We start from the raw sequence: 44,298 nt of genomic DNA, 5'->3' as shown, positions 1-44,298 counted from the left end.
GATGGCTCTTGCGAAGCAGCTTGCCACTTATCGCACTGTCCAGAAATCAGGGGCCAGTTCAGTGCTCGATGCCGACGACGCCGACCAGGAAACCGTCATGCACTACGCCACGCTGTCGTCTTCGCCCGCGGCCGAGATCGCCTGAGGACCGAACGATGAGCGCGACCAAGGAAAATATCTCTATGGCAGAACAAGCAAAGCCGGCCGCCGCGGGGCGCCTGCCGGCGGGCCTGCGCGGCAAGTTCCAGCAGTTTCTGGCCTTCGGCGGGCTGATTCTGATCTTCGCCTTCTTCTCGTTCGCCAGCCCCAACTTCCTGACGTTTTCCAACGTGATGTCGATCCTGTTGGCGACCGTGGTCATCGGCACGCTGGCGATCGGCACCACGTTCGTGATCATCTCGGCCGGCATCGATCTGTCGCTGGGTACCGGCATGTCGCTGTGCGCGGTGATGTCCGGGGTGTTCATCACCTACTGGGGCCTGCCGGTGCCGCTTGGCGTGGTGCTGACCGTGGCCTTCGGCGGCCTGATCGGCTTCGTCAACGGCTTCAACGTGACCATGCTCAAGATCCCGCCGTTCATCGCCACGCTGGCGATGATGCTGGTCGCCGAAGGCCTGGCGCTGGTGATCTCGGGTAGCGCGCCGATCTATTTCAGCGATACGCCGAGCTACTACATGCTCTCCCAGGGCCACATCCTGCCCGGGGTGGATATTCCCAACGCCGTGCTGTTGTGGATCGCAGTCGCGATCATCGCCGGGGTGATTCTCAATAAAAGCGTGTTCGGCCGCTATACCTATGCCATCGGCAGCAACGAAGACGCCACGGCGTTGTCGGGCATCAATACCCGGCGCTGGAAAATCCTGATCTACAGCTTCGGCGGGCTGTTCATCGGTCTGGCCGGGGTGCTGATCTCGGCGCGCCTGAATTCGGCCCAGCCGGCGCTCGGCATGGGCTACGAGCTCAAGGCCATTGCCGCGGTGGTGATTGGCGGCACGTCGCTGTTCGGCGGCGTGGGCTCGATCCTCGGCACGGTGATCGGCGCGCTGATCATGTCGGTGCTCACCAACGGTCTGCAGATCATCTCGGTACCCCAGGAATGGCAGACCGTGATCCTCGGCGTGGTGATCCTGGCGGCCGTCTATCTCGACAACTTCCGACGCAACGCCGCGGCCTGAGGCCGCGACGGCGTCGCATCGAACGTCCATAAGAACGAAACGGAGGAGACCATGACCCCTATTCGATCCGCTCTGCTCGCGGCGGCCGTTGGCCTTGCACTGTCGGCCGGTGCGGCCGCGCCGGCGCTGGCCGACAGCGGCAAGCCCTATATTGCCATCGTGTCGAAAGGCTTTTCCCAGCAGTACTGGCAGGCCGTGAAGCACGGGGCCGAGGAAGAAGCCCAGAAGAAAGGCGCGCGCATCACCTTCGAAGGCCCGCCGACCGAGTCCGACGTGGCGATCCAGATGAACCAGCTGACCGCCGCGCTCAACAAGCATCCGGACGCCATTGGCTTCGCCGCGCTCGATAGCCAGGCCGCCGCGCCGATGATGATGCAGGCCAAGAGCGAAGGCATTCCCGTGATCGCCTTCGACTCCGGCGTGAAGAGCGACGTGCCGGTTTCGACCGTGGCCACGAACAACAAGGCTGCGGGCGCGGAAGCCGCCAAGCACATGGCCAAGCTGCTGCACGACAAGGGCACGGTCGGGCTGATCATCCACGACCAGACCAGCGTGTCCGGCACCGACCGGCGCGACGGGTTCATGAACTGGATGAAGAAGAACGCGCCGAACATCAAGATGTTGCGACCGCAGTACAGCAACAGCGACATGTCCAAGGCGGCCGACATCACCAAGGCGATTCTGGCCTCGCATCCGCATCTCGACGGTCTGTTCGCATCCAATGAAGCCTCGGCCGAAGGCATGGCCCTGGGCATCAAGGAAAGCGGCCGCAAGAACATCGTCGCGATCGGTTTCGACTCGGGCAAGGCCCAGATCGATGCCATCAAGAACGGTGTGCTGACCGGCTCGATCACCCAGAACCCGGTCGGCATGGGCAAGGACATGGTCGATACCGCGCTCAAGGTCATCCACGGCAAGAGCGTGCCGAAGACCATCGATACCGGCTTCTACTGGTACGACAAGTCCAATATGGACGAGCCGAAGATCCAGAAGAATCTGTATCAGTAAAACGCCCGTCCGGCGCGTCGTCGACGCGCCGGACGCTTGTCGATCCGTGCCGGCGCTGTATCTCATGACGACACGCCCGGCACGCTGTCTTTATCCCGGCCCCGGGCGCGTTGATACCGGGCTGGCCGTGCTGGCCGATTGTCATCGAAGATGAGGCGACCTACGGGTGAGCGGCTACCGTGAACCCGTCATCCGCTCGATGTGCCGGAGATCGACATGAGTATCCATCGTCTTGAGCGCCTGGCCGGCGAGGCCGAAGCACGACTGCCGGTAGCGGTCGCGCGTTATTTTCGTCAGGGATCCGGCGCATCGGTATCGACCGCCGAAGCCGTGACCGCGTGGGAGCGCCAGCGTTTATTGCCGCATGCGCTCGTTGATGTGTCGCAAGTCGAAACCGGTACCACGTTGCTGGGCACTCCGGTACGCACGCCGATTGCCGTGGCGCCGAGCACCTTCCAGCGCGCGGCCGACCCTCAAGGCGAGCGGGCGATGGCCGCAGCGGTGGCCGAGCTCGGCAGCCTGTTGACGGTTTCGAGCAACGCCGGCACGCGCTTCGAGGCCATTGCCGAGACCGGCGTGGCCTGGTGGCTGCAAGCCTATCTGCCGTCCGATCGCCATGCCGCGTTGCCGTTGCTGGAGCGCGCGGTCGAGGCCGGGGCGCGGGCGATCGTGCTGACCGCCGATACGCCGGTGGTGGCAAACAAGGACGACGGCGACGCCGAGACGATCTGGCAAATCGCCGAGGACGACTGGCTGCAGGTCAATTTCGATGCCAACTATGGCAGCCGGCCCGAGCATGCCAAGGCGCGTGATCTGGGCCCGGCCGATATCGAGTGGCTGCGCGAGCGGACCGGGCTGCCGGTGGTGGTGAAGGGCATTCTGCGGCCCGACGATGCCGCGCGCTGCGTGGCCGCCGGCGCCGCGGCGATCTGGGTGTCCAATCATGGCGGCCGACAGCTCGACGGGGCGGCAGCGACGGCGGATTGTCTGCCCGACGTGGTGGCCGCGGTTGGCGACCAAGCCGAAGTCTATGTCGATGGCGGCATTCGCTCGGGGCGTCATGTACTGACGGCTCTGGCGCTGGGCGCCCGCGGGGTGTTTCTTGGACGCCCGCCGTTGTGGGCGCTGGCGGCCGGCGGCCGAGATCGAGTCGTGACCGAAATGACCGTGTTGAACGACGAACTGGTCGAGGCCATGCAGCTGGCCGGCATGAGCCGGCCGAGGGCCGATCCAAGCCTGGTGATGACGGCTCGTCGTTGACGCCGTCCGGCGAGCGCCGGTCACGGCGACGGATCGGGACTACGGGAGAACCCGAGCTCCGTAGGCCTTCGGATGGACTCGGGATCGCCCGGCTTCGAGACTCGGCCGATCAAGTTCATACCCCAACCAACGGACACGACACCATGCAGACCGAAGAATTCGTGAGCGAAGTCGCCCGGGCCGCCGATCTGTCTGATCAGGACGAGGCCGCCACCATTGCGCATGCGACGGTCGAGACGATCTGCGCGCATCTGCCGGCCGAGCAGGTCCGCGAGCTGGCGTCGCAGCTGCCGCGCGAAATGACACGCGCCGCCGAGGACGGCCGCACGCAAACCACCGAAAACCCGGCTGAAATCTCGCAGGACGAGTTCTTTCAGCAGGTTGCGATCCGCGCCGAGCGTGATCGTGCCGAGATCGAACCGGCGGTACGCGCCGCGATCACCGTGTTCAAGCGGGCCCTCAGTCGCGGCGAAACCACCGACATCGTGCTTGATGCCCCGCGCGAGCTGGATGCGTTGCTGACCGCATAGTCGCTACCGCGATGCCACGCGGCCGTTTCTCGTGCCGCGTGGCGTTTGGCGACGAACGGCCCGCGTTCGTCGCCCGCCTCGGGCACAATCGGACGATGCTTCATTCCGGAGTTCGTATGTCATCCTCCGAGCCCGCCGCTTCGGCCGACGCCTCTCATAACCCGTGGCACGCCAGGCGCTATGTGTTGCGCAGCCGCTTCTTCCGGTTTTTCGGCGGTGCCTACGAGCTTCGTGACGAGCAGGGCCGGCTCTGCCTGTATGCCGAGATGAAGCGCTTCCGGTTGAAAGAGGATATCCGCGTGTACGCGGACGTCGACATGCGCGAGGAAGTGCTGCGTATTCGAACCGAGAGCATCCTCGATTTTTCGGGCGCCTACGACGTCGAGGACAGTCGGCAGCACGCGCGCATCGGCACCTTGCGGCGCTCGGGGCTGCGATCGGCTTTCGTCCGCGATCATTGGCAGATGCTCGACCCGGCCGGCCAGCCGATGGCCGAATTACAGGAAGATTCGCTCGGCAAGTCGCTGCTGCGCCGGCTGATCGAATTCGCCGGCGAAATACCGCTCGTGGGATTGCTCGGCTATTTCTTTCCGCAGAGCTATGCGCTGACCCGCCATCAGCGCGCGGTCGCCCACTATCATCAGCGCTTCAACCCGTTCATTTACAAGCTGGATATCGACCTGACGCCGGATACGGTCGCCGGCGTCGACCGACGCCTGGCGATCGCCATGGCCGTGTTGCTGGCGGCGATCGAAGGGCGGCAATAACGCCGCCCCGTGAGTGCCGGGTCAGGCGGCCGCGACCGCCTGATGGATATCCGCGATCAGCGAATCGATCAGTTCGGGTGTGGTGTTCCAGCTGCACACGAAACGCACGCCGCCTTCGCCGATGAAGGTATAGAACGTCCACTGGCGCGCGCGCAGGGCATTCTGTAGCGGCGTGGGCATTTCCAGGAACACGCTGTTGGCTTGCACGTCGAACATCAGGTTCACGTCGGCCAGATCCGCCACGCCGTCGGCCAGGCGCCGCGCCATGGCGTTGGCATGGCGGGCGTTGGACAGCCAGGCGCCGGTTTCCAGCAGGCCGAGCCAGGGCGCAGCCAGGTAGCGCATCTTCGAGGCCAGCTGGCCGGCCTGCTTGCAGCGATATTCGAAGTCCAGCGCCAGCCGCTTGTCGAAGAAGATCACGGCTTCGCCGAAGGCCAGCCCGTTCTTGGTGCCGGAAAAACACAGCACGTCCACGCCGGCACGCCAGGTCAGCTCGGCCGGCGATACATCCAGCCCCGCACAGGCGTTGGCGAATCGTGCCCCGTCCATATGCACGCGCAGATCGTGATGATCGGCGACGTCGCGAATCGCACGCAGCTGTTCCAGATCGTAGACGGTGCCGACCTCGGTGGCCTGGGTCAGCGAGACCACCTTCGGGCGGGGGTAGTGAATATCGCCGCGTTTGGTCACCGTCTTTTCGATGCCGCCGGGCGTTACGCGGCCGGAATCGCCCGGCACGGTCAGCAGCTTGGAGCCGTTGGAGAAAAACTCCGGCCCACCGCATTCGTCGGTCTCGATATGCGCCAGCTGGTGACAGATCACGCTGTGGTATGACTGGCACAGCGAGGCCAGCACGAGCGAGTTGGCCGCCGTGCCGTTGAATACGAAAAAGACTTCGCAATCCGTCTCGAACAGATCACGAAATGCATCGCTGGCCTCGGCCGTCCAGCGATCGTTGCCGTAGGCCAGATCGTCGGCCGCGTTGGCGCGATGCATGTAGTCCATCGCCTCGGGACAGATGCCCGACGTGTTGTCGCTGGCCAGAAAGCGCGGCGTATTGGCGTCGGCGTCGGCCGCGGTGGCGGCGGATTGGGTTGTGGACATGCGCAAACCTCGATTCTTGGGCGCATCGGTGCCCGGAAATATATGGCGCGGGCGCGGCGCGCCGGCCCAGCCGGCGGTCGCTGCCAATCGCATGCAGGAATCGTGCGATAGTGAAGACGATTGGCGGGCGGCGCCTTCAAGTCGTGCCGCGCATCTTACACCCGGATGCCCGCTCGGGCAGGAGTGGGGCATGGTGTATTCCACGACGAGCGGTAGGCCGTGCGGACCGGTCGGACTGGTATTGACCGCCGGCGGGGCGCGCGGCGCGTATCAGGCAGGCGTGCTCAAGCGCATTGGCGAACGTGTGGGCCACTACGCGTCGCGTTCACCGTTCGCGATCGTCGCCGGCGCCTCGGCAGGCGCGATCAACGGGGCGGCGGTGGCCGCCTACAGCGATCGGTTTTCCGAAGGCACGCTGCGCCTGGCTCTGCTGTGGTCCGCGCTGACCGCCGAACAGGTATATCGCACCGATCTGCGCGCGATTCTCGGCAACGCTGTTCGGGCCGGGCTCGATTTCGGTCTGGGCGCCTGGCTTGGCGCCGGTCGTGTGGCGGCGCTGCTGGATGCCGCGCCACTGCGGGCACTATTGGTGCGCGAGTTGCCGCTCGACGGCATCGGCCGGGCGATCGAACGCGGTGATCTGTCGGCGATCGCGATCACGGCTTCCGGCTACCACTCGGGCATCTCGTATATCTTCGTGCAGGGCGCGCCCGGCCATCCGGTTTGGCGCAAGAGCCGGCGGATCGTCCTGCCGGCCGAAATCACGGTCGACCATATCTGCGCCTCGGCGGCGATTCCATTAGTGTTCCCGCCGGTCGCCCTGTCGACCGGTGTGCGCTCGGCCTGGTTCGGTGATGGCGCGATGCGCCTGACGCATCCCTTGTCGCCCGCGATCCGGTTGGGCGCCGAACGCATACTGGCGATCGGCGTGCGCTGTGCCGGTACCGCCGAAACGCTAGCGGAACGGGAAACCGAGCCGGGCACGGGCGAGCAGGCGAGCATGCCGCGGCGGCCGCCGCTGGCGCAGATCATGGGCGTGTTTCTCAATGCCATCTTTCTCGACCATCTGGATGCCGACCTGGATCACCTGATGCGTATGAACGCTTTCGTGAAAACCTACGAAAGCGCGACCGGCGAACGGCCGGCCCAGTCGGATCTGGTCGAACCGATGCGAGTGGTCGAGCCGCTGGTTGTGTCGCCTTCGGTGGATCTGGCCGAAATCGCCGACGAGCTGTCGTATCGTATGCCACGGACCTTACGACTGGCGCTGAGTGGGCTCGGCGAGCCCGATCCCCGCAGCGCGGATCTCAACAGCTATCTGTTGTTCGAACCGGAATATGCGCGGGCGCTCATCGATATCGGATATCACGACGCCAGCGATCGTATCGACGAGATCGAGGCGTTTCTGATGGGCGAGGCGCCAGCGGTCAGACCCGCCGCGACCGCGATACGCTCGCGAAGCGTGCGCAGCTAACGCTGGGCGTAGCGGCGGTACTCAGGATCGCGATACCGCCCGGGGCCGGCCGGTATCGCGATCGCGCCGATCAGATTTGGCCGCGAATAATGGCCAGCATGCGCTTGAGCGGCTCGGCCGCGCCCCAGAGCAGCTGATCGCCGACGGTATAGGCGGTCAGGTACTCGCCGCCCATGGCCAGCTTGCGGATACGCCCGACCGGCACGGTGAGCGTGCCCGATACGGCCGCCGCGGTGAGATGCTCGAGCGTGGCGTCCTTGTCGTTGGGTACGACTTTCACCCACTCGTTGTGATCGGCCAGCATCTGCTCGATCTCGGCGGTCGGAATATCCCGCTTGAGCTTGATGGTGAATGCCTGGGCATGACAGCGCATGGAGCCGATGCGCACGCACAGGCCGTCCATCGGAATCGGATGATCCTGGCGGCCGAGAATCTTGTTGGACTCGGCGCCGGCCTTCCATTCCTCCTTGGACTGGCCGGACTCCATCGGCGAATCGATCCACGGCAGGGCCGAGCCGGCCAGCGGATAGCCGAACTGCTCGACCGGGAAATCCGCGCCGCGCATGGTCGCGGTGACATCGCGATCGATGTCGAGAATCGCCGAGGACGGCGTATCGAGCTGCGGCTTCACCGCGGCATGCAGCGCGCCCATCTGGTTGAGCAGCTCGCGCATGTGCTGCGCGCCCGAGCCGGAAGCAGCCTGATAGGTCATGGCCGACATCCACTCGATCAGGTCGCGCTCGAACAGGCCGCCCAGACCCATGAGCATGAGGCTGACCGTGCAGTTGCCGCCGCAGAAGGTCTTGGTGCCTTTTTCCAGCTCGGCGTCGATCACGTCGCGATTGACCGGGTCGAGCACGATGGTGGCATCGTCGGCCATGCGCAGCTTGCTGGCGGCGTCGATCCAGTACCCGTTCCAGCCGGAATCGCGCAGTGGCTGATATACCTCACCGGTATAGTCGCCGCCCTGGCAGGTCACGATCACGTCCATCTCGGCCAGCGCGTTGATGTCTTTCGCATCGGCCAGCGCCGGCACCTCGCGGCCGATATCCGGGCCGGGCTGCCCGGCCTGGGATGTGGAGAAGAAGACCGGTTCCAGCCCTTCGTAGTCGTTGTCGGCAAGCATGCGCTGCATGAGTACCGAGCCGACCATGCCACGCCAGCCCACGAAACCGACTTTCAACATTGTGTTACCTCGAGCGTCGTCGGGTTGAGTTGTTCGACGCGCCAGTCTAACGCGTGCGGCGGCGTTCGCCGAATCGATGCTGCCCACGAGCGGCGGGCCGAGTGCGCTCGCGCCTGTGGATAATGGCTTCTAGACTGTCGGCTTTCGATCGCGGCCGGCGATCGATGATCACGACGACCGACGGTATCGACATGTTCAACGACTGGTTCATCTCCCACCCTGCCAATCTGGTCTGGGTGGCGCTGTGCACGATCGCGCTCTATGTCGTGATCGTGGTCGCTGCGCGGCTGTCGGGCGTGCGCAGTTTCGCCGAAATGTCGACCTTCGACATCGCCGTGACGGTGGCGCTCGGCTCGCTGGTGGCCAGCGTCGTGGTGTCGAAGAATCCGCCGCTGCTGCAGGGCGTGGTGGCGGTGGCCACGCTGTATGCGCTGCAACTCATGGTTTCGCAGCTGCGCTCGCGCTTCTCGGCGGTCGAGACGTTGGCCGACAACCGGCCGATCCTGTTGATGGGGCCGGGCGGCGAGATCAAGCACGCCAACCTGCGGGTCGCCCGCGTGACCGAAGACGATCTGCGGGCGCATATGCGCCGGGCCAATATCTCCGACCCGACGCGAGTGCGGGCAATGGTCATGGAAGGCACCGGCAACATCAATGTGTTGCATGGCGAGCATCACGATCCAAGCGATGCGCCGTGGATTCTGCAGGGGGTTCGCGATTACACCCGCTGATCACCGATCCTCGCGCCAGCGCCTGCCGGTTCGGGTGGCAAGTTGCAAGTGGGGCCCCCTCTGGCCATGCTGAACCCTCGCTTGAATGAGGGGAGCATCACCGGATGCCAACAACAATGCGCCGCATTTGCGGCTTCGCCACGGCTCTGCTCGTGGCGCTTACGGCCACCGGCACCGCCATCGCCGGCAGTGCACCGGTCACCATCTACACCGATAACTACGCCGGGGATGAAGCGATCAGCCGCGTCGCCCGCGATCTGATCGAAACGCACTACGACACCAAGGTCCAGCTGAAAGCCGTGTCGGTCGGGGTCGCCTTTCTGGGCGCGGCCCATAACGAGAACAGCCTGTTCATGGCGGCCTGGTTGCCCAAGACGCATGCCGATTACATGGCCCGTGTTAAAGACCAGGTGGACGATCTCGGCACGGTCTACCCGGGCGCCCGCCTCGGCTGGGCGGTTCCCGACTATGTGCCCAAAGACCAGCTCGACAGCATCACTGATCTGAAGAAGCCGGCGGTTGCCAAGAAACTCGACGGCCGAATCCAGGGGATTTCGGCAGGGGCCGGCGAAATGCAGCTGTCGCATAAGGCGATGAAGGCCTATCAGCTCGACAATATGAAATTGATCACCGCCAGCGGACCGGCGATGACCGCTGCCCTGAAGCGGGCGGTCGAGCATCACAAATGGATCGTGGTCACGGCCTGGAGCCCGCACTGGATGTGGGAGCGCTTCAATCTGCGTTATCTCAAGGATCCGAAAAACGTGCTCGGGACGGAAGATCATGTCGACGTGATCGCCAATCCGTCGTTGAAGAAGAACGAGCCGGAGATCGCTGCCTTCCTGTCACGGATGCGATTCTCGATCGACCAGATCAACGCCATGCTGGCCGATGCGAACAAGACCTCCTACGAGGCGGCGGCCAAGAAATTCATCAAAGCACACCCGAAGACGGTCCAGTCCTGGCTCGGCAAGAGTTCCTGATCGCCGTTGTATGATCAACCCGGCATGGAAAATGCCTTCATGCCGGGTTGAACAGAGGCAGGCAGTCCTTCTAACTCTTTGTCCACACAGCAGGTAAAACGCCGGAAGGCCGCCCGCTGTTCATTGAGGGCGTTGAACAGCCGTGGGGGATCAGCTGTTTGGCAGCGGGTTAATATCGAGGCTTATCTAAAGGATGTGTCGATGAAGGCTGCCGTCGTCGAGGATTTCGCAAGACCGCCTCGTTATCGCGATTTCGACCCGCCCGCGCCGGGCGCCGGCGAGCGGCGGATCTCGGTCCACGCGGCTGCGCTTAGCCAGCTGGTACGAGCGCAGTCTGCGGGGCGGCACTACACCCGTGGCGCGCCGCCATTCGTGCCTGGCGCCGACGGTGTTGGCCGGCTCGATGATGGCCGGAGGGTCTACTTCGTGTTTCCACGGGCTCCGTTTGGCGCCATGGCCGAACAGAGCGTGGTGCGTGCCGAATATATGGTTGCGGTGCCGGACGGGGTCGACGACGTCACCGCGGCGGCTATCGCCAACCCCGGCATGTCGTCCTGGGCGGCATTGAACCACAGGGCGGCGCTCGTCGACGGCGAGACGGTGCTGATTCAGGGGGCCACCGGCGCGTCGGGACAGCTGGCGATTCGCATCGCCCGGCATCTGGGCGCGGGCCATATCGTGGCGACCGGGCGAAACGCCGCGGCCGAGGCCGCGCTGCGCCGCCTCGGCGCCGATGAATACATCGCCCTGGAAGACAGACCCGAGTCGCTCTCCGAGCGTTTCGCCGAGCTCGTTTCGCGCGGCGTCGATGTCGTGCTCGATTATCTCTGGGGGCCGCCGGCCCTGGCCCTGATGCAGGCATTCACCGGCCACGGCCCGGCGGCGTCGCCGCCAGTGCGCTATGTCAATATCGGCTCGCTCGCCGGGGCTGATATCGCCCTGCCGGCGGGGCTGTTACGCAGCTCCGGCATCCGGTTGATGGGCAGCGGGATCGGTAGTGTCGCGCATACCGATCTGGTGGTTTCGATCGGCGGCGTATTGTCGGCGGTAGAGACGGCTGGGCTGAAGATCGCGATCGAGACGGCGCCGCTGGCCGAGGTCGAAAAGGTCTGGGGCGCGGCCCGGGAGGCGCGCCTGGTGTTCGTTCCCTGAGCGGCCGGCGGGCCTCAGGCGTTACTGGCGCAGCGCGTAGCGCCGCTCGATGACGTCCAGTAGTAGCGTCACGGCGCTCACCAGCACCAGATAGATCATCGCGGCCACCAGAAAGATCTGGAAATACTTGAAACTATCGGCGCCGATCATCTTGGCTTGGCCCATGAGCTCCGGGACGCTGATGGCGAAGGCGACCGAGGTGTACTTCAGCTCGATGATCACTTCGTTGGACCACTGGGGCAGGGCAATACGCCAGGCCTGGGGCAGCACGATATGGCCGATGGTCTGGATGTATGTCAGTCCGATCGCTCGGCCGGCGGCCAGCTGGCCCGGGCGCACCGAGCGAATGCCGGCGCGGAAATACTCGGCCTGATAGGCCGCCGTGTTGATGCCGATGGCCACCATCGCGGCCACCAGCGGCGAAAACACGATGCCGATCTGTGGCAGCCCCTGATAGACGATGAACATCTGCACCAGTAGCGGCGTGCCCCGGATGAGTTCGATATAGCCGGTGGCGAGCTTGCGCGATATCGGGTCGCCGTAGACCCGGCCCACGGCCAACACCCAGCCGGCCACGAAGCCGCCGAGCATGGCGACCACCCAGATTTCCAGCGTATAAACGGTGCCGTGCAGCAGCGCCGGCAGGTTGGCCCAGGCAAAAGCGAACCAGTCGCTCATCGCGCCTGCCCGGGGTCGTCGGCCTCGCCCACCAGCGCCGCGGCGATGCCGTCGATGAAGCCGCGGGTGCGCTGCTCGCGTGCCTCGTGAAAGATCTGGCGTGCCGAACCTTCTTCCACCACGCGACCTTCGGCCATGAACAGCACATCGTCGGCCACCGCTTCGATGAACGCCATCTCGTGCGAGACGATGATCATGGTCATGCCTTCGGCCACGAGCTCGCGCATCACGCGCAGCACGCTGCCCACCGACTCGGGGTCGAGCGCCGAGGTCGGTTCGTCGAACAGCATGAGTTCCGGCTGCATCGCCAGCGCCCGGGCGATCGAGACGCGTTGCTGCTGGCCGCCGGACAGCTCGGCCGGGTAGGCGCGCCATTTCTCGGCCAGGCCGACGCGATCGAGCTCGCGCCGGGCGATGGTCTCGGCCTCGGCGCGTTTCAGGCCGCGCACCCGACGCAGCCCCAGCATGAGGTTGTCGGCCACGGTCAGATGCGTGAACAGGTTGAAGTCCTGGAAGACGAAACCGATGCGCGAGCGCAGCGCGTCCATATCCGCCTTGCGTGCGGTCAACTCGGTGTCGTCGAGCCAGATTTCGCCCGCGTCGATCGGCTCCAGCCCGTTGAGACAACGGATGAGCGTCGACTTGCCGGCACCGGAGGGCCCGATGATGCCCTTGACCTCGCCGGCCGTGACATCGAGCGAGACATCGTCGAGCACGGTGTGCTCGCCGAAGCGTTTGGTCAGATGCGAAACCCGCATCAGCTGCGTGGCGGAACCAGTCATCGACGCAACCCTAGTGAGCGAAACCGGGCACGCGCAGACGGCGATCGAGCCGCGACAGGCCCCAGGTCGCCGCGAGCGAGAGTACGAGATAGACGGCCGCAGCCGCCGAGTACACGGCCAGTGTGTGGCCGTAGTTGGCGGACACGATGTAGTCGGCCTGGCGCATCAGCTCGACCACGCCGATGGTGTAGGCCAGAGACGTGTCCTTGAGTTCCGACAGGGCCTCGTTGGTCCACGGCCCGATGGCTTGCCGCATGGCCTGAGGCAGCACGACATGCACGATCGCGGCGCGGCGTGTCAGTCCGATGGCGCGTGCTGCCGCCATCTGGCCGGACGGCACCGAGGCGATGGCGCCGCGCACGATCTGCGATTGATAGGCCGCCGAACGTAATCCGAGCGCGAGCGCCGCCGCGGCGAACGAGGAAATATCGTAAAAGCTGGAAATGCCGTAATAGAACAGAAACAGCAGCACGACCGCCGGAATAGCACGGAACAATCGTTCAACGAGCGTTGCGCCAATACGCAGCGCCCAATGGCCATAGCTCTGGGCCAGGCCGAGGCCGGTGCCCACCACCACGCCGATGGCCAGCAGCGTCACGGCCAGTGCGACCGTGATCGCCGCGCCTTCGGCGAGATAGGGCAGATTCTCCCAGATGGCCTCGTAGATCATCGGTGCGAGTCAAGCAAAGTACGAATCAAAAAAGCCGGCGATCGCAGGTTGCGACCGCCGGCCGGTTGACCACGAGCGGGCTAGTTCGCCAGACCCGGAATCGGCTTCTTGTAAGAATCGATGCCGGCCGGCATGGGGCCGGGGACCGGGGTAACCTGGGCGTTGGGCATGTACTGGTGCACGATCTTTGCCCATTCGCCGGACTTGTAGATGGCCACTTCGCCGGCGTTGAGCTTCTTCAGCAGCGCGGTGTTGCCCTTCTTGACGCCGATCGCGTAGACCTGCGGCGGCTGCGGGCTGATCTGGCCGGCGATCTTCACCTTGCCCTTGTTGTCGGCCACGAACTTGTGCGCAGTGTCGTCGTCGAGGAACTGGGCATCGATGCGGCCGATCAACAGATCCTGCAGGGCCGTGGTGCCCTGTTCATAGGTCTTGATGTTGATGTTGCCGCCTTTGCCCACGATCTGATCCTTCAGATAGTCGTAGTTGGTGGTGCCGGTCTGCACGCCGATGGTGTGGCCGTTCGACAGCGCCGTCTTCGCGGTGAGCTTCGAATTGGCGGGCACCAGCACGTCGAGCTTGATCTGCCACCACGGCACGGTGAAATCGATCTGCTTCGCGCGCTTGGGCGTGACGGTCAGGCCGGTGACCAGCATGTCGATCTTGCCGGCCTTGAGCGCGGGGATCAGCGACGAAAACGACATCGAGCGGAACTTGACCTTGAAGCCCTGCTGCTTGGCGATCGCACGCACGGCATCGGGCGCAATACCGACCACCTTGCCGTGGTCCACCGAAGCCCACGGCGGGAAAGACGGCTCCACGCCGGCGATATAAGTCTTGGCCAGCGCGGCGGTTGAGCCCAGCATCGCGACAAGCGCGATCGAAAGAATACAGATCAGGCGCATTGCAAGTTCCGGTTTGAAAAAGATATGAACGCCGCTCCGGCGCCGTCGATGACAGCGCGAATTACGGAGATCGGGACTTATTGAAGCATACCGCGATCGGAGATTCAGCCATTGCAACGATGTATCGTTGCCTCGTGCACCGAAGTCTGGTTAGTTATTCGTCCGGATTTTGCCGGCTGGGGGGATAAATTGGGCTTGTTGCTCTTATCGACGATCGCCTACCTGCCTCTGGTGGCGGTTGTCGTATTGAATCTGCTCTTGCCCGCACAGCGGGTATTCCAGACCCATGCCCGCGACGGCGTTTTTGACGAAGACGCCAGCCGGAACGCGCGGCGGAGAACGCTGTTCGGCGCCGGTCTGCTGGCCGGCCTGACCCTCGCCCAGTGCGGCGCGCTGGCCTACTCGATCCACAATATGAACGTCGCGGGCATCGATCACCCCACCAATCTGGCTTTGGTGCAGTAAATCCCGGTTCGCGCTCCGGCTGGGCTCGTGTGGCCGCCGGAAATGCCAGCGACCAGCGCCGGCTACCGTGCCGGGCCCGCCCAACAGGCGGCGCGATTCTTGAATACCCGGCATAGCCGTCGAGCGGCGCGCTACACTGTGGCGCATTGCGTGTGTATAGCGCAGGAAAAACAACGATTCTGGGGGTAGCGTGAGTCGTACGACCCGTCAGGGTTCGGGCGTGGCCGAACTGACCGTCCGGGGCATCCTCCTCGGTGGTCTCATCACTTTCTTTTTTACCGCGGCCAACGTCTATCTTGGCCTCAAAGTTGGCCTGACGTTCGCCACGTCGATCCCCGCCGCGGTGATCTCGATGGCGGTGCTGCGCGTCTTCGCCGATTCCACCATTCTGGAAAACAACATCGTCCAGACCGTGGCCTCGGCCGCCGGCACGCTCTCGGCCATTATTTTCGTATTGCCTGGCCTGGTCATGATCGGCTGGTGGCAGGGCTTCGATTTCGTCACCACGGCCGTGATCTGTGCCACCGGCGGCCTGCTGGGCGTGATGTTCTCGGTACCGCTGCGTCGGGCGCTCGTGGTCGACGCTGATCTGCCGTATCCGGAAGGCCGGGCCGCGGCGGAGGTGCTCAAGGTCGGCGCCGGTTCGCGCGAAGGCGCGGCCGAGAGTGCTGCCGGGCTAGCGGTGATCGTGGTCAACGGCCTGGCTTCGGCCGCATTTGCGCTGGCCGCGCAGATGAAGCTGGTAGTCGGCGAAGCCTCGCTGTGGTTTCGGACCGGCGCCGGTGGCGCTACGGGTATTTCCGGCAGCCTGTCGTTCGCGCTGCTCGGGGCGGGCCATCTGGTGGGGCTGTCGGTCGGCATGGCAATGCTGGCTGGGCTCGTGATCGGCTGGTGGGTGGCGCTGCCGATTCTCACCGCCATGAGCACCGTCACCGGGTCGGCCGAGCATGTGGCCAGTACGGTGTTCTCGGCCGACGTTCGTTTCCTGGGCGCGGGTGTGATCGGCGTGGCCGCGATCTGGACGCTGCTGCGTATCATCGGCCCGGTGTTGGCCGGCATCCGGTCGGCGATGGCGGCCTCATCGGCGGCCCGCGCCGGTCGCGATCGCGCGGTCGAGGAACGCGACATGCCGATCGGGCTCGTCGGCGCGGTCGCGCTGGCCACGCTGGTGCCGATCGGCATCCTGTTCTGGGTGTTGATCGACGGCGGCGCGCTCGCCTCGGCGGCGGTGCCGCTGATCGCCGGCTCGCTGATCTTCGTGGTGGTCGCCGGGCTTATCATCGCGGCCGTGTCGGGTTACATGGCGGGACTGATCGGCTCCTCGAACAGCCCGATCTCGGGCATCGGCATTTTGTCGATCGTGGCGGCTTCGTTGCTGCTGGTCGGCCTGTTCGGGCGCGATCATCCGCCGGCGACCACTCAGGCTCTGGTCGCTTATGCGCTGATCGTCACCGGCGTGGTCTTCGGCGTGGCGACCATCTCCAACGACAATCTGCAGGATCTCAAGACCGGCCAACTGGTCGGCGCCACGCCCTGGAAACAGCAGGTGGCCCTGGTGTTCGGCGTGGCCTTTGGCTCGCTGGTGATTCCGCCCGTCATGGAGCTGCTCAATACCGCCTTCGGTTTTGCCGGCGCGGCGAACGCGACCGCCAACGCGCTGCCGGCGCCTCAGGCGGCGCTGATTTCATCGCTGGCCAAGGGCGTGCTTGGCGGCGACCTCAACTGGGGCATGATCGGCCTCGGTGCCGCAATCGGCGTGCTGGCGGTGATCGTCGACGAACTGCTGGCCCGCACCGGCCGCATGCGGCTGCCGCCGCTGGCGATCGGCATCGGCGTCTACCTGCCGATGGGCGTGACGTTGCCGGTGGTGGTGGGCGCGGTGATCGGCCGGTTCTACGATCGCTGGGCATCGCAGCGCAAGAACGCGGAATTCGCCAAGCGCCTAGGCGTGCTCACGGCGACCGGCATGATCGTCGGCGAGAGCCTGTTCGGCGTGGTGTTCGCCGGTATCGTGGCGGGCAGCGGGACGGATTCGCCGCTGGCCGTCGTCGGTGACGGGTTCGCGCCGACCGCGCTGGTGCTCGGTACGGTCGTGTTCTTCGTCGTCACCGCGCTGCTGTATCGCTCGACCATGCGGCGCGTACGAGATTGATGCGATGAGACGCGTGTAACGGAGAGGTTCGGCAACGTATCTTAGACTAAAGTATGATGCGGCCCGGCGGCCGCTCATTGGAAAGTGATGCGGGCTTGGTTTCGCCGGTGCGCCGCGGGTGTGGCCGGCTGTCAGGAAACGACATCGCTATGTCTGAAACACCGCGAATCGTGGTCGTCGGCGGAGGCGCCGGCGGTCTGGAACTGGTCACCCGGCTGGGGCGGAAGCTCGGCCGCCGCGGCAAGGCCGATGTCACGCTGGTGGATGCCAGCCCCACGCATATCTGGAAGCCGTTGCTGCACGAGGTGGCAACCGGCGCGCTCGACCAGAGCCTGGACGAAGTGTCGTATCCGGCGCATGCGCGAACCCACGGCTACCGCTACCAGCTCGGGGCGATGACCGGAGTCGATCGCAACGCGCGCACGGTGCAACTGGCCCCGATCCACGACGAGGACGGCGAACAGATTCTTGCCGAGCGTGAGCTGCCCTACGATTATCTCGTGCTGGCGATCGGTAGCGTATCGAACGATTTCGGCACCCCGGGCGTGGCCGATCATTGTTATTTTCTCGACAGTACCCGCCAGGCCGAGACATTCCGCCGGGCATTGCTCAATACGTTCCTGCGCCATAGCGACGGCGGTCCGGGGCATGCCACCAAGCTGTCGATTGCCATCGTCGGCGGCGGGGCGACCGGCGTGGAACTGTCGGCCGAGCTGTTGTCGGCCACCGATATGCTGTCGTCCTATGGCTATTCGAAGATCGATCGCGAGCAGCTCGATGTGCACCTGATCGAGGCCGCGCCGCGGATTTTGCCGGCGTTGCCCGAGCGGATCAGCGGTTCGGTGGCCGAGCAGCTGGAAAAGCTGGGTGTGAATATCCACACCGAAACCATGATCACGCAGGCCGACGATACGGGGTTCCTGACCAAGGCCGGCGATCGTATCGATGCCGATCTGACGGTCTGGGCGGCCGGCGTGCGCGGCGCCTCGGTGCTTTCCGAGCTCGGGCTGACCACGCGACCCAATCACCAGATTCAGGTCGACGAAACGCTGGTGAGTATCGACGACGAGCGAATCTTCGCCATCGGCGACTGTGCTGCCTGCCCGATGGGCGAGAACAAGTGGGTGCCGCCGCGTGCCCAGTCGGCGCATCAGATGGCGAGTACGGTTTACGCCAATGTGATGGCCACGATCGAGGGCAAGTCGCTCAAGCCGTTCAAATACCGCGATTTCGGCTCGTTGATCTCGCTGGCCCATTTCGATGCCGTGGGCAGTCTCATGCGCGGTCGCGCCGCCGGGCGCAGCCTGTTCATCGAGGGCAAGCTGGCGAAGATGTTCTATGTCTCGTTGTATCGCATGCACCAGCGCGCGATCCACGGCGTCTTCAAGACCACGCTCAAGGCGATCGTGGACGGGCTGAACAGCGTGCTGCGGCCGCGCCTGAAACTGCATTAGGTCTTGTCGATCCGGCCGCCGGGCCGGAACCGTCAGCCCAGCGCGTAAGCCGCGATCAGATGGCGCGCGGCTTCGCGCCCGGACAGCCAGGCGCCCTCGACGCGTCCCCCGGCGAGCCAGTCGCCGGCGATCGCCAGCCCGGCGGCAGTATGGGTCCAGCACAGATCGTCGGCATCCGGGGCGCCGCGGCCGGGGCGGGCATAGCGCCAGCGGTGCGTGCGCACGATTTCCATGTCGGCGGCCCGTTGGGCGGTCGCGGCGGCAAATTCCGCGATCAACTCATCCGCCAGCTCGGCGGTGGGCGTATCGACATGGGCATCGCTGAATTCGGCGTCAGCATGCAGCGTCCATAGATGCCGGTCGCCATCTCGCCCCGCCTTGTGCGTGTTGTCGGCCACCCAGGACAGACGTCCCGACTTGAAGAAGATGGCCTGACGTTCGGGCAGGGCGGGCGCCCGGACGACAACCGAATGGCACGCCGCCAGCGCGGCACCCGCGTCGGCTAGAGCGGGGATATCGGCGGCCCGTGGGCCGAGCAGGGCCGCGGTCTGGACCGCGGGCGGCGTGAAGATCACCACATCGGCGCGATCGTGTTCGCCGTTGCTGTAATCGATGCGCCAGCCGTTCTGGTCGGCCACGGCGCGTTCGACGCGGCGTTCGGTCGCGATGTCGAAACCGCCCGCTGCCAGTCGCTCGCGGACCCAGACATTCAGCCCGCGGGGCCCGATCAAGCGTTCGCGATCGTCCGGCGACGGGGTGAGCAGCCAGGTGCCGGCGACCAGCGGGCGAGCCGTCCGGCCTCGAGATCGGCGTCCACCAGGGCCCGGAAGCCGTCATCGCGGACCGTGAAGTACTGGGCGCCATAGTCGAACCAGTCGGCGTCGCGATCGGCGGCGATCCGGCGCGTGGCACAGCGCCCGCCTGGCCGAGCCGCCTTGTCGACGAGTCGCGGCGAATAGCCGGCGGCGGACAAATGCTCGGCGGCGGCCATGCCCGCGACGCCGGCGCCGATGATCAGGATGTCGGTCATGCGTGATCCTCGGAAATGACATACCCGGGGAATCCGGTTGTCGGTATGATGAAGCAAATTTAGAGCTCGTTCAGGAGACTCGTGTTGTCAGCTTCTCACCGGCACGTCATGGCCGGTCTGCTGCTTTTGCTCGCCCTGGCCGGTTGTGCCACCCAAGGCGGGCCTTCAGTAGCGAACTCCGATACCGATGCTTCGTCCTCTGCGGGACATGCCACTGCTGGCGATCATCAGGTCAAGCCTTATCCATTCAAGAACGCGCTGACGGCCACCGTGCTCGGTACGCCCGACGGCCTGAAGGCGCAGCTGCCCAAGAAAGCGAATTTCTCGATTCGCACGCTCAAGCCGCTGGTCGATCGCAAGACGCCGCCGACGCTGCGCTATGCGCGGCCTTTGCAGTATTTGTTGGCGGCTCAGGATCATCCGGCGCCGCTGGCGTTCGTGATCGCCGGCACCGGCGACTCGGCCTTGTCGAGCAAGTGCGTGCTGCTGTCGCGGGCGCTGTACCAGGTCGGCTATAGCGTCGCCTGTCTGCCGTCGCCCACCAGTGTCACGTTCATGCTGGGAGCGGCCAAATACCCGGTGCCCGGGCGCATGAAAACCGACGTGGCCGATCTGTATCGCATGATGCAGGCCGTGCGCGACGATCTGTCGGGCGATGTCGATATCACCGGCTACTCGCTGACGGGTTGGAGCCTCGGTGCCACCCAAGCGGCGTTTCTGGCCAAGCTCGATCAGCAGCGCGGGGTGTTCGGTTTCCAGCACGTGCTGCTGCTCAATCCGGCGGTCAACGTCTGGGATTCGGTGGATCGCATGGATGTGTTGCTGAAGCGCAACCTGCCGGGCGGGTTCGATGCGTTGCCCAACTTCCTGGCCGAAGTGCTGGGTAATATCCAGCAGAGCGAAGGCCAGGGCCAACCGCTGCGTTTCAACGAGGATGTACTGTATCGGGCCTATGAGAACGGTACGTTCGACAAGAAGGATATCGGCGCCATCGTGGGCCTGGCTTTCCGCCTGTCGCTGGCCAACATGGCGTTCGCCGCGGATGTGATCACGCATTCGGACGTGATCGTGCCGGAAAATGTCAAGCTCGGCCCCTACGATTCGCTCGGCGTCTATTTCCGTCGTTCTTTCCGCATGTCGTTTTCCGATTACATCAACCAGCTGCTGGTGCCGTACTGGAATCGTGATGGCCGACATGTAAGCAAGTCGGAACTCATATCCGAGGCCGACATGCACACGATCGCGCCGTTTCTGGCCAGCGACAAGCACATGGCCGTATTCACCAACGCCGACGATCCGATCCTCGATGCCGATGAAGTCGGCTTTCTGCGTCGGACCTTCGGAAACCGGGCGCGGATTCGTCCGCACGGCGGCCATCTCGGCAATCTGAGCTACAAGAAGACGATCCACGCGCTTCAGGATTACTTTACCCAATGAATGCCTCGCGACACGTTCGATCGGGTCGGCAGGCGCTGGTTGTCGTGGCGCTGAGCCTAATGCTTGGCGCCTGTGCGTCCACGCCTCCGCCCAAAACCATCGACAGCTCCACGCCCGCCGGTACGCCGGCGAGTCAGACCACGGCCAACCCGCTGGCGATTTCGGACCCCATCGAGGGGTTCAACCGCCGGGTCTATCGCTTCAACGCGCTCACCGACGAATACGTCCTGTTACCGGTGGTGCACGTCTACGATCGCTATACGCCCGGCTTCATGCGGACCGGCGTGGCCAACTTCTTCTCCAATATCGGCGAGATCACGACGTTTACCAACAGCGTGCTGCAGCTCAAGCCGAAGAGCTCGGCGGTGACCGCATCGCGGTTCGTGATCAATTCCACGGTCGGCATCGGCGGATTGTTCGATCCGGCGACACATATCGGCCTCAAGGAGCGCGACGAGGATTTCGGTCAGACCCTGGGGCATTATGGCGTGGGCACCGGGCCGTACCTGGTGCTGCCGTTCTTTGGCCCGTCCGACCTGCGTGACGCGGGCGGACTGGCGGCCGATCAAGGCTTGCTCTATGTGCTCGATCCGGTGCAGACCCACGGCAACCTGCCGGCGAGTCTGGCCTATAACCTGATGTACGTCATCAACAAGCGCGATCAGACCAATTTCCGCTACTACCAGACCGGTTCGCCGTTCGAATACACGCTGGTGCGGCTGGTCTACATCAACTATCGCGCGTTGCAGGTGGCGCATTAGCGGAAAGCCGCGCGGGTGTCGGCGCGACCGCGGAAGGCGGCTGATGAACGCTCGGATCTGCGACGGAACCGCTTAGGGTCTGTTGAGGCTTAGTGCGAGTCCGCGCCAAGCGCTCCCTGAAAATTAACCAGGGGCGCGCGGCGGCGTTGCGAGTCTGGGTCGTGGCACGCCCAGAGCCGGCGACTCACGCCTTGCCGGACACGATTTGCGGACGCCAACGCGGCGCTCGCACCAAACCTCAACAGACCCTGGGGCGCTTGCAAAGTGCACGTGCCGGTTCCGGTTCGGTCGCGGATCTTTGGAGCCCTGGGGCGAGTCAGGCTTTAGTTTCGCACTGATATGTGCGAGTCACTTTGATGCTCGCGACGACGGCATGCGGTCAGAACTCGCGTCGTTTTGGCGACGCTCAGACAGGCTGGCCGCACCGGCGCATGTGCCGGATACTCCTCGCCGCTGTGCGTCGGCGTCGCCTCAGACGGGCTCGAACACAGGCGCGAACGCCCAACCTTCGCGGGCCGTGTCTGTATTCGGGTCCCCTTGAGCGCAGCGCCGAGCAGTGGAGGGCGCAAGAGGAAAAAGACAGCCGTGTGTCTGAGTGCTGCGTAGCAGCGCGAGTTTCGCGGCTGTCCCTCTTGCGGCCGGAGCCGCGCAGGGCACCGATGCGTAGCATCGGCGCAAGGTAGGGTGTCCTTTCCTTTGCTTCCGTTCGTTTGGACAAGCAAATGAAAGGGGGTCGCGCTACAGCGCGAAATCCCTAGGGCGTGTTGAGGTTTCGTGCGGGTCCGCGCCAAGCGCTGTTTTGCGGCAAGACGAGGCGTAGCGAACGTGGCGTAGTCATCCTACGCGAGAGAGCTATAACGCTGGATTGCCGTAAAACAGCGCTTGTCCCGAAGGGTTGGGCCGCAAATCCCGCCCGGCGGCGTTGCGAGTCTGGGTCGTGCCACGCCACGACGCGGCGACTCGCGCCTTGCCGGTCACGATTTGCGGACGCCAACGCGGCGCTCGCACGAAACCTCAACACGCCCTAGAGCCAGTTCTTGTGCTTGAAGTACAGATACGGCGCGATACCCGCGGCGACCATGAGTCCGATCGCCATCGGGTAACCATAGTGCCATGACAGTTCGGGCATGTGCTGGAAGTTCATGCCGTAGATGCTCGCCACGAGCGTGGGCGGCAGAAAGACGACGGCCGCGATCGAGAAGATCTTGATGATCTGATTCTGCTCGATGTTGATGAAGCTCACGGTCGAGTCCATCAGGAAGTTGATCTTGTCGAACAGAAACGCGATATGGCTCATCAGCGTTTCCACGTCGGACAGGATTTCGCGTGCCATTTCGCGTTCGGGGGCCCGCGCCGGCAGGTGCCGCAATATGAACGAGATCGAACGCTGGGTATCCATCAGGCAAAGCCGGATCTTGCCGGAGGAGTCTTCGAGCTTGGCGAGGGCGTCGATGGCGCCCTCGTAGTCGGCCTCTTCGTCCTCGAGCACCGTATGGCTGACTTTTTCCAGATCGAGATGGATATCCTCGACCGTATCGGCCAGGTTTTCCACCTTCTGGTCGAAGATCGTGACCAGAAGCGACTCGGGCGAGTCGACCTCGACCTGCCCGGCTCGCGCGCGCATGCGCAGCAGGCGGAAATCGGCCAGGTCGTCGTCGCGCAGCGTGATCAGGCGTTCCGGTTGCAGGATGAAGGCCACGGTTTCGGTGTCGTGCCGTCCCTCACTTTGCGACAGGAACAGCGAATGCACGTGAATGCCGTCGGGGTCGACGAAGTAACGGGCCGAGGCCTCGATTTCTTCAACGTCTTCGTCTTCGGGGAGTTCGTCGGTGAGAAACCGGGTCAGTTCGGCGCGCTCGGCCTCATCGGCCTCAAGCGCGTCGATCCAGTGGGCATGCGACAACCGCTTAGCCAACGGTGTGTCCTGCGAACGATCTTCGACGATACGGCCGTGGTTGATGGCAAAGCTGCGCAGCATGGCCAGTCTCCGGTCTATGGGGCGAGCGCGGCCATGATAGGGCAGCACCCGACGAATGTCGCCCAGAAACGGCCTGTGCCGCCTCAGCCGCTCGAGATTTCACGGGTGCTTGGGTTTGGCCGGCCGGATCGCCTTTGATCCAGCGGCGGGCCCAAGGCAGCGGGGCCCTAAAGATCGTTGATGGTGTCCACCAGATCGGCGCCGATCTCGAACAGCCAGCGCGCCGGTTCGGCGATCGCCGCCTCGACGCTGCCGGCCCGCTCGACCAGCGTGTAAGTGCGCGCGAAATAAGTGGCCAGTTCGTCGCGTGCATCGTCGGCGATGTCGCCGCAGACGAGCAGTGTGGGGGTCGGACGGGCGGCCTTGGCGACTGCCAGCGGGAGCTTGCCGGATAGGGTCTGGCGGTCGGAGCGGCCTTCGCCGGTGATCACACAGCGGGCGTTGGCCATACGCTCGGCCAACCCGGTCATCCGGAGCACGGCTTCCGCGCCGGATTCGAGCCGGGCACCGATGAGCGCCAGAGCAAAGCCGAGCCCGCCAGCGGCACCGCTGCCGGGCCATTCGGTCTTGTCGCGCGCGCCGGTGGTCTCGGCCAGATGCTCGAACGCGGCTTCGACTTTGGCGATATCGGCGTCGGTCAGACCTTTTTGTGGGCCGTAGATCCGGCTGGCACCGGCTTCGCCGAGCAGCGGGTTATCCACGTCGCACAGTGCGCGCAACCGGACATTCGCCAAGCGTGAATCCAGTCCGGACAAGTCGATTCGAGCCAGCGAAAGCAGGCCGTTCATGCTCGGTGCGATGACCTGTCCGGCGTTGTCATAGGGGACCGCGCCCAGTGCGGCCAGCATGCCGAGCCCGGCGTCGTTGCAGGCGCTGCCGCCCAGGCCAATGGCCAGATCGGTGGCGCCGGAGTCCAACGCATCGGCGATCAGCGTGCCGAGCGCATAGCTGCTGCGTTCGGCCAGCGGCGGTGCGTCGTCCATGGCCTCGATCAGCGGCAGCCCCAGCACCGTAGCCGACTCGAGCACGGCGGGCCCGTCCGCCATGGCGTACCAGGGCGCCTCGAGCGAACGGCCATGGATGCCGACCAGCGTGGTGGTGTGCCAGTGGCCCTTGCAGGTGGTGGCCACCGCATCCAGTAGCCCTTCACCACCGTCCGCCATGGGCGCGATTTCGGTGCGCGGCGGATTGTCGTGGGCAGCCAGCCCCTCGGCGAGCGCCTTGGCGACATCGCTGGCCGACAAGCTGCCCTTGAAGCTGTCGGGAGCGATGACGACGGTATTCTCGGCCATACCTGATCTCTTTCGCCGGCGAGGCTGCTGCAATCACAGTGGTCCCGGGTCGGCGTGTGGTTTGGTGTAGGGTTTACCTCATCCTACGACATCGGCCGGATACTGGCCTCAATCGACACTCGTCATGTATTACTTCGCCTACGGTTCAAACATGTGTACTGCCCGTCTGGCCCGGCGCGTGCCCAGCGTTGCCCCGGTCGGGCCGGCCTGGCTGTCAGGTCATCGACTGCACTGGCACCTGGTGGGCAATGATGGGTCGGGCAAGTGCAATGTGGTGGAAACCGGCGATCCGGGCGACCGGGTATACGGCGTGCTGTTCGAACTGGACCCGGCGCGACTGGATCGGTTGCATGCCGCCGAGGGGCCGGCCTACGATTTTCTCGAGCTGACCACGGGCCATGCTACGGGGCAGGCCACCGCGGCGATCTATCGTGGCCGCGCTGACTGGCTCGACGATGCGCTCACGCCGTTCGACTGGTATCGCGATTTCGTCGTGACCGGCGCCGCCGAGCACGGGCTGCCGCCGCATTGGATCGACGGGTTGGCCAAGGTCCCGACCGTCCCCGATCCGAATGCCGAGCGTGCCGCCGAGAATCGAGTGATTCTCGACGAGATCCCTGCAAACGTTACGAGCGCAATCCGCTGAACCGTGGATGGGCGCGTTCGCGCCGGGCCAGGCGCTCGGACAGCCGGGCTGCCACGTGCTCCGGCTTGAGCCCATCGCCGTCGACGGTTTCGCAGTCCTGACCCAGCGGCGCGTAGTCGCTCGGCAGGGTCGCCCGGAACAGGCCGATCACAGGGGTGCCCGAGGCCGCGGCCAGATGCATGGGGCCGCTGTCGGCGGCAACGAACTGATCCAGGCGCGACATCAGCGCGGCCAGCTCGGTCAACGGCTTGATCGCGACATGCGCGATTTCAGGCACCACGGGCGCGGCATCCTCGCTCGGTAATATCTCGAGCAGGACGGCCTGCGGTACGGTGCGACGCACTTCCAGGATCCAGGCTTGCCACCAATGACGCGGCAGCGCCTTGCGTCCGGTCGCGCGGCTGAAAAAACCGATGACCGGCGCGCCGTGGGCCCGCGCGCCGAGCACCGCCTGCCAGCGTGCGTCGGCGGCGCGCTGGTCGTCGGCATCGGGAAACACGGCCAGCGTATCGAAGGTGGTGACCGGCGGTTCCGAGATCGAGCCGGTCAACAATTCCACCGCCTGTAACGCCTGGTGGCGACTCTTGGTTTTGCCCGATGCATGCGTAAGCGGCAGCCACTGGTCGGTCTTGGCGAACCCCATGCGCTGGCGGGTGCGGACCAGGGCCACGCCGATGCGGTTGCTCGCCGAGTTGCCGGTGGGGTCGATGACGAGATCGTAGCGTTGGGCGCGCAGGTTGCGCAGCAGGCGCAGCACCGCTAACACGCGGTTCTCCTGAATCCAGATCCGGCCGATGCCGGGCAAGCTCTGGAGCAGTCGAGCCTGGGCCGGGCTCTGGATGACCACGTCGATGCGCGCCTCGGGCAGGGTTGCCGCGAGACTGCGCAGCATCGGGGTCAGAAACAGGATATTGCCGAGCCGCTTATTGAGCCGTACTACGAGAATGCGACGGGTATCGGGTGCCAGCGGGCGACGGCGGGCTTCCGGCGTGCCCAGCAGACGCGCCAGGAAACGATTGAAACGACGGCGATTGTTGCGCCGCCAGCGCTTGCCGGCCGCGCCGAAACCTGCGGATTGTGCTGCGCGCTTCTGGCTCACGGGTCGTTCTGATCGGGAAAAAACGTAGGATGCCCAGCGCCGCCTGCATACGCTGTCAGCAATATATCAAGCCGAGATTAAACCGGGCCGCATCCGGCGTCGATCGCGACAAACACCGACGGGCCGCGCCCGGCGATTCAGGCGAGCTGCAGTTCGATTCGGGTGCCTTCCTCGGGCCGACTGGCCAAGCGGATGCGCCAGTCGTAGCGGTCGGCCACGCGCTTGACCAGATACAGCCCAAGGCCGAGCCCGGCGCCCGGGCCCGAGCGATAACCCCGTTCGAAGGCGTGCTGTAGTTCTTCGGTGGTCATACCGTCGCCGTTGTCGGCGACCGTCAGGCGTCGATCGGCCAGGGTGACGCGGATCTCGTCGCCCCCGTGGCGCAAGGCGTTACGCAGTAGATTGCCGAAGGCGATGACAAGCGCGATGCGCGGCGCGCCGATCTCGCAGGGGTCGAGCGCGCTGACTTCGACCGTTTTGCGCGCCATGAGCGGGCGATAGGCATCCACTACTTCGCTGACGACCTGGTCGGCCCGGCACGACGGCGCGGCGCCATCGGCCTCGGCCTGTTCATCGCGGGCCAGGAACAACAAGGCCTCGATCAGCTCGGCCATCTGGTGCGAGGCTCGATCGATGCGCGTCAGCGGCCCGCTTTCGACAAGCTTCGGGTCCTGTTGCAGGACCTCGACCGCGCCCTGAATCACGGCCAGCGGCGTACGGAGTTCATGGCTGGCGTCTGCGGTGAAGCTGCGCTCGCGTTCGACGAATTCATCCAGCCGGCTCATGAAACGATCAAACGCGTGGGCGATCACGCCGACTTCGTAATGCTCGAATTGTTCGGCCAGCCGGGCGGTGCGTTCACCGGGATGCAGGTTGGCCACATGTTCGGCGAGGGCGTTGATGGGCTTGAGGCTGATGCGGGCGATCCAGGCGCCCAGCGGCACGGCCAGGATCAGAACCAGGATCGCGGCCACGATGGCGATCAGCTTGAACAACGACTCGCGACTCTCGATCGCCGTGATGTCGTAGGCGAGATACACCTGTTTATTATCGCCGAGCGCGTGCGTGCCCACCCGATAGGTGTGGTTGTTGTACGTCAGCGTGACGCCCTTGACGTTCGGCCCCAGCCCGCGCAGTGGCTCGGGCAGTTGGTTGCGCTGGGCCGGCGTTACGACATAGCCGATCAGATTGGCCGAGTGCGGGATCGCGTCCGCGCCCTGGGTCGGATAATCCTCGACCAGTTCCGACATCTCGTTGGCCACGATGGCGTTGAGCAGATCGGTCTTGAGACGCGTGTTGATGGTGAACAGCGCCAGCATGACGGTGCTCACCACGACCGCCACGAACATCGCCAGTGCAAACGCCACGCGGAACTGCAGGCTGTCCCAGGGCGTTCGAAGCAGCCGGCGCAGTCTGTGTCTAGGAGCCATCCGGATCGATCAGCCGGTATCCCATGGTCGGCACGGTCTGCAGCATGGCCTTGGCGAACGGTTTGTCGATTGCCGCCCGCAGCGCATGAATATGCGTGCGTAGCGCCTCGGAGTCCGGCGGATGGTCGCCCCAGATCGCGGCTTCGAGTTCGGCGCGGCGAACCAGTTTCGGCGAGGCCCGTAGCAGAACCTCCAGCAACCGCAGGGCCGTGGGGGTGAGCGAGAGCTGCTGGCCTTCGCGTTCGGCCTGCCAGGTATCGAGGTTCAGCGACAGCTCGCCGGCCTTGAGCTGGTGGGTACTGCGCCGGGGCCCGCGATTGCCCAGGGCCGCCAGACGGGCTTCCAGTTCGAGCAGCGAAAACGGCTTGATCAGGTAGTCGTCCGCGCCGGAGGCGAAGCCGGCCAGCTTGTCGTCGATGGTGTCGCGCGCGGTGAGCATCAGAATCGGGGTCTGCTTGTCGGCTTCGCCGCGCAGACGATCGCACAGCGCGAGCCCGTCGATGCCGGGCAGCATGAGATCGAGCACGATGGCGTCGAAGTTGTGGACCACGGCCAGATGAAGGCCGGTGACACCGTCGGTGGCGCTGTCGACCACATGTCCCCGGACCGACAAAAATTCGATGATGTTGGCCGCGAGGTCTTCGTTGTCCTCGATGACGAGTATGCGCATGGGGCAGATTCCGACGTTGTTGCGCCGATTCTAGGGTCTGTTGAGGTTTCGTGCGAGTCCGCGTTGGCGCGGGCAAATCGTGGCCGGCAAGGCGCGAGTCGCCGGTCGTGGCGCGACATGATCAAGATTTGCAACGCCGGCTGAGGCGATTTGAAGCCCAACCCTTTGGGACAGGGGCTCCCCAAAAATGGAATATGGGCGGCAATACCGCGTTGCAGCGCGCTTGTGTAGAGCGACTACGCAGCACTTGCTGGCGCCTCGCCTTGGCGCAAAGCAGCGCTTGGCGCGGACTCCCACGAAACCTCAACAGACCCTAGACTGAATCCATGGTTTCCGTATTTTTTCGTCGTATGTCCGAATCGCGTGCTCACCCCGTGGTTTTTACCGATCTCGACGCCACGCTGCTGGACCACGACAGCTACGACTGGTCGCCGGCGGCCGGTGCGCTGGCCGCGCTGGCCGCACGCGGGGTGCCCGTATGCTTGTGTACCAGCAAGACGGCCGCCGAGATCCGGGTGTTACGTCGCCAGCTCGGCAACGACGCACCGTTCGCGGCCGAGAACGGTGGGGTGGTCGCGGTACCGCGGGGCTATTTCGAGCCGTCCGGCGCGCCGGATCCGGATGATCTGGTCGTGAGCACGCTGGGCGCCGACCGGCGCGAGCTGCGCGCGCTCGCCGTTGCCTTGCGCGAGAGGCAGGGCTATCGCTACGTCGGTTTCGGCGATATGACCGTCGACGATGTGGTCGAGGCCACCGGTCTGGATCGCGAGGCGGCGGCTGCCGCGCGGACCCGCGATGCATCGGAGCCCTTGCTCTGGCAGGACAGCGAGGCTGCCGAGCGGGATTTCGCCGCGCGGGTCGAGGAGGCCGGATTCACCACCCGCCGGGGGGGGCGCTTCGTGCATCTGCTCGGCCATGCCGACAAGGGCGATGCCCTGAACTGGCTCAAGCAGCGCTTTGCCGCGGTGCACGGCCCGATTCTTGCGATTGCGTTGGGAGACTCTGCCAACGACGCCGACATGCTGGCTGCGGCCGACATCGGCTACTGGGTGGCTCGTCCCGACGGCAGCTATCAGGCGCCGGCGGGTGGGTCGATTCGTCATGCGCCGGGCATCGGCCCGGCCGGCTGGGCCGCGGCCGTCGAGGCGATGATCGACAACAACGAAATCTAGTCCGCAGCGCGCCCAGCCCAGCCGCGAATCGGACGAGGAGGACAGGCATGGCTGATTTTCATCAGAACGGCATCATCACCACGCTGCATCGTCTGTACGAGCGGCCGATCGACGATCTGGAAAGCGAGCTCGCCAAATATTCGCGACGGCGGCCGATGTCGCTGATCCTGCCGTGTTTATATTCGGAACTCGAAGGCGATGCGCTGCCGGCCATCGTCGAGGCCCTGGCCGACGTCGATTATCTGTCCGAGATCATCATCGGCCTGGACGGCGCCAGCGCAGAGCAGTACGCCCATGCCCACGATTTCTTCAGCGGCCTTGGCCCGCGCCATCGCCTGCTCTGGAACGACGGTCCGCGCCTGCAATCGCTCTATGACCAGCTGGACAGCGAAGGGCTGGCGCCGGCGCGGCCGGGCAAGGGCGCGAACGTCTGGAATTGCATGGGGTATTTCCTCGCCTCCGGGCGCGGGCGCGTGCTCGCCATGCACGACTGCGATATCCGTACCTACAGCCGCGACCTGCTCGCGCGGCTGTTCTATCCGATGGTGCATCCGAACTTTACCTACAAGTTCGCCAAGGGTTACTACGCACGGGTGGCCGAGGGCTCGATCAACGGCCGGGTGGTGCGGCTGTTCATGACGCCGATCCTGCGCGCATTGACCACCGTGATCGGCCATATGGACTATCTCGACTATATGGACAGCTTCCGCTATCCGTTGTCCGGCGAGTGCGCCATGAGCGCGTCGGTGGCCGAATCGATCCGTATTCCCAGCGACTGGGGGCTGGAGGTGGGCATCCTCGCCGAAGTGCATCGCACCTACGGCCCGAACGCGGTCTGCCAGGTGGATATCGCCGATCGCTATGATCACAAGCATCAGGACGTCTCCACGCACGAGGCCAACAACGGCCTGGCCAAGATGAGCGCGGACATCGCCAAGGCGTTGTATCGCAAGCTCGCGACTTACGGCGTGACCATGAATCCGGAAACTATTCGCACCATCAAGGCGGTGTATCTGCGCAACGCGCTCGATGCGGTCGAACGGTTCTATTTCGATGCCCAGATCAACGGCCTGACGCTCGATCGGCACAAGGAGGAGAAAACGGTCGAGGTGTTCGTCGAATCCATCATCAATGCGGGCGAGGAATACCTGGCGAATCCGATGGAGGTGCCGTTCATGCCGACCTGGAATCGCGTACGCGCGGCGTTTCCGGATTTTCTGGATCACTTCTACGACGCCGTCGAGGCCGATCACGACGAGGCGGTCGGCAAGCGTCGGTAGGTGTCGGACGCCAGAGTGTGTCCGCGGTGACGGGACCTTCGCGTATTCTGGAGCCCTGAGCCGGGCCGAGCCGGCGCTCGCGCGGTTGAATCGCGGCGTGGCGTCGACTGAGCCCGGGATTGAATCGTGTCGATCAGGAGTTGCCCATGCGCCGTTTCGTGTCCGCCAGTCTGTTTGTGGGAGCCGTGCTTGCGATGCCGGCCGCTTTCGCCGCCGGTTCCGGTTCGGATGCGCTTTATCCGAGCCAGCTCCTCAAGAGCAAGCCAGCGCTCAAGACGCAATACGACAACCTGGTGGCGCCGATCCAGGCACAACACGGCTGGGTGAGTTCGATGGGCACCGAGACGCCGGTTTCGCGCATCACCATCGAAGGCGCCGACTATGCCGTGCTGTCGGGCTGCAAGCCGCACGACTGTTCCGGCGAGAGCCTGGTGAGCCTGATGACGCCGTCGTCCGACCAGGCCGTGGGCGCGCTCGTGGTCAATCAGGGCCAGCGGGCCATGGGCCCGAAATCCTCGAAGATCATCTGGCTCGGTCAGCCCGATCGGCCGCAGCGACGATTCATCGCGGCCTATCTGTTTCGTTGATCGGCCGCGCGGCGTTCAGTCGCTGATCCAGGCGATTTCATAAGGCGCCAGAGAGATCGTGCGCTGGGCGCCGCTGATCTGGGTGCCGGCCGTTACGTTGCGGCGTACACGCGCTTCCGGAAGCATGTGGCCCGGCACTTTCACCGGTTTGTCGGTGACGTTGTGCAGGGCGAGGAGGGTCTGATCGCGCGTGGTGCGCTGCACGGCGAACAAAGACGGGCCCAGGTCGACGATCGACTGGGCCGCGTCGGGGTGGAACGCGGGCTGGCGAGCGCGGACTACCAGCAGCCGCTTGAGGCGCGCCAGCACGCGGGCATGCGGCGAATCGATGCTGAGCTGATAGTTGATCTCGCCGAGATCGTAGCGGCGCCGGTTGATGGAGCGGCTGTGGCCGGAGGCCTCGACGCCTTCCAGATCGTTGTGGGTGCCGACCAGGCTGTGGAAATACAGCGCCGGTATGCCGGCCAGCGCCATGGCGATCGCCTGGCTGACGACGAATCGATCGATATGGGTCGTGCTGTCGCGTTCCGCGGGCGCGCCGAGCAGGTCGTAGTAGGTGATGTTGAGTTCGTAGGGCCGCGTGCTGCCATCCGACATGGCGCGGGTCGAGACGAAGCCGCCGCGTTCGCGCGTGGTCTCGACCAGGACATCGCGCTCGGCGTCGGACAGGATGGTTTCCACCGAGCGCAGGCCGATGCCGTCGTGACTGGCGGTGAAATTGAGAAAATGACACCCGGGCGGCAGCGGCGGCAGGCTCGAGGCCCATTCCGTCAGGCGCGTGGCCTCGCCGGTGAGCAGGGTATAAGCGGCCAGCGGCGGCAGCACGAACTGATAGGCGACGTGGGCTTCATCGCCATCGGTGAGATAGGAAATATTCTCGGCGTGCGGGACGTTGGTTTCGGTGATCAGCTGCAGCCCCGGCGCGTAATACTCGAGGACCGCGCGGAAGAACTTGATCACCCGATGGGTCTGCCACAGATGGATGCAGGGGGTGCCGACCTCCTTCCACAGGAAGGCCACGGCGTCGAGGCGCAGCAGGCGTGCGCCGCGGGCGACATATTCGAAGATGATGTCGACGAATTCGTTCAGTACCTGTGGATTGGCGAAGTCGAGGTCTATCTGGTCGTCCGAGAAAGTCGCCCAGAGATGTTTCGTCCCCCGGGCCGTGACCACCTCGGCCAGCAGCGGGGTCGCCCGCGGCCGGACCACCGAGCGCAGGTCCGCGCTCGGGTCCACTTCGATGAAGTAATCGCGGCCCGGGTCGGCATCGGCGAGGTAGTGGGCGAACCAAACGCCCTTGCGCGAAGCATGGTTGAGCACGAGATCGAACATCAGCGGCTTGTCCTCGGCGAGCGCGGCAATGTCGCCCCAGTCGCCGAATTCGGGATTGACCTCGCGATAGTTCATCACCGAAAAGCCTTCGTCCGAACTGTGCGGAAAGAACGGCAGGATATGCACGGCGGTGATGGCATCGCCGATGTTCTGGGCAATGAAATCGCGCAGCGTGGCCAGGGGCGCTTCGCCCGGTCGCTGGACGATGTCGGGGTAGGTGATCATCAGGTTCAACGATTGATCGACCACCAGGCCGGTGTCGCGCGGCAGGCCGTGGCGGCGGGCCGATTCGGTCATCGCCTCGATGCAGTCGCGAGCGGCGCCGTCGCCGTAGAGCGGCGCGAGCCATTCGATGAAGAGTTCCCGTTTGGCTTCATCGGGCGTGGCGCCTCGGACACGGTCGGTCATGGCATCAACCTGTTCTGAACTCGAGCATGCGGGTGGTGCGTGGCCAAGGGGCGATGCTCCAGTTTGGTGCAAGGGTGTGAAGGTGCGGGTCTACGCTCAATAGAACCAAAATACATACCAGACCGGCCGGCTCGGTTCACCGGGCGCCGCAGTCCACGCCGTCCTATTGGAATAGGCTCCAGGGACTGTTGCCGTTTCGTGCGCGTCCGCGCCAAGTGCTGTTTTGCGGCAAGACGAGGCGTAGCGAACGCGGCGTAGTGGGCCTACGCGAGAGAGCTATAACGCTGTATTGCCGCAAAACAGCGCTTGTCCCGAAGGGTTGGGCCGCAAATCGCGCCCTTCGGCGTTGCGAGTCTGGGTCGTGGCACGCCACGACGCGGCGACTCGCGCCTTGCCGGACACGATTTGCGGTCTCCAACGCGGCGCGCGCACGAAACGGCAACAGTCCCTAATATGAAGGTCATGATCAACGGCAGCTCACGGCTGGGACAGCGACAGGCGGCGCACGCGGGTGTGGCCGCAGGCGGAGGCTGGGTATGCGGTTGTTGATCAAGACGCTGCTCTGGGGCGCGGCGGTGCTGGCGCTGCTCGGTGTGGGGGCCCCCTACGGCGTGGGCTGGCTGCTGGCCGGGCGTTTCGACCACGCTGTGGCCCATCTCGCGGTGCCGGGTTATCTTCAGGTCGTACGGCGCGATTTCCATCGCGGCTGGTTCGTCTCGCATGCGACCGTCGTGCTACGGCCGATCGGGCCGTTGTGCCACACGAAACCGTGCCCGGTGATGACGCTCCACAGCCGCATCGATCACGGCCCGTTGGCCTGGGGCGCCGAGCCGGTGTCGCTGGTGCCGGTATGGGCCGTGGTGAAGACCCGGGCCGATTTGACCTCGCTCTGGCCGCGCTATGTCTTTTCGCCAGCGCCCGGCCCGTTGACGATCACGTCGCGTATTCGCTGGGACAGCCGGGGGCAGGCGAACCTCTCGCTCGCCGGGGCCACGTTCGACGTCGCCCGCCAGAAGCCGGTGGCCCACGTCGAGACCGCGACCGTCTCGGGTGATCTGGAATCCGGCATCATGGGGCGTCGTATCGAGGGGCTCGACCTGGATTGGCCATCGTTTTCGCTGGTTCGCCAATCCGCCGGCCATCTGGGCTGGCGCCACGTGCATTTTCAGGCCCGCCCCGCCGCCAATGGCGACCTGGCCAACCGTCAATTGAGTGCCGATTCGGTCACTCTGGATGACGGCCGGGGGCAGGCCACCCGATTCACCGGGTTGAAGCTGACGACTCGACGCCCGTCGCCGGATACGACCGCGGTGTCGTTGCGTATCGACAAGCTGGTGCTGCCGGATAACACCCAGGGCACGTTGATTGTCGATGGCCGGCAGCATGGCATGCGCGCACTCGCATGGGCGACGCTGCCCAGCCGCTGGACTCAGCTCGGCGGCTGGTCGGGCGGCGCCTTGAACGCGCCCGAGCTGTATCGCGATGTGGTGCCCGCTCTGTTCCCGCCGGGCTCGCGGCTCCGGATCGGCCGGTTCGAGCTGGCGACCCGTGACGGGGCGATCCGTGCTCAGGCGCGTATTCATACGCCGAAGGATTTCAAACCACCGACGGGCGCGGTGGGGCTGTTGTCGCAGCTGGATGCGCAGCTGCAATTATCGTTCCCGCGGCCGGTGCTGCGGCGTCTGATTCAGCGTACGCTCGGGCCAGCCGAGCGTGCCCGGCCCGGGCCCGCGATCGATGCGCGCCTTGAGACGCTGACGGCCCGCGATCTGATCGCGCCGGTCGACGACGGCAAGCGATATCGCCTGCATCTGGTGTTGCACGGCGGGCAGATGACGATCAACGGCCGCAACCGGGCGCAATGGCGGTCATTGGTCGAGCAGCTGCAGGCTGCGGCCCAGGGGCTTTGATGGGGCGTCGCGCTACCCGGCGAGTACGGGCCGGATAATCGTTGTATTTGGGCGTAAACCACCCGCGGAATGCGGAAAGAATATTGAACGATACGCCAGCGAGCGCCGCGCCTATCGGCCGGTTCAGAGCGGATGGCTGAAAATCGGACCGATTCGTCTCGGGGTCTTGAACGAGGCGTTATAATCTCGCGTCTTATGAACCCCGGCGACGATTCGCCGACCGTCTTTGAGACGGTAGTGCAGCGCGCCATCGCGCCTGCCGACCCATACGAACAACAGGCCCGTAACGGGCACGTATTGCCATGATTCAGAGCCAGACTCAGTTCGACGTCATCGTGGTCGGCGGCGGCCACGCCGGCACCGAGGCCGCGACCGCAGCGGCCCGGGCCGGATCGCGCACGCTGCTGCTGACCGACAACATCGAAACCATCGGGCAAATGTCCTGCAATCCCGCCATCGGCGGCATCGGCAAGGGGCATCTCGTACGCGAAATCGATGCGCTCGGTGGGGTGATGGCGCGCGCGGCCGACCGTGGCGGCATTCAGTTCCGGCGGCTCAATGCGCGCAAGGGCCCGGCCGTGCGCGCCACGCGGGCCCAAGCCGATCGCGCCTTGTACAAGGCCGCGGTCCGCGAAATAGTCGAAAACCAGCCGAACCTGCATCTGTTCCAGCAGTCGGTGGCCGACCTGATCGTGAACAACGGACACGTGGCCGGCGTGATGACGGCCATGGGACTGGCGTTCCACGCGCCGACGGTGGTGTTGACGGTGGGCACCTTCCTCGGCGGCACGATCCACGTGGGCGAGAAGCGCTTCGGCGGCGGCCGGGCCGGCGATGCGCCCTCCAATGCACTGGCCGAGCGTCTGCGGGCGCTGGACCTGCCGGTCGGCCGGCTCAAGACCGGTACGCCGCCGCGTATCGATGCCAAGTCGATCGATTATTCGCGGCTGGCCGAACAGCCGGGCGACGATCCGGCGCCGGTGTTTTCGTTCATGGGCACCCGCGCCGAGCATCCGCGCCAGATTCCCTGCCACATCACTTATACCAACGAGCGCACGCACGCGATCATCCGCGAGCGGCTGCACGAGTCGGCGATCTATTCCGGGGCGATCGATTCCAACGGGCCGCGTTATTGCCCGTCGATCGAGGACAAGATCGTGCGCTTTGCCGACAAGGCTTCGCACCAGATCTTCATCGAGCCCGAGGGGCTGACGGCGGCCGAGGTCTACCCCAACGGGATTTCGACCAGTCTGTCGTTCGAGACCCAGCTCGCGCTGGTGCGCACCATCGAGGGCTTCGAGAACGCCCACATCACGCGCCCGGGCTATGCCATCGAATACGACTACTTCGATCCACGCGCCCTGAACCACAGCCTGGAAACCAAAGCGATTGGCGGACTGTATTTCGCCGGCCAGATCAATGGCACCACCGGCTACGAGGAAGCCGCCGCGCAGGGGCTGCTGGCCGGTATCAACGCGGCCCGCGCGGCTGCTGGCCACCCCGCGTGGTGGCCGGGCCGGCACGAAGCCTATATCGGCGTGCTGGTGGATGATCTGATCACCCGCGGCACGATCGAGCCGTATCGCATGTTCACCTCCAGAGCCGAGCATCGGCTGTTGTTGCGCGAAGACAACGCCGATGAGCGGCTGACGCCGGTCGGGCGCGATCTCGGCGTGGTCGACGATGCCCGCTGGTCGGCGTTCACCGCCAAGCGCGAGGCGATCGTCGCCGAGCAGTCGCGGCTCGCCGCCATCACGATCAAGCCGCACGACCTCGGCGAGGACCAGGGGGCGGCGCTACTCGGCAGTGCATTGAAGGAAGCCACGCCCGCGGCCGATCTGCTCAAGCGCCCCGGGATCGGGCATGCCGATCTGGCCGGGCTGGCGATGATCGGGCCGGCGAACACCGGCGCGTTGTCGGCCGAGGCCTCGGCGGCCGTGGGCGAGCAGGTCGAGATTCAGGCCAAGTACGCCGGCTATATCGCGCGCCAGGCCGAGGAAATCGAGCGCGCCGCGGCGCACGAGGCCACGCCATTGCCGGCCGACATCGATTACGCCGCGGTCACCGGCTTGTCCAACGAACTGACCGGCAAGCTGTCCGAGGTGCGTCCGGCGACCATCGGTCAGGCCGCGCGGATTCCGGGCATGACGCCGGCTGCCATTTCGTTGTTGCTGGTACACCTCAAGAAATCCGGCGCGAAACTTGCTAAGAGCGCGTAGTCCGTATTGCGGTGCATGACTGGACGAAGCCTAGCCCCTTCGTCGAGGTCGCGGCCCGCCGTCGTTTGTTTGGTATAGGCTGCCCGGTGTCCGGAGCCTGATGAGGGGTGCTATGCGTCGACTTCGCATTATCAGCGTTGCGCTGCTGGTCTGTATCGGGCTAGTGGGTTGCGGCAGCGGCGAAGATCATAAATTCCCCAATCGCATCAGCCCCGATATCGGTCCTGACGGCACCAAGACCCTGCGCAAGGGCAATGGTGCCGAGCCGCAGACGCTGGACCCGGCCCAGGCCTCGGGGGTACCGGCAGCCAACGTGCTCTACGACATGTACGAGGGGCTGGTTACCTATTCGCGGACCGGTGACGTCATTCCCGGCGTCGCCAAATCCTGGGACGTCAGCGACGACGGCAAGACCTATATCTTCCATCTGCGCCACGATGCGCGCTGGTCCAATGGCAAGCCGGTGACCGCCCAGGATTTCGTGTTCAGCCTGCGGCGGGCGGTCGCGCCGGCCACGGCTTCACCGTATGCCGATATCCATTCGCCGATCGTGAATGCCTCGGCGATCACGTCCGGCAAGAAGGATCCGAGCACACTGGGCGTGACGGCCATCGATGCGCATACACTCAAGATCCAGCTGCACGACCGCACGCCGTTCTTTCTACAGACGCTGGCGCATCCGAGCAGTTATCCGGTGTATCCGCCAGCGGTGAAGCAATGGGGTAACCAATTTACCCAGCCGGCCCATGCCGTGAGCGACGGCGCGTACGTACTCAAGAGTTGGCAGGTCAACAACAAGATCGTGCTCACGCGCAATCGCTATTATCGGGATAACAAGGACACGAAGATCGATCGGGTCGTCTACTCCCCGATCGGCGACAGCAATTCAGAGCTGTCGCGCTACCAGTCGGGCGCGCTGGATTTCACCTACAGCGCGCCGAGCTCCAAGCTCGAGGCGATCCACAAGCACATCCCGAAGCAGATGCATGCGGTGCCCGGTCTGGGGCTGTATTACTTCGGCTTCAACGTCACGCGACCGCCGTTCAAGGACAATCCGAAACTGCGCATGGCGCTGTCCATGGCGCTGGATCGACGCATCATCGTCCAGAAGATCCTGCGCGGCGGACAGCCGCCGGGATTTTCGTACATCCCGGGCGACATGCACGGTTACGACAGCGTGACCTATCCGTGGACGAACTGGCCGGACAAGAAGCGCGAGGCCATGGCGCGCAAGCTCTATCACGAGGCCGGCTATTCCAAGGATCATCCGCTCAAGGTCAAGCTGTTGTATCCGTCCAGCGAGTCGAACAAGCAGATCGCGATCGTGGCGTCGGCCATGTGGCGGCGGGTGCTGGGGGCCGACGTCATTCCCTGGAACCAGGAATGGAAGGTCTATCTGTCGACCGTGCACCGACATATCGATACGACGCTGTTCTTTGCCGGCTGGATTGGCGATTACCAGGATCCGAATACCTTCCTGTCGATCCTGAATTCGCATTCCGGCAACAACGAGCCGGGCTGGGACAACGCCGAGTACGACCGGCTGCAGTCCGCCTCCGAGCACATGCCGAACGGGCCGCAGCGCACTGCCGTGATGCACAAGGCCGAGGCATTGATTCTCAAGCAGAATCCGGTGGTGCCGCTGTGGTTCGTCACGAATCACCACCTGATCAAGCCCTATGTGAAGGGTTTCGTCGGCAATCCGCTGGATGTGTATCTCACCCGCTATCTGAATATCGTGCCGGCCGGGCAGAAGGGTGGCGGCTCATGATGCGTCGCCTGATTCTTTCGCCCAACCGTCTGTTTCAGGGAGCGTTGTAGATGCTGGCCTATACGATCAAGCGTCTGCTGGGCGCGATTCCGACGTTGTTCATCCTGCTCACGCTGTCGTTCATCCTGGTGCATGCCGCGCCCGGCAGCCCGTTCTCTATGGCGCGCGAGATGCCGCCCGAGGTCAAGGCGAATCTGGAGGCGAAATATCATCTGGATGAGCCGATCTACGAGCAGTACGGTCGCTATCTACTCAACATCGCCCACTTCGATTTCGGCCCGTCGTACCAGTACAAGGACACGACGGTGAACGACCTGATCGCCGAGGGCTTTCCGGTCTCGCTGACGATCGGCGGCTTTGCGCTGCTGCTCGCGCTCGTCCTCGGCGTGCCGCTCGGTATGCTGGCGGCGGTGCGCCAGAACCGGATCACCGATTATCTGTGCTCGGCGATCGCGCTGGGCGGTATTTCGATGCCGAGCTTCGTGATCGCGCCGCTGCTCATCCTCTGGGCCGCGGTCTACAACGATTGGCTGCCGGCCGGCGGCGTCGATAGTTGGCAGAGCTATATCCTGCCGGTGATCACCCTGGCGGCGATGTTCACGGCTTACATCCTGCGCATCATGCGGGCCTCGACGATCGAGGTGCTGCGCTCGAATTTCGTACGTACCGCCCGCGCCAAGGGGCTGTCGACCGCACGGGTATACGGCGTGCACATCCTGCCGGCGGCGATTCTGCCGGTGGTGTCCTATCTTGGGCCGGCGGCCGCGGCGATTCTGACCGGCTCGGTGGTCATCGAGGAAATTTTCGGCATGCCCGGCATTGGCCGGTTCTTCGTCAACGGGGCGCTCAATCGCGACTACACGCTCGTGCTCGGCATCACGCTGTTCTACGGGCTGATCGTGATCGCCTTCAACCTGGTGGTCGATTTGATCTATGGCTGGCTCGATCCGCGGGTGACCTACTGATGGCGAAATCGACCCAGCAGGAAGCCATGGAAAAGGCGGTTAAAGGCAACAGCCTGGGCCGCGATGCCATGCGCCGGCTCGCGGCCAACAAGGCGGCGATCGCCTCGATCGCGGTGCTCGGGCTGGTCGTGCTCATGGTGATCGTGGGCCCGTGGCTCACCCCGAACAACTATTACAGCCAGGACTACGATGCGATCTGGCAGGCGCCAACACTGGCGCACGGCCATATCTTCGGCACCGACAGCGTCGGCCGGGATCTGTTCGTGCGGACCATGGTCGGCGGCCGGATCTCGTTGATGGTCGGCATCGTCACGGCCTTCGTCAGCCTGCTGATCGGCGTGGCCTATGGCGCTACGGCCGGCTTTATCGGCGGCCGGATCGACGGGTTCATGATGCGCACCGTGGATATTCTCTACGCGCTGCCGTTCATGTTCCTGGTGATTCTCATGGTCGTGTTCTTCGGCCAGAGCCTGTTTCTGATGTTCCTCGCCATCGGCGCGGTCAGTTGGCTCGACATGGCCCGTATTGTTCGCGGCCAGACGCTGACCATCAAGCAGCAACCCTACGTCGAGGCGGCACGCATGGCCGGGGCCTCGGGCACCGCGATCATCGTGCGCCATATCGTGCCCAATCTGCTGGGGCTGATCGTCGTCTACGTCACGCTTACGATTCCCCAGGTGATCCTGTTCGAATCGTTCCTGAGCTTCCTCGGCCTCGGCGTGCAGGAACCGATGACGTCCTGGGGCGCGTTGATCAACGACGGCGTGGGCGAAATGGGACGTGCGCCGTGGCTGTTGGTCATTCCGTCGATCTTCCTGGCCGTGACGCTGTTCTGTTTCAACTTCATCGGCGACGGGCTGCGTGATGCCCTCGATCCGAACGACCGGTAGGGGCGATCATGCTGCTTGACGTCCAGAACCTGAAGATCGATTTCGAGACCCATGCCGGCCGGGTCGACGCGGTCCACGATCTGTCGTTCTCCATCGATCGCGGCGAAGCTGTGGGCATTGTCGGCGAATCCGGCTCGGGCAAGAGCCAGAGCGTGCTCGCGCTGATGGGCCTATTGGCGGGCAACGCCCGCGTGTCCGGCTCGGCGAAACTGGCATCGGCCCAAGCCGGCGAGCCTTCGATCGAGCTCGTCGGCGCGAAACCTCGCGTGTTGCGCCGGGTGCGCGGGGCGCGCATCGCCATGATCTTTCAGGACCCGATGACTGCGCTCAATCCGCACTTGAAGATCTCCACACAGATGATCGAGCTGCTGCGAACGCATCGCGGCATGGGCCGACGCGAGGCAATGAAGGCGGCCATCGAGATGATGGAGGCCGTGCGTATTCCCGAGGCCGCACGCCGGATCAAGTACTACCCGCATCAGTTCTCGGGCGGCATGCGTCAGCGCGTGATGATCGCCATGGCCCTGTCCTGCGAGCCGGAGCTGCTGATTGCCGACGAGCCGACCACCGCGCTCGACGTGACCGTGCAGGATGAGATTCTCGACGTGATCGCCGAGCTGCGCGAGCGCACCAACACGGCGCTATTGCTGATCACCCATGACCTTGGCGTGGTGGCCGGCCAGTGCAGCCGGGCGCTGGTCATGCGCGCTGGCGATCTGGTCGAACACGGCTCGATCGATAAGGTGTTCAACGCGCCCGAGGCCGAGTATACCCGCGACTTGCTGGCCGCGATTCCGCGCCTCGAAGGCTGAGTCTCGGCGCTCGCGGTCATGCTATCGGCGGCGCAATCCGTCTATCGGGAGCGGCATCGCGCCCCGTCGTTGCTTGCCCCCGGGCTTCGACGGATGCATGTGCGGCATGGACCCCCTAAGATCGACGCCAGCAGCCGCGGTCAGGCGTGGCGAGGTCACGGACACGGGTAACGGGCATGACGAGCCGGCAATCCACAGGGACGCATAGAGCCGGCGGTTCGCGGGGGCGAACACGATGATGTCGGCCGAAGCGGTGCTCGGCCTTATCGAATTCTGGTTGCCCATCGCAATCGTGGCCGGCAGCGCCATTGCGGCGGCCGTGCATGCCCTGCTCACGCGCGAGACGCCGAGCAGCGCCTTTGGCTGGATCGGTATTTCTCTGCTGTTCCCGCCGCTCGGCCCGTTGCTGTACTACATGTTCGGCGTCAATCGTGTGCGTATCCGGGCCCGGCGGCTGGATCGGGCCTCGCGCCACGGTCTGGGCGCGCATCGCACCGGGGCTGACGCGGAGCTCTGCGACTATCGTGCCTTCATCGGTCATCGACGGCTGGGATTGGCCGCCGCCGGGGATCGGCTATCGGCCTGGCCGGTGGTGGCGGGTAATCGCGTGGACGTGCTCAACAACGGCGACAAGGCCTATCCGCCGATGGTCGAGGCGATCGAGGCAGCCACCGAATTCGTTTATCTGACCACCTACATCTTCGAAACCAATCGGGTTGGGCAACGCTTCATTGCCGCGCTGTCCCGTGCGGCGGACCGCGGCGTGGATGTCCGCGTGCTGATCGACGGCGTGGGCGAGTGGTATGCATGGCCGGGCAAGCGTCCGGTCGGCGAGCTCGAGGCGGCCGGCGTGACGGTAGCGCGTTTTCTGCCGCCTCGGCTTTGGCCGCCGGCGTTACGGCTCAATCTGCGTAACCATCGCAAGATTCTGGTCACCGACGGTGGGATCGCCTTTACCGGTGGCATGAACATCGGCGATCGGCATTTCGTCTCCGCCAACTCGGGCGTGGCGGATATGCATTTCCGGTTGGCCGGGCCGATCGTGCGCCAGATTGAAGCCGTGTTTCTCTCCGACTGGGCGTTTGCTACCGGCCAGCAGAGTGCGATCAGCGCGCGCGAACTGCCGGCACTCGGGCATGCGGCCTGTCGCACGATCGAGAACGGCCCGACCCACGACATCGAACGCCTGAGCACGCTCCTGGTGACCGCGGTGTCGAGCGCCTACGAACGTATTCTCATCGTCACGCCGTACTTCCTGCCCGGCCCGGCGCTGGTGGGGGCGCTACAGGCCGCGGCGCTGCGCGGTGTCGAGGTGTCGATCGTCCTGCCCGAGAGCAACAATCTGCCGCCGGTAGCCTGGGCGGCGCGTCATGATCTCGGGGAACTGGTCACGCGCGGCGTCAACGTGTACTTCCAGCCGCGGCCGTTCGCGCATACCAAGCTGTTCATCATCGACCACGACTATGCCCTGATCGGCTCGCCGAACATCGACCCGCGCAGCCTGCGTCTGAACTTCGAGCTGGCCGTGGAGCTGTTCCACGTCGAGACCGTATCCACGCTCGCCGCGTACGTTGTGAGCACCATCGGCCGCAGCCAACCTTATACCCGCGAAGACTTTGCGGCTCGTAGCCTGCCGACGCGCCTGCGCGACTCGTTCTTCTGGCTGTTCTCGCCGTATCTTTAGATCAGCGCCGTCGGATTTCCGGCTCGCTCATCGGATTCGGCCGACAGGCTGTGTTGGCGTTTTTAGTCCGCTAATGAACGCCAAAGGCGCAAATGGCTTCGGGGCGCCGTGCTGACGCCTTGAGGCATTGATCCGCAGATTTCGCAGATGACACAGATGCGGTTAGGTTTCGGGGCATGCGTTTGGTCATGGCGCGGAGGGCTTTATGTGCTTCGTTCCCGAATGCATCATTCAAGCCACAAGCTGTGTTCGACTCAGCGCAGGGTAGCGCCTCGAATCCGCTACATCGCGAAAGCACAACTGCATCGGCGTCGATCTGCGGACTGTTGTCTTCGCGGAACGCAGCCCGAGCGTTCAACGGTGACCGGCGTCCGATGTAGGTCGGGTTAGACACCATGGATTGACCTGCCCGTCCTCAAGCTCGTGGGTTACGTTGAGGACGGGATCGT

39 protein-coding genes are annotated in these 44,298 nt (G+C 64.7%); 25 read left to right on the top strand and 14 right to left on the bottom strand.

The window, feature by feature from the left end; all coding sequences use genetic code 11:
* The first annotated feature begins 182 nt into the window (after positions 1–182).
* The 5 genes from C41B8_RS15180 to C41B8_RS15160 all read left to right on the top strand — a co-directional run bounded on the left by C41B8_RS15180 (position 183) and on the right by C41B8_RS15160 (position 4,740).
* Entirely contained in the window at positions 183–1,175 is a 993-nt protein-coding gene (locus C41B8_RS15180; protein WP_198025234.1) for an ABC transporter permease, read from the top strand.
* Positions 1,176–1,226: 51 nt separating this feature from the next.
* Complete coding sequence (locus C41B8_RS15175) at positions 1,227–2,183, top strand: ABC transporter substrate-binding protein (RefSeq protein ID WP_037340049.1); 957 nt, start codon at positions 1,227–1,229, stop codon at positions 2,181–2,183.
* 216 nt (positions 2,184–2,399) lie between these two features.
* The gene (locus C41B8_RS15170; protein ID WP_037340047.1) at positions 2,400–3,443 is read left to right on the top strand and encodes an alpha-hydroxy acid oxidase; all 1,044 of its coding nucleotides are present in this window, start codon (positions 2,400–2,402) and stop codon (positions 3,441–3,443) included.
* 143 nt (positions 3,444–3,586) lie between these two features.
* On the top strand, positions 3,587–3,973 hold the full coding sequence (locus C41B8_RS15165; protein ID WP_037340044.1) for a DUF2267 domain-containing protein: 387 nt from the start codon (positions 3,587–3,589) through the stop codon (positions 3,971–3,973).
* Positions 3,974–4,089: 116 nt separating this feature from the next.
* Positions 4,090–4,740: a hypothetical protein gene (locus C41B8_RS15160; RefSeq protein ID WP_037340099.1), complete on the top strand. Its 651-nt coding sequence runs from the start codon at positions 4,090–4,092 to the stop codon at positions 4,738–4,740.
* 21 nt (positions 4,741–4,761) lie between these two features.
* Here C41B8_RS15160 and C41B8_RS15155 read toward each other — a convergent pair whose 3' ends face one another.
* Positions 4,762–5,844, bottom strand: coding sequence for a threonine aldolase family protein (locus C41B8_RS15155; RefSeq protein ID WP_051883631.1), 1,083 nt, complete (start codon positions 5,842–5,844; stop codon positions 4,762–4,764).
* A 190-nt stretch (positions 5,845–6,034) separates the two neighbouring features.
* On the opposite strand from C41B8_RS15155, the gene C41B8_RS15150 reads away from it, so the two are divergent.
* Positions 6,035–7,318, top strand: a complete 1,284-nt coding sequence (locus tag C41B8_RS15150; RefSeq protein ID WP_051883629.1) for a patatin-like phospholipase family protein — start codon at positions 6,035–6,037, stop codon at positions 7,316–7,318.
* Between the two features lie 70 nt (positions 7,319–7,388).
* Here the strand turns inward: C41B8_RS15150 and asd are convergent, their stop codons facing one another.
* On the bottom strand, positions 7,389–8,504 hold the full coding sequence (asd, locus tag C41B8_RS15145) for an aspartate-semialdehyde dehydrogenase (RefSeq protein WP_037340041.1): 1,116 nt from the start codon (positions 8,502–8,504) through the stop codon (positions 7,389–7,391).
* Between the two features lie 164 nt (positions 8,505–8,668).
* Here asd and C41B8_RS15140 point away from each other — a divergent pair, with 164 nt between their 5' ends.
* From C41B8_RS15140 to C41B8_RS15130, 3 genes are all read left to right on the top strand, one after another.
* Positions 8,669–9,235: a DUF421 domain-containing protein gene (locus tag C41B8_RS15140; RefSeq protein ID WP_232226090.1), complete on the top strand. Its 567-nt coding sequence runs from the start codon at positions 8,669–8,671 to the stop codon at positions 9,233–9,235.
* A gap of 104 nt (positions 9,236–9,339) precedes the next feature.
* Positions 9,340–10,218 carry a glycine betaine ABC transporter substrate-binding protein gene (locus C41B8_RS15135; RefSeq protein ID WP_037340038.1) on the top strand — a complete coding sequence of 293 codons (879 nt, stop codon included), beginning with the start codon at positions 9,340–9,342 and terminating at the stop codon, positions 10,216–10,218.
* A 201-nt stretch (positions 10,219–10,419) separates the two neighbouring features.
* The gene (locus C41B8_RS15130; RefSeq protein WP_037340035.1) at positions 10,420–11,370 is read left to right on the top strand and encodes a quinone oxidoreductase family protein; all 951 of its coding nucleotides are present in this window, start codon (positions 10,420–10,422) and stop codon (positions 11,368–11,370) included.
* A gap of 21 nt (positions 11,371–11,391) precedes the next feature.
* Here C41B8_RS15130 and C41B8_RS15125 read toward each other — a convergent pair whose 3' ends face one another.
* The 4 genes from C41B8_RS15125 to C41B8_RS15110 all read right to left on the bottom strand — a co-directional run bounded on the left by C41B8_RS15125 (position 11,392) and on the right by C41B8_RS15110 (position 14,405).
* Positions 11,392–12,048: an amino acid ABC transporter permease gene (locus tag C41B8_RS15125; protein ID WP_037340033.1), complete on the bottom strand. Its 657-nt coding sequence runs from the start codon at positions 12,046–12,048 to the stop codon at positions 11,392–11,394.
* Positions 12,045–12,830: an amino acid ABC transporter ATP-binding protein gene (locus C41B8_RS15120; protein WP_051883627.1), complete on the bottom strand. Its 786-nt coding sequence runs from the start codon at positions 12,828–12,830 to the stop codon at positions 12,045–12,047. The genes C41B8_RS15125 and C41B8_RS15120 overlap by 4 nt, the downstream gene beginning before the upstream one ends.
* Before the next feature lie 10 nt (positions 12,831–12,840).
* Positions 12,841–13,500: an amino acid ABC transporter permease gene (locus tag C41B8_RS15115; RefSeq protein WP_037340030.1), complete on the bottom strand. Its 660-nt coding sequence runs from the start codon at positions 13,498–13,500 to the stop codon at positions 12,841–12,843.
* A gap of 80 nt (positions 13,501–13,580) precedes the next feature.
* A complete protein-coding gene (locus C41B8_RS15110; protein WP_051883626.1) occupies positions 13,581–14,405 on the bottom strand; it encodes a transporter substrate-binding domain-containing protein in 825 nt (274 codons plus the stop codon).
* Positions 14,406–14,516: 111 nt separating this feature from the next.
* Between C41B8_RS15110 and C41B8_RS15105 the strand changes: the two genes are divergently transcribed.
* From C41B8_RS15105 to C41B8_RS15095, 3 genes are all read left to right on the top strand, one after another.
* The gene (locus C41B8_RS15105; RefSeq protein ID WP_156962559.1) at positions 14,517–14,870 is read left to right on the top strand and encodes a hypothetical protein; all 354 of its coding nucleotides are present in this window, start codon (positions 14,517–14,519) and stop codon (positions 14,868–14,870) included.
* 190 nt (positions 14,871–15,060) lie between these two features.
* Positions 15,061–17,022: an OPT family oligopeptide transporter gene (locus tag C41B8_RS15100; protein WP_037340024.1), complete on the top strand. Its 1,962-nt coding sequence runs from the start codon at positions 15,061–15,063 to the stop codon at positions 17,020–17,022.
* Positions 17,023–17,171: 149 nt separating this feature from the next.
* Positions 17,172–18,476, top strand: coding sequence for an NAD(P)/FAD-dependent oxidoreductase (locus tag C41B8_RS15095; protein WP_037340020.1), 1,305 nt, complete (start codon positions 17,172–17,174; stop codon positions 18,474–18,476).
* 32 nt (positions 18,477–18,508) lie between these two features.
* On the opposite strand, the gene C41B8_RS19795 is transcribed toward C41B8_RS15095, so the two are convergent.
* Positions 18,509–19,207, bottom strand: a complete 699-nt coding sequence (locus C41B8_RS19795; RefSeq protein WP_051883625.1) for an NAD(P)/FAD-dependent oxidoreductase — start codon at positions 19,205–19,207, stop codon at positions 18,509–18,511.
* Entirely contained in the window at positions 19,204–19,506 is a 303-nt protein-coding gene (locus C41B8_RS15085) for an FAD-dependent oxidoreductase (protein WP_037340016.1), read from the bottom strand. The genes C41B8_RS19795 and C41B8_RS15085 overlap by 4 nt, the downstream gene beginning before the upstream one ends.
* An 84-nt stretch (positions 19,507–19,590) precedes the next feature.
* Between C41B8_RS15085 and C41B8_RS15080 the strand changes: the two genes are divergently transcribed.
* Entirely contained in the window at positions 19,591–20,943 is a 1,353-nt protein-coding gene (locus tag C41B8_RS15080) for an alpha/beta hydrolase (RefSeq protein WP_156962557.1), read from the top strand.
* On the top strand, positions 20,940–21,704 hold the full coding sequence (locus tag C41B8_RS15075; RefSeq protein ID WP_051883623.1) for an MlaA family lipoprotein: 765 nt from the start codon (positions 20,940–20,942) through the stop codon (positions 21,702–21,704). The genes C41B8_RS15080 and C41B8_RS15075 overlap by 4 nt, the downstream gene beginning before the upstream one ends.
* 1,024 nt (positions 21,705–22,728) lie before the next feature.
* Here C41B8_RS15075 and corA read toward each other — a convergent pair.
* Both corA and C41B8_RS15065 read right to left on the bottom strand, forming a co-directional pair.
* Positions 22,729–23,682 (bottom strand): magnesium/cobalt transporter CorA, encoded by a 954-nt coding sequence (corA, locus tag C41B8_RS15070; RefSeq protein ID WP_037340013.1) that lies wholly within the window; start codon positions 23,680–23,682, stop codon positions 22,729–22,731.
* 167 nt (positions 23,683–23,849) lie between these two features.
* Entirely contained in the window at positions 23,850–24,974 is a 1,125-nt protein-coding gene (locus C41B8_RS15065) for a glycerate kinase (protein WP_051883622.1), read from the bottom strand.
* Between the two features lie 124 nt (positions 24,975–25,098).
* Here C41B8_RS15065 and C41B8_RS15060 point away from each other — a divergent pair, with 124 nt between their 5' ends.
* Positions 25,099–25,620, top strand: a complete 522-nt coding sequence (locus C41B8_RS15060) for a gamma-glutamylcyclotransferase family protein (protein WP_051883621.1) — start codon at positions 25,099–25,101, stop codon at positions 25,618–25,620.
* Here the strand turns inward: C41B8_RS15060 and C41B8_RS15055 are convergent.
* The 3 genes from C41B8_RS15055 to C41B8_RS15045 form a co-directional block, all read right to left on the bottom strand.
* A complete protein-coding gene (locus tag C41B8_RS15055) occupies positions 25,601–26,719 on the bottom strand; it encodes a glycosyltransferase family 9 protein (protein ID WP_037340010.1) in 1,119 nt (372 codons plus the stop codon). The genes C41B8_RS15060 and C41B8_RS15055 overlap by 20 nt on opposite strands.
* 137 nt (positions 26,720–26,856) lie before the next feature.
* Positions 26,857–28,149, bottom strand: coding sequence for a sensor histidine kinase (locus C41B8_RS15050; RefSeq protein ID WP_084189071.1), 1,293 nt, complete (start codon positions 28,147–28,149; stop codon positions 26,857–26,859).
* Positions 28,139–28,819 carry a response regulator transcription factor gene (locus C41B8_RS15045; RefSeq protein ID WP_037340005.1) on the bottom strand — a complete coding sequence of 227 codons (681 nt, stop codon included), beginning with the start codon at positions 28,817–28,819 and terminating at the stop codon, positions 28,139–28,141. Before C41B8_RS15045 ends, C41B8_RS15050 begins: the two co-directional genes overlap by 11 nt.
* A 350-nt stretch (positions 28,820–29,169) precedes the next feature.
* On the opposite strand from C41B8_RS15045, the gene C41B8_RS15040 reads away from it, so the two are divergent.
* The 3 genes from C41B8_RS15040 (at position 29,170) to C41B8_RS15030 (ending at position 31,858) form a co-directional block, all read left to right on the top strand.
* Positions 29,170–29,991, top strand: a complete 822-nt coding sequence (locus C41B8_RS15040) for an HAD-IIB family hydrolase (RefSeq protein WP_037340003.1) — start codon at positions 29,170–29,172, stop codon at positions 29,989–29,991.
* Positions 29,992–30,038: 47 nt separating this feature from the next.
* Positions 30,039–31,271 carry a glycosyltransferase family protein gene (locus C41B8_RS15035; RefSeq protein WP_037340001.1) on the top strand — a complete coding sequence of 411 codons (1,233 nt, stop codon included), beginning with the start codon at positions 30,039–30,041 and terminating at the stop codon, positions 31,269–31,271.
* Positions 31,272–31,417: 146 nt separating this feature from the next.
* On the top strand, positions 31,418–31,858 hold the full coding sequence (locus tag C41B8_RS15030) for an Ivy family c-type lysozyme inhibitor (RefSeq protein WP_037339998.1): 441 nt from the start codon (positions 31,418–31,420) through the stop codon (positions 31,856–31,858).
* Between the two features lie 15 nt (positions 31,859–31,873).
* Here C41B8_RS15030 and C41B8_RS15025 read toward each other — a convergent pair whose 3' ends face one another.
* Positions 31,874–33,598: a sugar phosphorylase gene (locus C41B8_RS15025; RefSeq protein ID WP_037339995.1), complete on the bottom strand. Its 1,725-nt coding sequence runs from the start codon at positions 33,596–33,598 to the stop codon at positions 31,874–31,876.
* A gap of 536 nt (positions 33,599–34,134) precedes the next feature.
* On the opposite strand from C41B8_RS15025, the gene C41B8_RS15020 reads away from it, so the two are divergent.
* The 7 genes from C41B8_RS15020 to C41B8_RS14990 all read left to right on the top strand — a co-directional run bounded on the left by C41B8_RS15020 (position 34,135) and on the right by C41B8_RS14990 (position 43,849).
* The gene (locus tag C41B8_RS15020) at positions 34,135–35,508 is read left to right on the top strand and encodes a DUF945 family protein (protein WP_037339993.1); all 1,374 of its coding nucleotides are present in this window, start codon (positions 34,135–34,137) and stop codon (positions 35,506–35,508) included.
* A 305-nt stretch (positions 35,509–35,813) separates the two neighbouring features.
* A complete protein-coding gene (mnmG, locus tag C41B8_RS15015) occupies positions 35,814–37,727 on the top strand; it encodes a tRNA uridine-5-carboxymethylaminomethyl(34) synthesis enzyme MnmG (protein ID WP_415752841.1) in 1,914 nt (637 codons plus the stop codon).
* Between the two features lie 112 nt (positions 37,728–37,839).
* Entirely contained in the window at positions 37,840–39,498 is a 1,659-nt protein-coding gene (locus tag C41B8_RS15010) for a peptide ABC transporter substrate-binding protein (protein ID WP_051883620.1), read from the top strand.
* A 50-nt stretch (positions 39,499–39,548) separates the two neighbouring features.
* On the top strand, positions 39,549–40,463 hold the full coding sequence (locus tag C41B8_RS15005) for an ABC transporter permease subunit (protein ID WP_037339988.1): 915 nt from the start codon (positions 39,549–39,551) through the stop codon (positions 40,461–40,463).
* Positions 40,463–41,353 carry an ABC transporter permease subunit gene (locus C41B8_RS15000; protein WP_037339985.1) on the top strand — a complete coding sequence of 297 codons (891 nt, stop codon included), beginning with the start codon at positions 40,463–40,465 and terminating at the stop codon, positions 41,351–41,353. Before C41B8_RS15005 ends, C41B8_RS15000 begins: the two co-directional genes overlap by 1 nt.
* A gap of 8 nt (positions 41,354–41,361) precedes the next feature.
* On the top strand, positions 41,362–42,165 hold the full coding sequence (locus C41B8_RS14995; protein ID WP_051883619.1) for an ABC transporter ATP-binding protein: 804 nt from the start codon (positions 41,362–41,364) through the stop codon (positions 42,163–42,165).
* Between the two features lie 235 nt (positions 42,166–42,400).
* Entirely contained in the window at positions 42,401–43,849 is a 1,449-nt protein-coding gene (locus C41B8_RS14990; protein WP_051883618.1) for a phospholipase D-like domain-containing protein, read from the top strand.
* The last annotated feature ends 449 nt before the right edge of the window (positions 43,850–44,298 follow it).

The sequence above is a fragment of the Salinisphaera hydrothermalis C41B8 genome (assembly GCF_000732535.1).
Lineage (GTDB): Bacteria > Pseudomonadota > Gammaproteobacteria > Nevskiales > Salinisphaeraceae > Salinisphaera > Salinisphaera hydrothermalis.
This window is presented reverse-complemented; position numbering and strand designations above follow the sequence as displayed.

Coding starts and splice junctions, on each gene's coding strand:
- asd (WP_037340041.1), bottom strand. CDS start 8,504: ATGTTGAAAGTCGGTTTCGTGGGCTGGCGTGGCATGGTCGGCTCGGTA.
- C41B8_RS15035 (WP_037340001.1), top strand. CDS start 30,039: ATGGCTGATTTTCATCAGAACGGCATCATCACCACGCTGCATCGTCTG.
- C41B8_RS15155 (WP_051883631.1), bottom strand. CDS start 5,844: ATGTCCACAACCCAATCCGCCGCCACCGCGGCCGACGCCGACGCCAAT.
- C41B8_RS15000 (WP_037339985.1), top strand. CDS start 40,463: ATGGCGAAATCGACCCAGCAGGAAGCCATGGAAAAGGCGGTTAAAGGC.
- C41B8_RS15040 (WP_037340003.1), top strand. CDS start 29,170: ATGTCCGAATCGCGTGCTCACCCCGTGGTTTTTACCGATCTCGACGCC.
- C41B8_RS15120 (WP_051883627.1), bottom strand. CDS start 12,830: ATGACTGGTTCCGCCACGCAGCTGATGCGGGTTTCGCATCTGACCAAA.
- C41B8_RS15110 (WP_051883626.1), bottom strand. CDS start 14,405: ATGCGCCTGATCTGTATTCTTTCGATCGCGCTTGTCGCGATGCTGGGC.
- C41B8_RS15140 (WP_232226090.1), top strand. CDS start 8,669: ATGATCACGACGACCGACGGTATCGACATGTTCAACGACTGGTTCATC.
- corA (WP_037340013.1), bottom strand. CDS start 23,682: ATGCTGCGCAGCTTTGCCATCAACCACGGCCGTATCGTCGAAGATCGT.
- C41B8_RS15085 (WP_037340016.1), bottom strand. CDS start 19,506: ATGACCGACATCCTGATCATCGGCGCCGGCGTCGCGGGCATGGCCGCC.
- C41B8_RS15005 (WP_037339988.1), top strand. CDS start 39,549: ATGCTGGCCTATACGATCAAGCGTCTGCTGGGCGCGATTCCGACGTTG.
- C41B8_RS15045 (WP_037340005.1), bottom strand. CDS start 28,819: ATGCGCATACTCGTCATCGAGGACAACGAAGACCTCGCGGCCAACATC.
- C41B8_RS15135 (WP_037340038.1), top strand. CDS start 9,340: ATGCCAACAACAATGCGCCGCATTTGCGGCTTCGCCACGGCTCTGCTC.
- C41B8_RS15150 (WP_051883629.1), top strand. CDS start 6,035: ATGGTGTATTCCACGACGAGCGGTAGGCCGTGCGGACCGGTCGGACTG.
- C41B8_RS15060 (WP_051883621.1), top strand. CDS start 25,099: ATGTATTACTTCGCCTACGGTTCAAACATGTGTACTGCCCGTCTGGCC.
- C41B8_RS14990 (WP_051883618.1), top strand. CDS start 42,401: ATGATGTCGGCCGAAGCGGTGCTCGGCCTTATCGAATTCTGGTTGCCC.
- C41B8_RS15170 (WP_037340047.1), top strand. CDS start 2,400: ATGAGTATCCATCGTCTTGAGCGCCTGGCCGGCGAGGCCGAAGCACGA.
- C41B8_RS15095 (WP_037340020.1), top strand. CDS start 17,172: ATGTCTGAAACACCGCGAATCGTGGTCGTCGGCGGAGGCGCCGGCGGT.
- C41B8_RS15175 (WP_037340049.1), top strand. CDS start 1,227: ATGACCCCTATTCGATCCGCTCTGCTCGCGGCGGCCGTTGGCCTTGCA.
- C41B8_RS15020 (WP_037339993.1), top strand. CDS start 34,135: ATGCGGTTGTTGATCAAGACGCTGCTCTGGGGCGCGGCGGTGCTGGCG.
- C41B8_RS15025 (WP_037339995.1), bottom strand. CDS start 33,598: ATGACCGACCGTGTCCGAGGCGCCACGCCCGATGAAGCCAAACGGGAA.
- C41B8_RS15075 (WP_051883623.1), top strand. CDS start 20,940: ATGAATGCCTCGCGACACGTTCGATCGGGTCGGCAGGCGCTGGTTGTC.
- C41B8_RS15180 (WP_198025234.1), top strand. CDS start 183: ATGGCAGAACAAGCAAAGCCGGCCGCCGCGGGGCGCCTGCCGGCGGGC.
- C41B8_RS15130 (WP_037340035.1), top strand. CDS start 10,420: ATGAAGGCTGCCGTCGTCGAGGATTTCGCAAGACCGCCTCGTTATCGC.
- C41B8_RS15050 (WP_084189071.1), bottom strand. CDS start 28,149: ATGGCTCCTAGACACAGACTGCGCCGGCTGCTTCGAACGCCCTGGGAC.
- C41B8_RS15115 (WP_037340030.1), bottom strand. CDS start 13,500: ATGATCTACGAGGCCATCTGGGAGAATCTGCCCTATCTCGCCGAAGGC.
- C41B8_RS15125 (WP_037340033.1), bottom strand. CDS start 12,048: ATGAGCGACTGGTTCGCTTTTGCCTGGGCCAACCTGCCGGCGCTGCTG.
- C41B8_RS15160 (WP_037340099.1), top strand. CDS start 4,090: ATGTCATCCTCCGAGCCCGCCGCTTCGGCCGACGCCTCTCATAACCCG.
- C41B8_RS14995 (WP_051883619.1), top strand. CDS start 41,362: ATGCTGCTTGACGTCCAGAACCTGAAGATCGATTTCGAGACCCATGCC.
- C41B8_RS15165 (WP_037340044.1), top strand. CDS start 3,587: ATGCAGACCGAAGAATTCGTGAGCGAAGTCGCCCGGGCCGCCGATCTG.
- C41B8_RS15030 (WP_037339998.1), top strand. CDS start 31,418: ATGCGCCGTTTCGTGTCCGCCAGTCTGTTTGTGGGAGCCGTGCTTGCG.
- C41B8_RS15065 (WP_051883622.1), bottom strand. CDS start 24,974: ATGGCCGAGAATACCGTCGTCATCGCTCCCGACAGCTTCAAGGGCAGC.
- C41B8_RS15010 (WP_051883620.1), top strand. CDS start 37,840: ATGCGTCGACTTCGCATTATCAGCGTTGCGCTGCTGGTCTGTATCGGG.